The organism is Collimonas sp. GW821-FHT07E08 (genome assembly GCF_059418905.1).
This window is the reverse complement of the sequence record NZ_JBWKQR010000006.1, coordinates 1-57,671: the sequence shown is the minus strand read 5'-3', so window position 1 is coordinate 57,671 and position 57,671 is coordinate 1. Positions and strand designations below refer to the sequence as shown.

Below are 57,671 nucleotides of genomic sequence, written 5' to 3'. Positions count from 1 at the left end.
CGCCCTGTCGCACGGCGGGCTGGATGCTTCGCCTTACAGCCCGAAGATGGAAAACGGCAGCCTGTACCTGGCCAGCACCGGCATCGACGCCTTGATGCTGGGCCATGCCCACCTGATCTTCCCGCAGGCGCGCGAAGCCGGCGCGCCGGCCATCGATGCTTCGCTGGCAGCCCTGCCGAGCACCCTGGTGGATACCAGCAAAGGCTTGGTCAACGGCATTCCGGCAGTGATGGCGCAAAGCTGGGGGCGGCGCCTGGGCATCATCAAGATGGTGCTGACATACCAGGGCGGCAAATGGGTGGTGCAGAAAGACCAGACCAGCGTCGAAGCGCGCGGCTTCAAATATGCAGACGGCAAGACCATCATCGACGCCGATCCTTCGATTGCGCCGCTGGTCGCCACTGAACACCAGGCTACCCTGTCTTATGCCACGCAGCCGCTGGGCACCACCACCGATTTCGAGATGTCTGCCTACTTTTCGCTGGTGGGCGATGTCAGCGCGATCCAGATCGTCAACCAGGCGCAGATCGACTATGTGAAAACCTTCCTCGCCAGCTCTACCGATCCGGTGCTGGCGAGCTACAAGTCGATCCCGGTGATTTCCTGCAGCGCGCCGTTCAAGGCCGGCCGCAACGGTCCGACCGACTTTACCGACGTCGCTCCGGGCGCGTCTCCGGCCGCGCCGTTCGGCCTGCAGGTACGCAATCCGGGCGATCTGTACTTGTACGGCAACAACAACCCGCAGGCGGTGAAGATCAAGGGCTCCGATCTGAAAAACTGGCTGGAAGCCGCGGCCAGGCAGTTCGCCACGATCAATCCGGCCAGCGCCGGCGAGCAAGACCTGGTGCCGTCCTACTCGACGATTTTCAACTACGACGTGTTCTATGCCGAAAACAACGCGATGCAGTACCAGATCGACGTCACCAAACCGGCCGGCAGCCGCATCGTCAACCTGACATACGCCGGCAAGGCAGTCGCCGATGCCGACGATTTCATCGTCGCCACCAATGACTACCGCGCGGGCGGCGGCGGCAACGTGCCGGGCATAGACGGCAGCAAGACCATCATCAAATCGCCGGACGCCAACCAGGCGGTGGTCAGCGCGTACCTGAAAAAACAGGGCAAGGTCACCAATGCGGCAAACGGCAGCGGACAAAGCTGGAGTTTCGTCAAGGTGAGCACGCAAGGCCCGGTATTCCTGCGTTCCGCGCCGGGCAAGCTGGCGGTGGCGCAAGCGCTGGGCTTGGGCCGGGTAACGGCGGAAGGCGCGCTGGACGCCAGCGGTTTTGCCAAATACGCCATCGATCTGAGCAAATGACGGCAATCAAAAAACCGCTGGCGATAACGCTCTTGCTGCTGGCTGCGTCGCTGGGCGCATGTACCGGCGAGGTAGTGCCGGACAATGCACGGATCGAATCGGTCGGCATGCTTGCCCTGCACGGCCGCCAGCCCGGCGCGATTGCCCAGTTGCAGGCTTGGGCCGCGGCTGGCCGTCCGGTGGCGCAGCGCGAACTGGCGCTGGCGCTGGCGTCGATTCCCGACCAGTCCGCGCAAGCGGGCGCATGGCTGCAGAAAGCGGCGGCCGCCGGCGACCAGGAAGCCCGGTTCCAGCTGGCCCAGGCTTTTTATCAAGGCAGCCTGGGACTCAAGCTTGACCAGGCCCAAGCCTGGAGCTGGTATGAGCGTGCCGCTGCATCGGGCAATGCAAAAGCCAGTTTCATGCTGGCCCGCATGGCGAAATACGGCGAGGGCGTGCCGCGCAACCTGCAACTTTCGGCTACATGGCTGCTGGAAGCCAGCAAGCAGGGCAACGCGCAAGCGATGTTCCTGCTGTCGAACGCCTATGCCGCGGGCGAAGGCGTAGAGCAGAATCCGCAGCTGGCCCGCGTATGGCTGGAACGCTCGGCCGAGGGCGATTTCCCGGTGGCGATACAGGCCCTGGCCATGAGCCTGGAGGGCGGCGGCCAGGACGGCGAGCGCGATCCTGTGCGGGCGCGCCACCTGATCAAGGAAGCCACCGACGAGCGCAGCATGCGCTGGAATAACTACCAGTAACCGCTGCAGGCCGGGCGCTCCAGGACGCCCGGATTGCCCCCGTCCCTATCCTCATATCCGGCAGAGTAGAATGAGCCAGGAACCTGTGTGCCGATCCGGCGTCATATGCCGGTTGCCGGCCTTGCGCCGACAGCGTACACACTTGACCCGGATTTTTCATGAGGAATGTTCATGCTCTTGTCACCACGACGGATTTTCGTTGCCGCCCTTTTCCTCACCGCCACACAGATCGCCTTTGCGCAAACGCCGAAAACCGTCTTCCTTGAAGAGCTGACCTGGACCGAGCTGCGCAGCCAGGTCCAGGCCGGCAAGACCACCATCCTGATTCCCATCGGCGCGACCGAGCAAAGCGGCCCCGATGTCGCGCTCGGCAAACACAATGTGCGGGTGAAGATCCTGTCGCAGCGGATCGCGGAAGGACTGGGCAATGCACTGGTGGCGCCGGTGATCGCTTACGTACCGGAAGGCAATTTTGCGCCGCCGACATCGCACATGCGCTTTCCCGGCACCATCACGATCCCGGACGACGTCTTCCAGAAGACCCTGGAATCGGCCGCCAACAGCTTCAAGGTCCACGGTTTCAAGAACATCGTGTTCCTGGGCGACCACGGCGGCTACCAGAACGATATCAAGAAAGCCGTGGCGCAGCTGAACAAGAGCTGGGCCGGTTCGCCGGCCCGCGCCATCCTGCCGCCGGAATATTACGCCGCCAGCTCGGACGGCTATGCCGAGATACTGCGCAAGCGGGGTTATCGCGACGATGAAATCGGCACCCACGCCGGACTGGCCGACACCTCGCTGCAGCTGGCCGTGGCGCCGCAGATGGTGCGCCAAGACAGCCTGCGCAGCGGTCCCAAGCTCGGCCTGGCCGACGGCGTGTACGGCGGCGATCCGCGCCGCTCCAGCGCTGAAATCGGCCAGCTCGGCATCGACAACATCGTGACGCAGACCGTCAAGGCGCTCAAGGCCGAGACGGCTGCGCGCTAAACCATCGCTTCAATCACCGACATTACTTTGCTGCTTATTTAATCAAGGAACCATCATGCAATTTCGTTCTTGCCGTCTGTCGCGCCTCGCAATCTCTGTCAGCGGTGCCCTGGCCATGCTGTCCCTCGCCGCCGGCGCCTCCGCCGCGCCCGCCATCGCCACCGTGGCCGGCATGCCGCCCGTGGTCAATCCCGCCAACCTGTACAGCGAAGCCGGCGCCGGCCGCCTCAGTCCAGTAGTAGCTGACGCGCTGCCGCGCATTTATGTGCCTAACCTGCGTTCCAACGATGTCTACGTGATCGATCCGGCGACCTTCAAGGTGGTCGAGAAATTCCGCGTCGGCTACAGCCCGCAGCATGTGGTGCCGGCCTGGGACCTGAAGACCCTGTGGGTAGCGAACAATGCCGAAGGCCGGCCCGACGGCAGCCTGACGCCGATCGATCCCAAGACTGCGAAGCCGGGCAAGGAAGTGGCGGTGGACGATCCCTACAATATGTATTTCACGCCCGACGGCAAGGAAGCCATCGTGGTGGTGGAAGCCCATGCCCAGCTCGATTTCCGCGATCCGCATACGATGGCGCTGAAGTCGAGCCTGCCGGTGCCGGAATGCAAGGGCATCAACCACGCCGATTTTTCGATCGACGGCAAATACGCCCTGTTCACCTGCGAGTTCGGCGGCAAGCTGGCGAAGATCGACATGGTCAACCGCAAGGTGCTCGGCTACCTGCTGCTGGACAAGAAAGGCATGCCGCAGGACATCCGCATTTCACCGGACGGCAAGGCGTTTTTTGTGGCCGACATGATGGCTGACGGCGTTTATGTGATCGACGGCGACAGTTTCACCAAGACCGGTTTCATCAAGACCGGCACCGGCACCCATGGCCTGTACCCGAGCCGCGACGGCAGCAAGCTGTACGTCTCCAACCGCGGCTCGAACAAGGTCCACGGCGGCCGCCGCGGCAAGGGCAGCATTTCGGTGATCGACTTCGCCACGCGCCAGGTGGTGGCGAACTGGCCGATCCCGGGCGGCGGCAGCCCTGACATGGGCAATGTCAGCGCGGACGGCAAGATGCTATGGCTGTCCGGCCGTTTCGACGATGTCGTGTACGCCATCGACACCACCAGCGGCGCGGTCAAGTCGATCCCGGTCGGCATGGAGCCGCACGGCCTCACCGTCTGGCCGCAGCCGGGCCGTTATTCGCTGGGCCACACCGGCAACATGCGCTGATTTTTCTCGACCGCTGCCTGGACTCTTGGTCCGGGCAGCCGGCGCATACTTACGCCTGACACTTATTTTCCGCCGATCATGCAAGCCACAGAATCCTTTGAAGTCCCCTACGAAAATTTCTTGCTGAAAGGCGATTTCCATCCTGCCGCTTCCTCTTGCCATGCCTTGATACTGCACGGCGCCGGCGCCAGTTCGCGCGCCACCGCCAGCCGCTCGGGTTTGCGGCCGGCGCTGCAGGCGCGCGGCGTGGCCAGCACCTCGTTCGATTGCATCGGCCATGGCGATACCGGCGGCTTGCTGGAAAATTCTTCACTGGCCAGCCGCACTCGCCAGGCCGAAGCGGTGATTGCGGCCCGCAAGCTGGCGCAGCCGCTGGTGATATTCGGCAGCAGCATGGGCGCTTACAACGCCATCAAGCTGACGCAAACGCAGCAAGTCGCCGCCTTGGTCCTGATCGTGCCCGGGGTGTATGAACCCGCCGCCTACGCGCTGCCGTTCGGCCCGCGGTTCTCGGCGATCATCCGGCGCCATCGCAGCTGGGCCGACAGCGACGCCTGGGCGATCCTGGCAGAATTCACCGGCAACCTGCTGATTATCGCGGCCGAGCACGACGCCGTGATTCCCCTGGAAATACCGGAACGGCTGCTGCAGTCGGCGCAAAAAGCCCGTTCGCGCCAGTTGCGGGTAGTGGCCGGGACCGACCACCAATGCCTGTTTCCGCTGTTGAGCCAAGAACGCCCGGACGAGTTTGACGAACTGATGCGGCTGATTGTCGATTGCGCCCGGGGTTCCTAGTGCGCGTGTTCGGGGCGCAAAAATGCCGATCCCGGATTTCCTCTATGATTCCAGTGCAGCGGCAAGTGTGCATTGCGTAACTTACGGAGAGAATTCCATGAAAATCGATCTAAGCGACAAACATGCAGTAGTGAGCGGCTCGACTGCCGGCATCGGCCTGGCGATTGCGCTCGGCCTGGCGCAGGCGGGGGCGACGGTGGTAGTGAACGGCCGTACCCAGGAACGGGTCGACCAGGCTCTGGAGCAGATCCGCGGCAAAGTTCCTGCCGCCCGCCTGCAAGGCATTGCCGCCGACCTCGGCACCGCGGACGGCGCCGCCCTGCTGTTCAAGCAAGTGCTGGAAACCGACATCCTGATCAACAACCTGGGCATCTTCGAAGCCAAGCCTTTCTTCGATATTACCGATGACGAATGGCAGCGTTTCTTCGACGTCAATGTGATGAGCGCGGTGCGCCTGTCGCGCCACTACGCGCCGGGCATGGTCAAGCGCGGCTGGGGCCGGGTGCAGTTCCTGTCGAGCGAATCGGGTTTGCAGATTCCCAAGGAAATGGTTCATTACGGCATGACCAAGACGGCCTTGCTGGCAGTTTCGCGCGGCTTGGCCGAAACCTTGGCCGGCAGCGGCGTCACCGTCAACGCGGTGTTGCCGGGGCCGACCCGCTCCGAAGGCGTAGGCGATTTCTTTGCCTCGATGGCGCGCGACCAGGGTATCGCGAGTGAAGCGCTGGAACGCAACTTCCTGAAAGAACACCGCCCCAGCTCGCTGATCCAGCGCCTCGCCACGGTGGAGGAAGTCGCCAACATGGTGGTCTATCTCGCTTCGGTACAGGCTTCGGCTACCACCGGCGCCGCCTTGCGTGTGGATGGCGGCGTGGTGCGTTCGATTTCCTGATTTGCCTGGGCTCTAGCAGCCTGTCGGACTTAGGATGATCGGCTGCAAAAATACCTGGACGGACCATATTTCACCGGCTTCTTGGTCAATAGCTAGGCTATTGACACTGCGAATCCGGCAAAATCTGTCCTCGCCCAGCTATTTTTTCGCTTCGATCCCCTAAGTCCGACAGGCTGCTAGGCAGCAGCTTCCGCCGCCAGCGCCGATTTCACCGTAGCGCGGGAGCCGATGTTTTCCATATAACGGGCGATGGCCGGCCACTCGGCCAGGTCGATCGAAAACAATGCCGTCCAGCGCAGCACCGTGAACAGGTAAGCATCGGCCACGCCGAACTGCGCGCCGAGCAGGTAGTCGTGCTGCTCCAGGGGCGATGCGACCTGGTCCAGGCGCCGCCGCAGCTTGTCCTTGAAGACGGCCTTGGCGCTATCCGGGAGCGTCGCGTTGAACAGCGGGCTCAGTCCCGCATGGATTTCGCTGGTGATGAAATTCAGCGATTCCTGCAGGCGCACCCGCTGCCAGCTGCCGTTGGCCGGCGCCAGTTTTGCCTCCGGCCTGAGATCGGCGAGATACTGCACGATTGCCGGCCCCTCCGTCAGCACTTCGCCGTTTTCCAGCTGCAGCGCCGCCACGTAGCCCTTCGGATTGACGGCCAGGAAATCCTGGCCGTCGGCGGTGCGCTTGGTCTTGTTGTCGACCTTCACCAGTTCAAACGGCAAGCCCAGTTCGCGCAGCACGATGTGCGGCGACAGCGAACAAGTCTCGGGGGCAAAATACAGTTTCATCATCCGCTTCTCCTGTGGAATCGCAGCGATACGCTGCAGCGCAGGAGAGTATGGTGATGGCGGTTACTATTGTAAAGAAGGGAGATTTTTGTTATATAGGTACATAAATTATACTTAGGTGGCTTCATGAAAACGAATGTCTCGGGCTGCTCGGTGGAAGAAGCCATGCTGCTGCTGGGCGGACGCTGGCGCATGCTGCTGGTGTCTTACCTGCTGGATGGCCCCAAGCGCTTCAACGACTTGCGGCGCGACGTGCCGAACATTTCCCAGCGCATGCTGACGCTCGATCTGCGCGCCCTGGAAGCGGCGGGACTGGTGCAGCGTACGGTTTACGCCGAAGTGCCGGTGAAAGTGGAGTACTGCCTTACCGCCGACGGCCAGCGCTTGCGCAAGGTGGTGGAGGTGTTGAAGGAGTTCGGGCTGTGGCTGAAACAGGAGCAGCAGCAAAACCCGGATCAGGCTAAGCTGGCGCCCTGACCGGAACATTTCACTGCACGGCAGGTCTGTTAGAGCTACCATTCACCCCTTGAGACGACGATGCGCTTACTGTTTTCCCTGATGACAATCCTGCTGCTGGCAGCCTGCGGCCATGTCACATCGCCTTCCGGCGACAGCGGCACCACCATCACCCCCTACGGCGTGATCGATGCCGGCGTCACGCGCAGCAATCGTTAACTAATCCGAACGGAGTATGCAATTGAAGCAACACATTAACGCCAGCCTGGCCGAAGCGCAGCAAGCGCTGGAAGCCTTGCTCGCCAACGACACGGCGCTGCAATCGATCGAACGGGCGGCTGCGCTGCTGATCGATGTGTTTGAACGCAAGGGCCGCGTGTATTCGTGCGGCAATGGCGGTTCGATGTGCGACGCCATGCACTTCGCCGAAGAACTGACCGGCCGCTACCGGCTGGACCGGGCGGCGCTGGGCGCTACCGCGATCAGCGACGCCGGCCACCTGACCTGCGTCGGCAACGACCATGGTTATGAACAGGTGTTTTCGCGCTATATCGAAGGACACGGCCGCGCCGGCGATTGCCTGGTCGCGCTGAGCACCAGCGGCACCAGCAAGAACATCATCCGCGCGGCGCAAACCGCGCGCGGCCTCGGCATGCACGTGATTATCCTGTCCGGCAAGCAGGCCGAGCTGCTGTCGTCGTTGAGCGACGTCTATATCTGCACGCCGGGCGGCACGTTTGCCGATCGCGTGCAGGAATTGCACATCAAGGTGCTGCACATCCTGATCGAACTGATCGAACGTCATTTTTTCCCAAAGAACTACGCCGGCAAGGCTTGATGCCTGTCGCGCCGCGCTCAGTACGTGAGCGCGCGGCCGGCCGTCTCCCTGCGCGCATCAAGCCAGCGGTTCGGCGCCCGGCACAGCGGCAGCGCTGAGTACTGCATCGCGCTTGTCCAGCAAGTGCTGGCGCAATATCGCCGCCAGCCGTTTGCCGTCGCGCGCTTCCAGCGCTTTCACCATTTCGTCGTGGTCATGCGCGGCGCTATCCCACTTGGTCGGCTGGAAATTCGATTTGAAGCGCAGCGCTTTCAGGCGCCGGTTCAAGCCCAGGTAAGTCTGGCGCAGCACTGAATTGCGGGCGGCGTCGTTGATCTTGTCGTGTATCGCCTGGTTGCGGCTGTAGTAGCCGGGCAAGTCGTTCTGCGCCTTGCACGCCAGCATCGCATAGTGCAGGGCCTTGATCTCGGCCAGTTCGACCGGCGTGATGCGCTCGCACGCCAGCTCGCCCGACATCGCTTCCAGGCCGCTCATCAGTTCGAAGGTTTCCCAGATTTCCGTTTCCGACATCTTGGAGACCGACGCGCCCCGGTTCGGCGATATCTCTATCAAGCCTTCGGCCGCCAGCACCTTCAGCGCTTCGCGCAATGGGGTGCGCGAAATGCCCAGCGTTTCGCACAATTCCCGTTCATTGAGTTTGGTCCCTGGCGCCAGCACTGCTTCGACGATCAGGTTGCGCAAATGGTCAACCACCGTGTCATGCAGGCGCTGACGCTCCAGTTTGGGCACCAGGGGAGCGGTTTTTTCTTCTTGTCCGATTGTCGCATTTTGCATTCAAAATCCTTTTTCCACGCATTTGTCCGTATTTTAACATCAAATACCAGGCGCAAGAATCGTTGGCTGTGGTTATCCGAAGTGAATGTAAAAAAGAATAAATCAGCTAAAAATCACTATATTTCATTGATTATTAAAGGTTTACAGCGGTTTTAAGCCGATGCCGCCAGTCAGGTATTGTGAAAAATCCCTTTACGGCTGAAATGTGGGCTGATAAAGTATTTTGAATGCAAAATACAATTCGTTCAAAGGAGGCATACATGTTGACACTAGATTTCCACCCGGCCGGCCGTCATTTCCTGCAGATCCCAGGCCCCAGCCCGGTACCTGACCGGATCCTGCGCGCCATGAGTTATCCCACCATCGACCATCGCGGCCCGGAATTCGGCGCGCTGGGCCTGCAGGTGCTGGCAGGCATCAAGAAAATCTTCAAGACCGTGCAGCCGGTAGTGATCTATCCGGCTTCCGGCACCGGCGCCTGGGAAGCGGCGCTGACCAATACTCTGAGCCCGGGCGATGCGGTGCTGATGTACGAAACCGGGCATTTCGCCACGCTCTGGAAAAAAATGGCGGAAGCCCTGGGGTTGAAACCGGAGTTCCTCGGCTTGCCCGGCATCGAAGGCTGGCGCCAAGGGGTGCAGGCCGACCGCATCGAACAGCGCTTGCGCCAGGATCGCGAACACCAGGTCAAGGCGGTGTGCGTGGTCCACAATGAGACTTCGACCGGCGTCACTTCGGATATCGCCGCCGTACGAAGGGCGATAGACGCCGCCGGCCATCCGGCCTTGCTGATCGTCGATACGATTTCCGGCCTGGCCTCGGCGGATTACCGCCATGACGAATGGGGTGTCGACGTCACCGTGTCCGGATCGCAAAAGGGTTTGATGCTGCCGCCCGGCATCAGCTTCAACGCGGTATCGCAGAAAGCCATCGCGGCCAGCAAGAACGCCAGGTTGCCAAAAGCATTCTGGGACTGGACCGACATCATCGAGATGAACCAGGCCGGCTACTGGCCCTACACGCCCAACACCAACCTGCTGTACGGATTGTCGGAAGCGCTCGACATGATCCTGGGCGAAGGCCTGGAGCAGGTGTTCCAGCGCCACCAGCGGCTGGCAAGCGCCTGCCGCGCCGCGGTGCGCGCCTGGGGCCTGGAAATCCAGTGCGCCGATCCGGCGCTGTACTCGCCGGTGCTGACCGGCGTCATGACGCCGCCAGGTTTTGACGCCGATGCGATCCGCAAGACCATCTATGAAAACTTCAACATGTCGCTCGGCACCGGCCTCGGGAAAATGAAGGGCGGCATGTTCCGCATCGGCCACCTGGGCGAAGCCAACGACCTGACGCTGATGGCGACCCTGGCCGGCTGCGAAATGGGTCTGAAGCTGGCCGGTGTGCCTTTGGCCGGCAGCGGCGTGGTGGCGGCGATGGAAAACCTGGCGGCGCAGAAGAGCAAACCGGTATTGAAGGCGGCGTAGAGAGCGAAACAGCGAAAACAGCTCCGGCACCGTCCCGCAGAGGACGGGGGAGCAAGGATAAAGATGTCCCGCGGCGCTTGCCGACCACCATGATATTGGAGACAACAATGAAACACCTGCGTTTGCGCGCGACCACGGTCGTGCTCATCATGTTATGCCTGATGTATTTCATTACCTACCTGGATCGCGTCAACGTCAGCACCGCCGCGGCCGGCTTTGCAAAAGAATTCGATCTGTCGAAAACGCAGATCGGCCTGGTGTTCTCGGCCTTCGCCTATCCCTACCTGGTGTTCCAGATCATCGGCGGCTGGGTCAGCGACAAGTTCGGCGCCAAACGCACGCTGATCTATTGCGGCATCTTGTGGGGCATCGCCACCATCCTGACCGGTTTTGCCGGCGGCCTGTTTTCGCTGCTGCTGGCGCGCCTGCTGCTCGGGCTGGGCGAGGGCGCCACCTTTCCGGCTGCCACCAGCGCCATGTCGCGCTGGGTAGCCAAGGAAAACCGCGGGTTTGCGCAGGGCGTCACGCATGCCTTCGCCCGTATCGGCAATGCAGTCGCGCCGGCGCTGGTGGTGTTCATCATGGCGACCCACGGCTGGCGCGAATCGTTTTATATCTGCGGGGTGATCAGCCTGGTCTGGGTACTGGTGTGGGCATTCGTGTTTACCGAACATCCGGAGAAACATCCGCGCATCACCCAGGAAGAGCTGGCGATTCTGCCGGCAGTCAAGAAAAACACGCCGAAGATTCCATGGGGGCCGCTGTTCAAGCGCATGCTGCCGGTGACCATCGTGTACTTCTGCTATGGCTGGACGCTGTGGCTGTTCCTGAGCTGGATCCCGCAATATTTCCTGCACAGCTACGACCTGGACATCAAGAAATCCGCCCTGTTCGCTTCCAGCGTGTTCTTCGCCGGCGTGGTCGGCGATACGCTGGGCGGCATCGTCAGCGACAAGATACTGAAACGCACCGGCAACCTGAAGCGGGCGCGCAGCCAGATGGTGTCGGTCTGCATGCTGCTGACATTGCTGTCGCTGCTGCCGCTGCTGGTTACGCACAATGTCTACGTATCGATACTTTGCCTGAGCGCCGGTTTCTTTTTCGCCGAAATGACGATCGGCCCGATGTGGGCGATCCCGATGGATATCGCTCCGCAATATTCCGGCACTGCCAGCGGCATGATGAATACCGGTTCGGCGCTGGCGGCGATCATCTCGCCGGTGCTGTCCGGCTACCTGATCGACCGCTTCGGCAGCTGGGAACTGCCGTTCGTCGGCAGCATGATCCTGATGGGATTCGGCGTGCTGCTGGCGTTCCGCATGCAGCCCGACAGCAAGTTCGAGCACAGCGCGGCCGACGGCGCGGCCAATCCGGTGAAGGCCGGCGCCTAGAAGCGCCTGCCGATTCGGCCATGCAGACACGGTTACAACCAGGAGTTTTATGAATTCTTCGCAATCTTCGCAATCTCCACAGCAGCGGCTGGCGCATCTGCTGGGCACGGCATACGGCAATCATGCGACAGTCGAATGCATCCCGCAGGAACTGGAGCCGGCCAGCGCCGACGATGCTTACCTGGTGCAGCAAGCGTTCCTGCAGCAGAGGCAGGAACGGATCGGCGGCTGGAAGATAGGCGCAAAATCCGAGCAGGGGCCGATACAAGGTGCGCCTTTGCCGGCTGGGCGCATCTATCCCGCCACAACGGTCATCGAGCGCGCTGCTTATCCGGTGCTGGGCATCGAGCTGGAAATCATGTTTTGTTTCGACATCGATTTCCAGCCCGGCGCGGCGCCGATGCCGGAACAGGAGGTAATGCGCCACATCGGCGGCATGGCGGCGTCGATCGAGATCGTTTCCAGCCGCCTCGCCGGCTGGCCGGAAGTGCCCAAGCTGAACCAGCTGGCAGACCTGCAAAACCACGGCGCCCTGGTCAGCGGCGAGTTCATCGCCTATGACGCCGCTTTTCCTTTCCTGAAGCCGGAGGCGCACCTGACCTTGAACGGCAAGGACATATTCAAGGGCAGCGCCGGCAATCCCGCCGGCGATCCGCGGCGCCTGCTGGGCTGGCTGGTGAACCATTGCAGCACGCGCGGCATAACCCTGCCTGCCGGCACGGTAGTCACAACCGGGTCCTATACCGGCATCCACTTCCCGGATGAAGCGGGGCTGGTGATCGGCCAGGTTGCGGGTTTGCCGCCGATTCATTTCGAGCTGGCTTAAGCCGGGCATCAGCAATTTTTCAAGTTTTTGACAGGACTCCATCATGTTGGTCAAGCCTATCCACCTGGTCCCCTACAGTCCATCGCCGGCGACGCCGCTGGCCGCGCAGTTGCGGCGCGAACTGAAAGGCGAAGTACTGTTCGGCCGGGCTGACCGCGGCCGCTATGCCACCGATGCTTCGATCTACCAGATCATGCCGCTTGGGGTGGCGGTGCCGCGCGACCAGGACGACCTGCTGCTGGCGCTGGACATCGCCCGCAGCCACCAGGTCCCGGTGCTGGCGCGCGGCGCCGGCACCAGCCAGTGCGGCCAGACTGTGGGCGAGGCGCTGGTGATCGACAACAGCAAATGGCTGAACCAGGTCATCGATTTCGATCCCGCGGCGCGCACCGTGACGGTGGAGCCCGGCATGGTCCTCGACCATCTCAACGCCTGGCTCAAGCCGCACGGCCTGTGGTTTCCGGTGGACGTCTCAACCGCGGCCCAGTGCACGATCGGCGGCATGGCCGGCAATAATTCCTGCGGCTCGCGGTCGATCGAGTACGGCAACATGGTGCACAACGTGGCCGCCATCGATGCGGTGCTGGCTGACGGCACGCAAGGGCGCTTTCAACGGCTGGACCGCATGGAGCAGGGCGGCCGCATCGGCGGCATCGCCGCCGGACTGCAGCGTATTGCCCAACGCGAACGAGCCGAGATCACGGAACGCGTACCCAAGGTGCTGCGGCGGGTCGGCGGCTACAACATCGATATCTTCGATTGCCAGAATCCGCGCGCTTACACCGACGACGGCATCGCCAACCTGGCGCATATCCTGGTCGGCTCCGAAGGGACGCTGGCCTACAGCCGGCAGCTCACCCTGTCGCTGGCGCTGCTGCCGGCGCACAAGGTCTTGGGCGTGGTCAATTTCCCGACCTTCTACCAGGCGATGGACATGACGCAGCACATCGTCAAGCTTGGCCCGACCGCGGTCGAGCTGGTCGACCGCACCATGATCGACCTGTCCATGAGCAATCCGGCATTCAAGCCGGTCATCGAAAAAGCCCTGGCAGGGCAGCCGCAAGCGATTTTGCTGGTCGAGTTCGCCGGAAACGATCACGCCGCGCTGCTGAACAAGCTGGCCAGCCTGGACCAATTGATGGCCGACCTCGGGTTGCCCGGTTCCGTGGTGCAAATGCGCGGCGCGGCCGACCAGAAAGCATTGTGGGACGTGCGCAAGGCCGGCCTGAACATCATGATGAGCATGAAGGGCGACGGCAAGCCGGTCTCCTTCATCGAAGATTGCGCCGTACCGCTGGAACACCTGGCCGAATACACCAGCCAGCTGACCGAAGTGTTCCATAAATACGGCACCGAAGGCACCTGGTACGCGCACGCCAGCGTCGGCACCCTGCATGTCAGGCCGATACTCGACATGCGCCGCGGCGGCGCCAATGACATGCGCGAAATTGCCGAAGCTGCCTCGGCGCTGGTGCGCAGATACAAAGGCGCTTATTCGGGCGAACACGGCGACGGCCTGTGCCGCGGCGAATGGGTGGCTTGGCAATATGGCCCGAAAATCAATGCCGCCTTCACCGAAATCAAGGAGCTGTTCGATCCGCAAAATCGCTTCAACCCGGACAAGATCGTGCGTCCGCCCAAGATGGACGATGCAAGCAATTTCCGGTTTGCCCCAGGCTATAGCGAGCTGCCGCATCGTCCTTTGCTGGACTGGTCGTCCTGGAACGTCAGGCGCAATCCGCTGACCGGCGAAGAAACCGCGCCCGGCAGCGGCGGCGACAAGAGCGGCGGCCTGGCCAAGCTGGTCGAGATGTGCAACAACAACGGCCATTGCCGCAAATTCGACGCCGGCACCATGTGCCCCAGCTATCGCATTACTAAAGATGAAAAGCACGTCACGCGCGGCCGCGCAAATACCCTGCGCCTGGCGCTGTCGGGCCAGCTCGGCAGCGAAGGCCTGGCCAGCACCGAGGTCAAGGAAGTGCTGGACCTGTGCGTATCGTGCAAAGGCTGCAAGCGCGACTGCCCGACCGGCGTCGACATGGCCAAGATCAAGATTGAAGCGCGCGCGGCGTGGGCCGGCAAGCATGGCCTCAGCTTGCGCGACAGGCTGGTGGGATTTGTGCCGAAGTATGCGCCTTACGCCAGCGCTATCGGCGGCCTGATAGCCTGGGCCGACGGCATTCCTGTGCTGTCCGGCTGGCTGAAAAAACAGATCGGCCTGGCGCCGCAACGGTCTTTCCCGCGCTTCAAGAATGCTTTCCTGAACGATGCCAGGTCGGCTGGAGAGGGTGAACGGGAAGTCTTGCTGTTCGTCGATACCTTCAACAATTACATGGAACCCGAAAACGCCCATGCGGCGCAAGCGGTGCTGGAAGCCGCCGGGTACAAGGTGCATTTCAATGCGGTGGCAGGCCAGAAACCCTTGTGTTGCGGCCGTACCTATCTGTCCGCCGGCCTGGTCGAACAGGCAAAGGCGGAAGCACGCAGGACGCTGGATGTATTGATACCCTTCGTTGAGCGCGGGATTGCCATTGTCGGGCTGGAGCCATCCTGCCTGCTGTCCTTGCGCGACGAGTTTCTCGATTATGGTTATGGCGCAGAGGCAAAGAAGCTGGCGGCGTCGGCCTATCTTTTTGAGGAATTCCTGGTGAAAGAAAAAAAGGCCGGCCGTTTCCACCTGGACCTGAAGCCGCTGCCCGGCAACAAAGTCCTGGTGCACGGGCATTGCCATCAAAAAGCCTTCGACGCTTTTCGTCCGGTGCACGCGGTATTGCAATGGATCCCGCACATTGAACTGGACTCGGTGGAATCTTCCTGCTGCGGCATGGCCGGCAGTTTCGGCTATGAAGCCGAGCACTACGATGCGTCGATCGCCATGGCCGAGCTGGCGCTGTTGCCGGCTGTACGCAAGGCTGGTAAAGACAGTATCGTCGTCGCCGACGGCACCAGCTGCCGGCACCAGATCCACGATGGGGCCGGTACGGTTGCGCTGCATGTGGCGCGCGTCCTCGCCATGTCGCTGCCGGGAAATGCGGCCGCGGGTGGTTCCGGCAAATAGCGGAAACAAAAAAAAAGACCCATCCGGGTCTTTTCTTGAGCGGCATTCAGCTGGTGTTCCTGGATTTCGCGTGAACTGAGCTGGCGCTTGCGTATGGCATACAGCGATGCGCAACCGTAATAATCCTGGCTGCTTCCCGCCGGCGCCACGCGCATCTTGCTTTCGCACGTCACCCATGCCTTGCGGAGGACATCCCACCGTTTGTCGCAGACAGGCTTTTTGGTGACCACGCCGTCGGTTTCCTGCACGACAATGCGTGCTGCAGGCAGCTTATCCAGCGTCACCTCATACCAGACCTGATTGACGAGGTGCAATTGCACACGGTCGGAAATAACGCGGCGAATCTTGCCCTTTTCCTGTTCCAGAGCGAGCTCCTGCCTGTTCCTGGCCGCGCAATAGCTTGTATAAAAGCGATTGCGCAGCAGGATTCCGGTCAGCGGATGGACAAACATTTCAGCGCGGGAATCCGCCAGTCCGACATAGTGCCCGGACCAGCTGTTTTGCCGCAGCACGACCCGGCCATTGCGGCCAGTCCCTTCCCAGCGCGTCTGGATCGCTACGAAATTATCCAGGTGCTGCAGGATATGCTGCTTGACCGTGCTGCGTGCATCGATGGCCGCACGGATTTCTTTGTAGACCTTGTCCCACGGCCGGTTGACTTGCCGTTCCAGGAAACGCTTCAACGGCGCCAGGTTCTCATTGAGTCCTTTGCGATCGTCGTAACCCTTATTCATGCCGAGCCGGCTCGGGCCGTCTTCCCGATTGCGGAAAGCGCGGCCGTCGCCCTTGTATGCGTTGCTGTGGATACGGCGCGGCCGCTCCACGATCACCTTGAACATGTCGTCACGCATCGTCGCCACCGTCCTTCTTTCTTCCTGAAAGCAGCAGATTCAGGTTTTGTTTTTCGACACGGCGTATCCGGCGCGCGGGATTGTGCGCGGCATGCGCCCCTGCTTTCCTTGCCCTGGCCGGCGCAACCAGCGGATTGCGCGGTTTCGGCAGCTTGATCGTCATTTTCATATTCATCCTTTCACACAAATGACCTGGCGCAGCGTGTGCACCACCTCGACCAGGTCGGCCTGATGCGCCATGACCTGATCGATGTCCTTGTACGCCGCTGGAATCTCATCGACCACGCCGCCATCCTTGCGGCACTCGATGCCCAGCGTCTGGTCTGCCACGTCGAAGCGGTTGAAGCGACGCTTGGCCTCGGTCCGGCTCATGCGCCGTCCTGCGCCGTGGGAACAGGAGCAGAACGATGCCGGATTGCCCTTGCCGCGCACGATGTAGCTCTTGGCTCCCATGCTCCCGGGGATGATGCCAAGCTCGCCTTCGCGCGCTGAAATCGCACCCTTGCGTGTGATGAACAAGCGTTCATTGCCGTGGATTTCACGGGCTACGTAGTTGTGATGGCAATTGATCGCCTCCCCGTCCAGCTTGAAAGGCGGCAATTGCTGTACCAGTACATCCACCGCACGGCGCATCATTTCGCGCCGGTTGATCAATGCATAATCCTGCGCCCATTCCACCGCTTCCACGTAGTCATCGAACAGCACCGACCCCTCGCTGAAGTACGACAGATCCTTGTCCGGCAGATGAAGCTTGTTGCGCTCCATGTCTTTCTTCGCAGCGGAGATGAAATAACGTCCGATTACGTTGCCGATGCCGCGCGACCCGGAATGCAGCATGATCCAGACCCGCTGTTCTTCGTCCAGGCAAACCTCGATGAAATGATTGCCGCCGCCGAGCGTGCCAATCTGGCAGATCCAGGTCTGGGAAAACTTGTGCTGCATCTTCATGATCCCTTTGTGCCTGGCGACAATCCGGTCCAGCCGGTCGTTGAGCGGGCGCCCGACCCTGGCATGCGCCGAGCCACGCACCTTGTCCCACTCGTGCTGCTCAAAGCCGACCGGAATCGAAGCCTCGATCTCGCTGCGCATGCGCGCCAGGTTGTCCGGCAGCTGGCTGGCGGTCAAGGTGGTGCGTACCGCATTCATGCCGCAGCCGATATCGACGCCGACAGCCGCCGGGATAATGGCGGCGCGGGTAGGGATGACGCTACCGACAGTGGCGCCGATGCCGGCGTGGACGTCAGGCATCGCCGCAACGTGCGGATGCACGATGGGCAGGTTGGCGATATTGAGCAGCTGTTGCAGCGCGCTGTGGTCGATATCGTCGGTAAATATGTGCACGGGCACCAGGCCCTTGTGCAAGCTTTGTTTGATAGGCATAACGTGTTCTTTGCATGTCATGCCGGTGCTTCTGCTGCGGGCCGGCCAATGCCTGGCCCGGAAAAGCAAAAACCCCGGCGAGTTTCCTCACCGGGGTTCATGGTTGGAACGACCGGCTCGGGTCGGCAATATCGCCGAAGGCCCCGAGCAGTCATGCGCGGGGCTATTTATTGTTCAAATTGTCGATAGCCGTCCGTGGCATGGCCGTTCCTTTCCTGTAAAAAATGCGTTGGTCAAAATGCTGAGTTGCGATTCTGCGCCCGATGAAAACGCGGTGTCAAACGTTTCGTCGATACACAGCCGTGTTCTGTTGTTTTTTGTGCGAGTGCCCGCGATGGACATGGCTGCGCGCTTCAGTTCAAGTCGCGCATCCTGCTGTGCTTGGGCAGCCTGGCCGCCAGGTAGTCATGCTGGTCGGCCAGCACATTCCTGCCGCTCAGCAGATAGTGCTCGGCGCGGCATGGCACATAGGGCACGTACAGCAGCGGGCGAAAGCTTTCCAGCGGCTTGTTGCCCTTTTCCTGGTTGCAGTCCTTGCAGGCGGTGACGCAGTTCATCCAGGTGTCTTTGCCGCCGTGGGAGCGTGCATGGATATGATCGCGCGACAGTTCGTTGTGCGGAAAGCGGCCGCCGCAGTATGCGCAAGTGTAGCGGTCGCGCCTGAACAGCAAGTCGTTGTGATGGCCCAGCGGCAGTTCCATGTGCAGCATGCGCGCCATGATGGCGCTGCCGGCGATGGCGATGATAGGTTTGACGGCGATGCGCGACTGCACGCCGGCGCGGGAATAGCCGCCGCGGAAAACGATGTCGCCATCTCCCAGTTCCCAAGCCACTTTCCCGCTCGCATAATAGAGCACAGCATCTTGTGGCGAGATCCAGTCGAATGGATTGCCTGCGATATCGAGAGTCAGAATATGGGAGATCATTTTCTTCACCTTTGCTGCTGATTATAACCAGCATCTTCAGGTTACGGAAACCCCTTCGCGCCGCCGGGCCGAACCAGGAAATCCTGGTGCCTTGCGTGCATCGGTCACGCATCTGTCATTTATTTGAGCGTCCGCAAACCTAGTATTACATGCTGGCCAATTCGAATCATTGCATCAGGCAGGCACATAACAGACAATACCAGAGCTAATCACAACAAGCGAGCTAACACTATGATTATGTGGGGAATTTTGTGCGGAGCTGTGCTGGGTTGGCTATGGCCAAACGCGGGATACGGTGACTTCGGCATCTTTTTGGGCGGCGGTCTCGGTTTGCTGGCGGGATTGGGATTGCAGCATGCGATCCGCAGCGAGATGCGCAAGTCGAATGAAAAATTGCGGCTGCAGATGCTGGAACTGCTGAAGTCTCGTGGCGGCGGCACAACTGTCCCTGATTCAAAGCCGGCCGGCAAACCCGCGTTGGCAAGCGCACCTGACACTCCCGCTGCTGCGGCGGAGCCGGCTGCAACCGCTGCCCGGCCAACTGCTCCGGATGTCCCACCCGCTACGCAGCCGGCGGCGCCGCCCGCGCCCGCCCATGTTCTCCCGCCTGCTGAGCCGAACGCCGTCGAACTGGCTTTCGCCGCGGCCAAGAACTGGCTCCTTGGCGGCAACACGATTGTGCGTATCGGCCTGGTGATCCTGTTCATCGGCCTGTCTTTCCTGTCCAGCTACGCGGCGGCCGCCGGCCTGTTTCCGGTCGAGCTGCGGCTGGCGGCCGTCGCGCTTGCCGGGATTGCGCTGCTGGCGGTCGGTTTCGCCAAGCGCCAGGCCAGGCCGGCTTTTGCGCTGGCATTGCAGGGCGGCGGCGTGGCGGTGATTTATCTCACCGTGTTCGCCGCTTTCCGCCGCTTTGACCTGGTTGCGCCCTTGCCTGCTTTCGGCTTGATGATCGTGGTGTGCGCCTTGAGTTGCGCGCTGGCGCTGCTGCAGGATTCGCGCGCGCTCGCGGTGGCGGCTTTTGCCGGCGGTTTTGCGGTGCCGCTGCTGCTGTCCACCGGAGGCGGCAGCAGCGTCGCCCTGTTCAGCTATTACACGGTGCTTAACCTGGCGATCCTGTTCATCGCTTACAAACGTTCCTGGCGCGTGCTGAACATGGTGGGTTTTGCCGCGACCTTCGGCGTGGCTACGTTGTGGGGCGTGCTCAAGTACGAGCCGGCGCATTACATGAGTTCGCAGCTGTTCCTGATCGTATTCGTACTGATTTATGTGACGGCGGCGATCCTGTATGCGCGCAACACACCGACCCGGCTTGGCAACGCGGTCGACAGCACGCTGATGTTCGGCACCGCGCTGGTCGGTTTTGGCTTGCAGGCCGGCCTGGCCGACCAGTTCAAGTTCGGCGGCGCCTTTTCGGCGCTGGGATTTGCCGCCTTGTACCTGGTGCTGGCAGCGGTGCTGATGCGCCGCGGGCGGGATAGCTATCGCCTGATGACCGAATCGATGATCGCCATCGGCCTCGGTTTTGTAACCCTGGCGGTGCCGCTGGCGCTGGACATGCGCTGGACATCGGCAGTGTGGGCGCTCGAAGGCGCAGGCGCGTTCTGGGTCGGCATGCGGCAGGCGCGCTGGATGCCGCGCGCGTTCGGGCTGTTGCTGCAAGTGGTGGCGGCCGGCGCTTTCCTGGCGGGGATCGACGACAATGTGTCGGCGTGGCCGCTGGCCAATCCGATGTTCATGGGCGCCATGTTTATCGCCTTGCCGGCATTCGCCATCGCCTGGTGGCTGCGTGGCGTTCTGCCCCACAGCGATTCGCGCTGGGCCAGGGAATTCGCCAAGGCCGAAGCCATGCTGTCGCAGCCGGTCTACCTGTTTGGTTTCGTGTTCTGGTGCCTGGCGTGGATAGTCGAGATAAGCCGCGAGCTGCCCGGCAACGAAACCGGCATGCCAAGCGCGCCCGTTTTCAGCGACGGCACCCAGCAGTTGCTGACGGTGCTGGCGCTGGTCGCGAGCGCATGGTTGTCGCTGCTGCTGGCGCGCAAGAGCAGCTGGACGGTGGCCGCCTGGCCCAGCCGTTTCACCTTGCTGCCGCTGGCGCTCGGGTTTATCGCGCAGGAGCTGTCCGGGGAGCGTGTCCTGTACACACCGGCCTGGATCATCTGGCTGCTGGCCCTTGGCTTGCATTACTGGATGCTCTACAAGAACGACACGCAAACCCAAAGCAATATCGCTGCCCTCAAGCTGAATCGCGCAACGCATGTCGGCAGCGTCTGGCTGCTCACGCTGTTGCTGGCCGACTGCCTGTGGTTCGGCATCGAGCGCGGCAATTTGTGGCAGAGTTCCTGGGCTAGCGTGGTGCTGCTGGTCAGCGCGATTGCGGTATTGCTGTGCTTGTCGGTGTGGGCCGGCAGGGCCAACCGCATTGCGCTGCTGCCGGCGTTCAAGTGGCCGCTCGGTACGCATGCTGTCGCTTATTACTGGTATGCGGCATTGCCGCTGACAGTGCTGGTGTTTTTCGGCGCGCTGCTGATGGCGCTGCTGTCGTCGGGACATACAGCGCCGCTGCCGTATGTTCCGCTGCTTAATCCTACCGACCTGGCGCTGGCCCTGGCGCTCGGCGCGCTGGTATTCTGGCGCCGCGCGATCGTCGCGGCCCAGCCCTTGCCTGCCGGCGCCGGCTGGGTGCCGCGCAAACAGACGCTGCTGGCGCTGGCCGCACTGGCGTTTGTCTTGCTCAATACCGTCTGGCTGCGCACCGTGCATCATTTCTTCGGCGTGAGATGGGACAGCGCGGCGCTGTTTGACAGTTTTGTGGTGCAGACCGGCTACGCTATCTTGTGGACGCTGCTGGCGCTAGGCCTGATGCTGCTGGCGCACCGGCGCGTGCAGCGCGGTTTGTGGCTGGCCGGCGCTGCATTGCTGGGCCTGGTGGTGGTCAAGCTGCTGCTGGTCGACTTGTCGAATGCGGGTGGCGCGGAACGCATCGTCACCTTTATCGCGGTGGGTGCGCTGATGCTGGTGGTCGGTTATTTTGCGCCGTTGCCGCCGAAAGCCGCAGCGGCGGATGCCGGTACTGTGAAGGAAGCGTAGAGATGAAATATTTCCCGATGCACGCTGCTGCGTGCCTGGTTGTCATGACGGCAGCCGGCGCCGCCTGGCCCGCGTCCGACCCGAATGACGCGCAGTCGTATGCACTGCGCCTGCCGCTTGCCTTTACCGCGGATGCGCCGCTGCAGCGGCTGGTCCTGCCGGCGCAGGCTTTGGTGAGCTTGCAAACCGGCGGCCTGAGCGATGTGCGGATTTTCAACGCCAAGGGCCAGCCTTTGGCCATGGCCCTGTCCGACAGCGCCAGCCTGCGGCAAACCGAGAAGCGCAAGATCGAGCTGAAGTCGTCGCCCATCATGGGCAGCGCCGACCTTGCCGACATATCGGCATCCTCGCTGCGGATCGAAGAGCAGCAAGGCAAGCGCATTGTGCAAATCGACAGCAACCCGGCAGATGCCGGCGCGCCCCGCAAAAAAGTGCTGGGTGCATTGCTCGACACGCGCGCCATCGACGATCCGGTGGTGGACCTGGTGCTGGACGTGGATTTGCCCGACGCACAGCCGGTGACCTTCGACCTGCAAGCCAGTAAAGACCTCAGATACTGGCGTCCACTGGCGCAGACCGTGCTGTACCGCGCCGAAGCGGGGGCCAGCGGGCTGGGCAGCGACCATGTCGAACTGCCTGCCGCCGATCTCAAGGACCAGTACCTGCGCGTCGCCTGGACCGACGCCGCGGGACGGACCGCGCCGGTAACCATGCGCAGCGCGACATTGACTACCGCCCGTGGCGTCACCAGCAGCGCCCGGGTCACGGCCGCGCTGGCCCAGCCGGTGCTGGACAACCCCTATACGCTGCGGTTTTCGCTGCCTTTCGCGACGCCGGTGGCGGCGTTGAAAATCAGGCCGGCGGGCGACAATGTGTTGCTGCCGGTGCGGGTGCTGGGCCGCCAGGAGGCCGGTCAGCCATGGACCTTGATGACGGCCAGCGTCATTTATAAATTGCAGACCGGCGGCAAGCTGCAAACCAGCGCAGCCATCGAACTGCCGCCGACCGCATACCGCGAAATCAAGATCGAAGCAGACAAGAAAACACAGGGATTCTCGGCGCCGCCGGAGATCAGCCTGGAATTCGAACCGATGCAGATCGTGGCGCTGGTCAATGGCCCGGCGCCGTTCACCCTGGCGGCCGGCCTTGCCAACGCCAGCAGTCCTTATCTGCCGATGCAAAGCCTGATGCCAGGTTACCGTCCGGCGCAAGAGAACAGCTTGCCGCTGGCGAAAGTGGAGGGCGCGGCGACGCTGGTGGCCGCACCCGCCGGGCGCGATGGCACGCCGACGCGCAACATCATCCTGTGGGCGGTATTGCTGCTGGCGGCTTCGGCCTTGGGCGCGATGGCCTGGGTCCTGCTCAAGCAAAACGCCAATCCGCCTCGGCAATGAATGTGCAGTTTGTTGTTTTTGGGAAACAGAATTGCCTAAAATTTATTGGTATTCTAGAAAGTAAGTTATTGTGTTATCCGACTGTTATTGGTGATTTTAGTAACGTTCCTCACCAATTAACTTTCTAACTTTCACTTACTTTCGTTATTGACCAAAACAACAATTTCACAGAGGGGATTCAGATGAACATGAAATTTAAGCTGTTGGCGTTAGCTGCGGCCACGGCATTGGGCGGTTGCGGAGCGGCAGGTGGCGGAGTCGCCGGCGTGAACGTGGACGGCATGATGGCAGCAGGCGGTACCGCACTCAAGGCAGCGTCCTTGAGCGATACCGATGTCAAGACCATGTCGGACGAAGCTTGCGCCGCCAGCGACAAGCAAAACAAGATTGCTGCGCCGAAGAGCAAATACGATGTGCGCCTGAACAAGGTGGTGCAGGATTTCAGCCCCAGCCTCAACGGCGCGCAGACCAACTACCGTGTCTACATGACGAAAGACGTCAACGCCTGGGCCATGTCGAATGGCTGCATCCGGGTGTACAGCGGCTTGATGGACATGATGAACGACAGTGAATTGCGCGGGGTGATCGGGCATGAAATGGGGCACGTGGCATTGGGCCACACGAAAAAAGCCATGCAAACCGCCTATGCCGTGACGGCTGCGCGTACTGCTGCCGGCGCGACAGGCAATGCGGTGGTCACCAACCTGTCGGCATCGCAGCTGGGCGAGCTGACTGAAAAAATCATCAATGCCCAATTTTCCCAGGTGCAGGAAAGCGCGGCCGACGACTATTCGTTTGACCAGCTGACCAAGATGAACATGGACCGCAAAGGGCTGGTGACAGCATTTCAAAAACTGGCGAAGCTGGACGGCGGCGGCGGCGCCAGCATGCTCAGCTCGCATCCGTCGTCAACCGACCGCGCCCAGCATATCCAGCAACGGATCGATCAGAACAAGTGATCTGAGGCAAGTATCGCTGACGCTGCGCCTGTCCTCATCGGGTCAGTTGAGGTGGGGATAGGTGAAGCCGATGAAGTGGACCGTGTTGACCGCGAAATGGACGATGATCGCAGCCTCGATGCGTTGCGTGACGTAATAAGCATAGGCATAAGCCAGGCCGGCAACCGTAGCCAGCAGCACGTAGGCGCCGCCCCCGGCCACATGCGCCGCGCCGAACAAGAGCGCCGAGCAGGCGACTGCCAATAGCGGGCCATGACGAAAGCGCGCCAGCGGCAAGGCCAGGCGGTCTTGCAGCAAGCCGCGGAAAAAAGCTTCTTCCGCTACTACCGTAAAGAATAGGTTGGCGAACAAGAACAGTGCGGTCGCCTGGCTGAGCTTGAAGTCCGGTTTGACATAGCCGATAGCGGTCGCCAGGCCGAGCACGGCTATGACTGCAACCAGCGCGATGGGCCAGGTTTGCTGCAACAGTTTGCGCCATTCGGCCGCGGAACTGGCGCGGCGGCACAGGAATGCCAGCAGGACCAGGCCGGCGGCGCCTTTGTCGAAGTTGGCATATTGCGTGAAGGGCACGGAGTCGGCAGACAGGCGCAGCTGGGAAATCAGTATCGGATTATTGAACCCAGGCAACCGATGCAAGGCCAGCGCCAGGGCCAGGAGGGCTGTCGCTATGCCGAACAGGGGACTGGTTTTGCGCTCGGTGGCCGCCGCCAGGTAAGCGGCCAGGAAAAACATCGCGAGCGCGAGCACCGCAACGGGACTCAGGACAGCGGCAACCAAGCCGCTGACCACCGCGCCGGCGGCGATTGCCATCCACGGCGGCAGGATGAAACGGTCAGTCAGCCGGAGGGGTTTGAGCCAGGCCGCGGCAATCGCGATGGCGAGCAAGGCAAAGGTAAGCGGCATCAGTCCTGGCGCTCCGCGATGGCAGTCAATCCAGGACCGGTAACGAACGGGAGTGCGCCTACCGGTTTACCTTGCATGCGGTATCGGTATCCCAGCGTCCGGAGCAGATGCGCCAGCGGCACAATTCACCTTCGATCATGCCCAGCTGCTTGCAGCGTTGCAGCAAGCCTGCCGTGTTGTTGTCGCCGGCTTTGCGTTCAACGATGTCAGGTCCGTCGGAGACATTTTGCGCAAGTACAGGCTCTGCCGCTTTCTTCTTGGCTTGTTGCCTGGACTTCGCGGTTTCCTTGGCTTTTGGCGGTTCGTTCACGCTGTCGCCGTGGGAAACCAGCGCCGTCAATATATTGACATCGCTGTCGCTAGGCTGGGCGCCGGCTTTCGGTGCATTCGGCGCTTTTGGCGGGGCGACTTTTTTCTCTGGGACATTGCGATTCACCAGCGGTGCATTCACGCTCTTGGGAGCCGGCTTTGGTTTCGATACCTTGGGTTCTTCCAGCGCTTTCTTTAGCGCGGTCGAGCTGACCGGCACGCCGGCTTCCAGGGTCTCCGTCAATTTGGCGCGAGGATCGGCCGACGCTTCGTCGGCTTTATCGGCATGCGCGGCTGGATCGTTTTCGATCACTGCTGCTTGCGATTCCGTTTTTTCTGCGGATGCGGCATCGTTGGCGGCAAGGGCTGGCGCTGGAGTGCTTGGCGGCAATTCCTTTGGCGCCGGCGCACTGGCCGCGATCGCGGTTTCGGGCTGGCTGCCGCGTTGGTTCAAGGCAAAATAACCGCCTGCGCCGATCGCCGCCAGCAAGACGACGACCAGTCCCGCACGCAAGGCGCCGGAGTTTTTTTGTGCGCTGGCCTTCGAAGGCGATTCCTTGCCTTCCAGGGCATTCAGGATGCTGCCGCTGCTGTTTTCTGTCGCCGTCGAGCCCGATAACAAATTCGGTTTTACGGAGCCGCGCGCAGTTTCTTCAGATGGTTGCAAGACACAAATCTCCAAATGTCAGTTATTGAACACAGACCGACGTGACGCCAAGTTTGATAAGGTATACTCTCTGACAACTAAATATGTCAACTGGCAATATATTACCAAAAAAATATAATTTATCTTTGGTAATATTCACGAGAAGGTTTTTGTGTTCGTCTTAGTCGTCGCCCTTTACTTTCTGCTTGCATGCGGCGTCGCCGGGCTGCTGTTGTTCCCGGCCGCCCGCGAGATTGTTTATTTGGCATTGGTCAAGCGCCGGCAGCAGATTGGGGCACAGGTCCAGAACTGGCGAGACCGCCGGTCCGAGACCACAAGATCCCTTTCGCAAAACCTGCAGGCATCCAGGCTCTCAAGCTGGCAGTTCATCAAGCGGCACCAGTGGATCCTACTCGCCGGAATGGCGGTTGTGCTGGTCCCGCCTTTGACTGCGTGGATGTTGAGCGGTAAAACCATGCTGGGCAGCTATGATGATTCCGGGCAAGTAGTTAACCAGCAGATTGCCGCGTTGCTGGAAGGAGAGCAATTAGTACCGCCGCCGCCGCTCCCGCCTGAGGTGTTTACCACGCAGGAAGTAGCGCAAGTGCGGCCTATGCTGGATACCGCCAGCCGTAACTGGCAGGCGCTGGATGCCGATTTCACCCAGCGCTTGCTGATGACTTTCAAGATCATGAAAGAGAAGCACGGTTACGACATGGTCATTATTGAAGGGTATCGTAGCCCGGAACGGCAGAATGCCCTGGCGCAAATGGGCGGCAGCGTGACCAACGCCAAGGCGTTCCAGAGCTACCACCAGTACGGCCTGGCAGCCGATTCTGCGTTCATGCGCAGCGGCAAGCTGGTGATTACAGAGAAAGACCCGTGGGCCATGCGCGGTTACCAGCTGTATGGCGAAGTGGCGGAATCGGTCGGCCTGACGTGGGGCGGCCGCTGGAAAATGATGGACTTGGGCCATGTGGAATTCCGCAAGCCGGGCGTAATGAAAAGATAAGAGAAAATATAAAATCGTTGTATCTGCGCAAAAAAATCGACAAAAAGAGGGATGGCATGGCGAGGCGATTGATAGTATCGGGCAATAAAATTTCAGGCGGCGGGAACGCCGTCCGGCGGGCGACGCCCCTTTTTTGCAATGCAATCCTGGTCCTTTGTTCAGGCTGACGCTGTCATGCAGCACAGCTTGCCCAGCGGCCGAAGCAGTCATTACGCTGTTGTGAACAGGCAACAATTTGTGGCCGTCGGCGCACGCCGTTAGCATCCCTTCCAAAAGAATCAACCATTTAATTACTGATACCTATGCAACGAATTTGGCAATTCCTGACGAATACACGAACCCTGATGGTGGTCGGTTTTGTGGCGCTGGCCTGCTTTCTCTTTCTCGCCGCGGATGCTTTGCAAATCGATGGCATCTGGGTCGTGGTTTTCCTGGTTGCGATCCTGCTGATATGGGGACTGGTCGTGCTGTACCGCAAGCAGCGCACCAAGACAGCATCGCAAAATTTCAGCTCCATGCTGGAAGGCCAGGCCGAGAAGGGCAGCGACAAAACCAGCACTGTCGGCCGCGATGAAACCGAAACCATCCGCAAGCGGATGCTGGAAGCGATTTCCACCATCAAGAATTCCAAGCTTGGCGAAAAATCCGGCGCTACTGCTTTATATGAACTGCCGTGGTACATGATCATCGGCAATCCGGCCGCCGGCAAAAGCACCGCGGTCGCCAATTCCGGCCTGCAGTTTCCGCTGGCCGACAAGAACAGCAATATCGTGCAGGGCGTGGGCGGCACCCGCAATTGCGACTGGTTCTTCACTACCGACGGCATCCTGCTGGATACCGCAGGGCGCTATTCGGTGCATGAAGAAGACCGCGCAGAGTGGTTCAGTTTCCTCGGCCTGCTGAAAAAGCACCGCAGCCGCGCGCCGATCAACGGCATCATCATCGCCGTCAGCGTCGCCGAACTGGCCGGCAACCGGCCGGAGTTCGGCATCAACCTCGCCAAGAACCTGCGCCAGCGCGTACAGGAACTGACGGAAAAGCTGGAAGTGTTTGCGCCGGTGTATGTCATGTTTACCAAGGCCGACCTGATCACCGGCTTCACCGAATTCTTCGTCGACATGGACCGCGGCGAAAAAGACCGGGTCTGGGGCGCAACCTTGCCTTACAGCAGGAAGACCAGCAGCCAGGACGTGCTGGCGTATTTCGACGAACGCTTCGACGAGCTGTTCGAAGGCCTCAAGGAAATCAGCCTGGCCAACATGGCCTTGAGCCGCGGCGACCGTTTGCCGCCTGGCGTGCTGACTTTCCCGCTCGAGTTCGCCGCGGTAAAGAGTTCCCTGCGCGCGTTCATCGCCACCCTGTTTGAAGAAAATCCGTTCCAGTTCAAGCCGGTATTCCGCGGTTTCTATTTCACCAGCGCCTTGCAGGAAGGCAGCGGACTCAGCACTTCGTCGGAACGGATCGCCGAGCGTTTCGACCTCAAGCTGCAAGCGCTGGAGCGGCCGGAGATCCATTCCAAGCACGGTTTCTTCCTGCTCAACCTGTTCCGTAAAGTCATCTTTGCCGACAAGGACCTGGTTTCGCAATACGCCAGCCGCCACAAGACGCGGTTGCGCTACACCATGTTTTTCGCCGCCACCGCCTTCGTCGGCCTGGCCTTGGCCGGCTGGAGCTGGTCCTACATCGGCAACCGCCAGCTGACCGCCAATGTCCAGGCGGACCTGGACAAGGCCATCAAGCTGCAGGAAAAAAGGCTGGACCTGCAATCGCGCTTTGAAGCGATGGAGATCCTGCAAGACCGTATCGAGCAACTGCAGAAATACGATAACCGCCGGCCTTTGTCGCTCGGTTTCGGCCTGTACCAGGGAGAATTGCTGGAGCAGAAACTGCGTGAGGAATACTTCGCGGGCATCAAGGACATCATGCTCAAGCCGGTGACCGCGAATATCGAATCCTTCCTGTCTGAAATGAATGCCCATGCAGGTTCGCTGGAACCGATGTCGCGTCCAGTGCAGCTGGCTGGCGCCGCCCAGCCGGCTGCGGGCGCTGCAGCAGCAAGCGCGGCGGCAGCCGCCGCTCCGGCCGCCAACGCCGGCAGCACCCAGCAATACAAGGATTCGTCGCCGACCAATGTGGAAGACGGCTACAACGCCTTGAAGACTTACCTGATGCTGAGCGACCGCTCGCGCGCCGAGTCCAGCCACCTGAACGACCAGCTGACCCGTTTCTGGCGCGGCTGGCTGGAAAGCAACCGCGGCAACATGACGCGCGAACAGATGATCCGCAGCGCCGAACGCCTGATGAGTTTTTACCTGTCGCAAGTCAACGATCCGTCCTGGCCTACGATTGAAAGCAAGCTGACCCTGGTCGACCAGTCGCGCGACAACCTGCGCCGCGTGGTGCGCGGCATGGCGGCCCGCGACCGGGTCTATGCGGACATCAAGGCGCGCGCCTCGACCCGCTTCCCGTCGATTACGGTAGCCAGCATCGTCGGCGACCAGGACAAGGAACTGATTGTCGGCAGCTACGCGATCCCGGGCACATTTACCCGCGACGCCTGGGAAAAATTTGTCCAGGGCGCGTTCAAGGAAGCCGCCAATAAAGAATTGCAGAGCGCCGATTGGGTACTGAAAACCGCATCCAGCGACGACCTGACGCTGGAAGGCAGCCCGGAACAAATCCAGAAAGCCCTGGTTACCCAATACAAGACCGAGTACGCCAAGGAATGGCAGAAGTTCATGCAGGGCGCCAACATCGCCGACCTCGGCGGGTTTGACAACGCGGTCAAGGCGATGAACCGTTTCGGCGATCCTTCCACCTCGCCGATCAACAAGTTCGTCAGCGCGGTCTACCAGCAGACTTCCTGGGACAATCCGTCGCTGCTGAACACCGGCCTGGGGCGCGCGCAAAGCGGTTTCATCGCCTGGTTCAAGCAAACCATCCTGCGCCAGGCGCCGTCGGGAGTGAACGTCAACGTCAACCTGAACGCCAATACCGATCCAACTGCCGCGCCGATGGGACCGGTCGGCAAGGAATTCGCCGGTGTCGCGCGCCTGGTGACGGCCAAGGACAAAGACGCTACGCTGATGCGCGGCTACATGGAAAGCCTGTCGAAACTGCGTACCCGCTTCAACCAGATCAAGAACCAGGGCGATACCGGCCCCGGCGCCAACCAGCTGATGCAGCAGACCTTGAACGGCAGCGGATCGGAACTGGCCGACGCGCTCAAGTATGTCGACGAACAGATGCTGGTCGGCATGAGCGATACGCAGAAACAGGCGATCCGTCCGATCCTGGTGCGGCCGCTGATCCAGGCTTTTGCGGTCACCATCAAGCCGACCGAGGCGGAGATGAACCGCACCTGGCTGGCGCAGGTTTATTCTCCGTTCGAGAAAACCCTGGGCGAAAAATATCCGTTTGCCGCCAATTCGAAAATCGAAGCGACCAGCGCCGAGATCGGCCAGACATTCGGCCCGGACGGCAGCATCGCCAAGTTCGTCAATTCCTCGATGGGACCGCTGGTGGTGCGCCGCGGCGACACCCTGGCCGCCAAGACCTGGGCCGACATGGGCATCACGCTGTCGCCCACCATGGTGTCGAATTTCGCACGCTGGGTAGCGCCGCTGGGCGCCAGCAGCGCGGCAGCCGGCGGTAGCGCCGGCGGGGCGGATGCGCAAACCGTGTTCCAGATCCAGGCGCTGCCGGCTGGCGGCACCACGGAGTACACCATCGAGATCGATGGCCAGCAGCTGCGTTACCGCAATACCCAGGCGCAATGGACCAACTTCGTGTGGCCTAATCCGCAAGGCGTGGCCGGCGCCCGCATCACGGCCGTCACCTTCGACGGACGTACTGTTGAAATCGCCAACCAGCCTGGCCGTTTCGGGCTTGAGCGCCTGATCAACACGGCGGTGCGCAAGCGCAAGGACGGCAATTTCGAATTGAGCTGGACCAACGAAAACATCACGGTGCCGATCAACCTGAAGATCATCAGCAGCCCGCAAGTGAGCGCCAAGTCGCCTGACGGCGGCGCCCAGCAAGGCCAGGGTTTCCGCGGCATGAGGTTGCCGGAAACCATCGTCGGCACGGCGGCGAGCCCGGTCAGCACTCCGGCGGCGGCGCCGGCGGCCGGCGCATCGGCCGCAGCTACGCCGGCTGCCGCGCCTGGCGCGGCGCCGGTTGCTGCAGTCAGTGCAGGAGGGACCGCACAATGAGCGTAGGAGAAAAATTGGCTAACATCGGTTATTTCGGCAAGATCCCCAGCCGCGGCGATTTCATCAAGGCTACCGACAACATGCCGCTGGTGTCGATCCTCGACGACTGGCTGGCGCAGGCAATGGACCTGCTGTCTGCCGAGCCGCGCTGGAAAATCGCCTACGATGCCGTCAGTCCGCTGCACTTTGCCTTCATCGGCCCGCGCAGCAGGCGCGCCATCGCCGGCCACCTGATTGCCAGCAACGACCAGGCTAACCGCCGTTTTCCATTCCTCGCCGTCAGCACCATGGAAATCGACGAGCCGCAGGATTTTACGGCGAAGAGCCCGATGGCGTTTTCGCGCCTGTGGAACCGGCTGGAAACCCAGGCTTCCGAAGTGATAGCCGCTACCGATCCGGCGATTTCCCTGCAGAACCTGACCGCCACCGGCATTCCCTTGCAGCTCGGCAGCGGCGCTTACCACGCGGCTTTCACCGACTTCATGGAAATCCAGACCATAGGCGGGCTGGAAAACATGCTGCACAGCGCCGGTTTCAAGGGCTCCTTGCGGCACCTGGTCCTGGCGCTGGGCATCTTGCTGCAGCCGGTGATGGCGAGTTCGTCGTCGCGCCTGGAAAAGAGCCTGGTGATGCCGTTGCCGGTCGATCCCATGTATCGCAACCTGGTGGCGTCCTACTGGCTGCATTTGATTACGCCATTCCTGCTGCGCGGCAATTTCGAGCTGGCCACCTTTGTTACCAAGATCAACGACCGGCCATCCATGGTGATCGGCTTCAGCGGCGCTTCGCCGCGCACCTTGCAAGCCATCATGGATCCGCAGGTCGCGCTCGAGCACCACATTTCTTTCGAGGATGCCAGCTGGGTCGAAGAACAGGTCAAGTCGGATTACAGCATCACGAAGATCGCCAGCTACCTGGCGCAACCCACCCTATCTTTAAAATCGGCTCATGATTCGTTTCGTGACGCATTTATTGGAGCCTGACGCATGCGTTATCTGAGCATTGCCCTGACATCGTTATTCATGTCGAACCTGGCGCTGGCACAAAATGTCGCGCCGCCCGTGGCTACCCCGAAACCGGGCCAGATCCTGGTCAGCGGCACGGTGCCCGACGAAGCCAGCAAGCAGAGCGCGCTGAGCAAGCTGCAGGAACTGTATGGCGCCGACCGTGTGGTGGACCAGATATCGATCGGTTCGGTGGTGTCGCCGGCCAACTGGAACGGTTATGTGCAGAAGCTGATCAGTCCGAGCCTGAAACAGGTCAGCCGCGGCCAGCTGAAGATCGACGGCAATACCGTCACCATCAACGGCGAAGTCAGCAACGAAGCGCAGCGCCAGCAGATCGCCAGTGAAATCGCCGGCAACCTGAATCCGACTTACACCGTCAAGAACGGCTTGCGGGTTTCTGCTTCGGAGCAAAATATCCTGGACCAGACCCTGGCCAACCGCACCATCGAGTTCGAAAGCGGGCAAGCCACGCTGACGCCTTCCGGCATGCATATCCTGGATGAAATGTCGGCTGCGCTGCTGAAGGTGAAAGACAAGAAAGTGGAAGTCATCGGCCATACCGACAACCAGGGTTTGCGGGCGCGTAACGTTTCGCTGAGCAAGGCGCGCGCCGATGCAGTGAAGGATTACCTGGCGCAGAAGGGCATCAACCCGGACAGCATCGTCACTTCAGGCCAGGGACCGGACCGGCCGATCATGACCAACGATACCGCAGACGGCCGCTCGCGCAACCGCCGTATCGAGTTCCGGGTATCGCAGTAAGCCGGGACGGCGCTTTTAGTTGTTGTCGTTTTGCTGGCTGTCGCCGTGCAGCCCCAGCAGTTCTTCCACGTGGGCCAGCGAGCCTGGATCCTTGATGACCGTGCGCAGCCAGTGGTGCAGCGGCAGGTCGCCCCAGCTGGCGGCCTTGTCCGCCAGGTAGGCGACCGGGCTGTGCGGTTCGGTGCGGCGGAAAAAATCGGCCACATGGCGCAGCTGCGCCAGGGCCTGGGCGCGGTTCTGTATCGGGCCGTTCAGCGTGGTCTGTGCTTGCTCCACCTTGCTTACCTCCTGCTGCACCGTGGGTGCGGTTTGTGTCTCGTTGCTGCCGGCTTTCGGCGCGGCGCCTGTGTTGACTCCGGCTTCCTGTGCGAAGCGGGTGATGACCGCAATCACGTTTTCCAGCGCGTCCTTGGCCGATGAAAATGCCGGTCCATCCTGGCCTACCCGGAAATCGATCGATTTTTCCAATTGCAGCAGCGCTTGCTGGCACAAGTTGGCGTCCGCCAGCAATGTTTCATAAAATTTCGGCGACGATTTGCGTTTTGCCGCTTCGATGTCGGCCAGCTTGATGCCGTCGCTGCTGACGCTCTCGCCGTTGGCCCGGTCCCGTTCTTCGCTGGCCGCACGGATGCGCGCCGACTCGAAATCCACGCTGGAAAACGCAGTGCCGCGGCCTTCCGTGATCGGGATCTCGCGGATCAGCTGTACTGAGCGCGACAGTAGCCAGCTCAAGTTGCCGACCCGCAATTCCTGGTCGTCATCGTCCGGCACCGGATGCAAGCCTTCCCAATACCTGTCGCTCAGGCCGGCCAGCAGCAGGTAGCCGTCGGCCAGGCCGCTGAAATGGCGGATTTTGGCATTGGCTTCCGCCAGCCAGACCGCCAGCCGCAGATCCTTGCTCTGGGTTTCTATCAGCCGCGCGCAATTGTCGACGACGAAACCCCAGTCCGCCTCCTTGAGCTCGGTGACCCATTCGCCCTGGTCCAGCGACGGGTCGTCAAAACGCCGGGCGTTGGCGATCGCATCCAGGTCGCTCGAGAAAGACAGGTCGGCGCCGCATGGTGCGGCATCGCTGACGGGATTGAGTAATTGATCGACAGAAAACATAAATGACAAACCCAAATAAAAAGTGGTTCAAGCCGGAAGGCGGCGACGCTCTTGCGAGATATTCATCGGAATTTCCTTGGCACAATCATACCCTAGCAGCCTGTCGGACTTAGGATGATCGGCTGCAAAAATACCTGGACGGACCATATTTCACCGGCTTCTTGGTCAATAGCTAGGCTATTGACACTGCGAATCCGGCAAAATCTGTCCTCGTCCAGCTATTTTTTCGCTCCGATCCCCTAAGTCCGACAGGCTGCTAGCGTTTCAAAAAAGGAATCTTAGTTGCACTCCTGATGTCGCGCAAACCAGGCATCGGAGATGCCTGGTGGATATGTCGAAATGTCAAAGGAGATGTTTCCGTAGTAACATGTGTCCTGAGTGCATCCCCAAAAAAGCGTCGATATCCCGCATTTGCGACAGTTGATACCTGCTGTGGCGATTGCTATATTTGCAATGGCTGTGCCGTGCCTGCCCAGGTCTTAATATTTTCAGGAAAGTGAGTAAAGCTATGAAGCTTTGGAAAACCAAGTTGGTCTGCAGTGTCGCTTTAACATGTTTGATGATTCCATTCGCCGCGTCGGCTGCTCCCGCCGCCGCGCCGGATACGGCTCAGAAAAGTGCGGCCGACCAGGAAATCCAGGTGCTCAAGGATGTGGCGCAAGCCCGTCCGACCGAAAAAACGCCATGGGTGCGCATGACCCAGATCAAATACGACGCCGGCAGCTATGGCGACGCGGTCGCCTATGCATTGCAGGTATTGCAACGCGATCCGGCCGACAAGTACGCCAGGGGCGTGGTGGCCTTGGGCAGCCTCAAGCTGTCGATCAAGGCCCTGAACGACTTGAGTGCGCAAAGCGACCTGAACGGCGGCGTGCTCAGCGATGCACAAAACCAGACCAGGTTGCTGCGCGAAAGCCTGGGCGAAACCGTGGTCGACCCGGCCGCAGTGGCCGACACCAAGCCTAAGGCGGCTCGCCCGCTGAAGAAAAAGACGACGCGCGCCGCCAAAGCCGCGACGCCGGATGCCGGCGGCGAGGGCAAGCCTTTCGGTGCTTTGCAATAAGCCGGGCAAACACCAGATATTGATCTTGAAGTAATGTAAGTAAATACCGCCGCGGTCCGGCTCAGCATGCCGGCCGCCACCTCGCCGCCGCTGTCACTCGCTCTTAACCCCAGCGCTGTAAATTATTCAGACACGGCGCCGCGACCGCCTTAAATACCGATATAATTTCAGACCGGCAATATTGCTGCCGCGTAATTGTTTCGCAGTTATCACAGGCAAAGCCGGCGTCCTTATCCAGGATCGCGGCTTAAATAGCAGCCCTATGCAAAGCCATTCCTTCGCAAACGGAGAGTGCCAATGTATCCAAACCCTTCTGCAATGCTGGCCCGGGTGGGCCGCTTCAACCAGGACCGGCGCCTGGTCCGGATCAAGACACCGCTCGATGCCGACCTGCTGCTGGTGCACCGGATGTACGGCAGCGAAGCCTTGTCCAAGCCGTTCCAATTGACCCTCGAATTGCTGTCGCCCTACGACCAGCTTGAACTCAAGCAGCTGGTCGGGCAGCCGGTGCTGCTGACCATGCTGACCGCGGCCGACGAGCGCCATTTCCACGGTTTTGTCCAGGAATTCAGCCGCACCGGCAGCGACGGCGGGCTGGCCACCTACCAGGCGCAGCTGGCGCCGTGGTTTTCCTTCCTCGACTATGCCAGCAACTGCCGCGTGTTCCAGGACCTGTCGGTGCTGGAAATCACACAGGAAGTATTCAGCAAGTACGGCCAGCTGGCCGACTACCGTTTCGACCTGGTCTCCGGCCGTTATCCGAAACTGCCGTACTGCGTGCAGTACAACGAATCCGATTTCACCTTCGTCTCGCGCCTGCTGGAGGACGCCGGCATCTACTACAGCTTCGAGCACAGCGAGAGCGGCCACAAGCTGGTGCTGGCCGACGATTCCACCCAGTGCCAGCCGCTGGCAGGCGATGCCACGGTGCGTTTCCAGCCCAACCAGGAATTGCAGGCCAGCGACGTGCTGGACGACTGGCGGCCGCGGCGCCGGGTCGGGCCTTCCGTGCACAGCATCAAGAGTTTCGATTTCAAGCAGCCGCGCAATCCGCTCGCGGTCGAACTGAAGAACGATGCCCCGCGCGGCACCTTGCCTCAATTCGAGCGCTACGCATACGACGGTGCGGCCAGCTACGGCAACAGCTCGGTCGGCGAGCAGCTGACCGCGGTGCGCGCCGAGGAAGCCGGCTGGCAGACCAAGCTGTTTGAAGGCGCCGGCACTACCCGGGAGCTGGTGGCCGGCCGCTATTTCGACCTGGCCGGACATTTCGAGCACGAGGGCGACGATCCGACCGAACACCGCTTCATGGCGCTGCGGGTCAGCCACGACGCCCGCAACAATTTTTCCAGCGATTTCAGCGAAGCCCAGGATTGCATGTACCGGGTCGAGGTCAGCGCCCTGCGCCGCAAGATTCCCTACCGGCCCTTGCGCGACACCGCCAGGCCGCGCATGCCGGGGCCGCAGACGGCAACCGTGGTGGGACCGAAAGGCGAGGAGATCTGGCACGACAAGTACGGCCGCGTCAAATTGCAGTTCCACTGGGACCGCCTGGGCCAGTTCAATGACCAGAGCTCCTGCTGGGTGCGGGTCGCCAGCCCCTGGGCCGGGGCCGGCATGGGCGGGGTATCGGCGCCGCGCGTCGGCCAGGAAGTGGTGGTCGATTTCCTCGACGGCAATCCGGACCGGCCCATCATCACCGGCCGCGTCTACAACGCCGACAACATGCCGCCGTTCGGCCAGGAAGTCAGCGGCATGCGTTCCAAGACGGTGCGCGGCGGCGGTTTCAATGAAGTCACCATGCACGACACCGGCGGCAGCGAACTGCTCAACATGCATGCCCAGCGCGACATGGCGGTGACGGTGCTGAACGACCATAACAGCACTGTCAACAACAACAAGGCGACCAAGGTTGCCGTCAACCACAGCCTGAATGTCGGCGCCAACCAGGATATCTCGGTGGGCGGCAACCGCGGGGCGACGGTGACCGGCAACGATACCCGTACCGTCACGGGCACGTCCACCGCCACCGTTACCGGCGCTGTGACGCAGACCTACCAGGCCGGCCAGAAACGGACGATTACCGCCGCGGGTTATAACGAAAACATCACCGGCGACTACGGCAGCACCCTGGTCGGCAACTATAGCGGCAGCACCAGCGGCAACTGGAAGCGCGATATCACCGGCACCGCCACCCGCACCATCACCGGGGCGGTCAGCGACACCATGCACGCCGGCCGCGAAGTGACGGTGACCGGCACCGACAAGCGCACGGTCGCCGGCCCGGTGGAAGACGGCAATACCGGACCGCGCCTGCTGTCGGTGACCGGGAACATGCAGCATGAAGTGTCCGGCACCCACACGGTGTATTCCGGCTCCGACCAGACCATTGCTTCCGGCAGCAAGGTCGACCTCGTCGTCGGCGGCGCCGGCATCAGCATCGACGCCGGCGAAATCACCATCACGGCAGGCGGCTCGATCATCAAGATCAACGGCGGCGGCGTGTCGATCAACGGCAGCAAGATCAACCTGAACAGCTAAGACCTTACCGAAAGGACGCCAGCATGGCGAAGAATCCTGTCGAAAAGCGCGTCGACACCCTGCGCGACCTGTGGCTGGAACACACCGAGGATCCGCAAGTGCGGGTCCTGGTGTGGCGCATCCCGGACAATGCCGACCGCATGCTGCAAGCGTTTTTCGAGATGCAGCAACATCCTGGCGACTGGACTACGCCGGACCTGTTCTTGCGCTTCGATGCGCCGTTTGACACCGGTTTCGGCTACAGCCGCGCATTGCGCCAGGCCCTGGCCGACAGCTATATCGATAGCAAGGACAGCCTGCGTGAGCAAGGCGTGGTGGCGGACTGGCCGTTCACCCAGTTGCCTCATCACGATTCGGCGCCCGGGACCATGGCCGTGCTGGCTTCATTCGCGCAGCATCACCAGGCGCAGCTAGCGCATTTGCGCTACGTGAACGCGGTGCTGGCGCCGAACGGCGTGGCCAGCCAGGACGCCTGGGAAGCCTGGCTGGATGCCGCGCTGCATAGTCCCGGCCTGGCGTCGGATGCGAACCGGGTACGGCTGACGCTGGTCGACACCTTGTCCGACCGCCGCTGGCAGGCGCTGGCGCAGCGCCATGGCGCCCGTGTCCGCGTAGTGGAAGCGCCAATCGACATGTTCGACATCGCCCGCGAAACGGTGGCGCAGTCCGGCGGCTCGGGCTCTACAGTGGCCTACCGCCAATTGCTCACCGACGTCATCACCCTGGTCGAAAAAGGCAGCGCGGCACAAACCGCGGCGCGCGCCGAAAAAGCCATGCAGATCGCGCAGCGCGAACAATGGCCGGACCAGCAGGTAGTGCTGCAGATGGCTGTGGCCGGCGCCTATGTAAAAGAAAAGAACTATGCCGACGCCATCAAGCGCTATCGCGACGCCCGTACCTGCGCCGCCCAGGCGGAACAGGACCGGCACCCGATGGCGGCCGACCTGATCATGCAAACCTGGTTCGGCGAAGCCGGCGTATGGCTGGTGGCGAAGCAGCCTGAAAAAGCGGCGCAAGCCTACCGCAGCGCCGCGGAACAGGCGCAGCGCGTGCCCAATCCCATGTTTGAAATCGAGGGTTTCCGCATGGCCGCTTACTGCTATGCGCAGGCCGGACAAGAAAAGCCGGCGCGCGACCACGGCGCCCTGGCATTGCGCGCCGCAAAAGCCATCGACCCGGCCGAGCGTCCGCTCACCACCATGGCGCTGGCTTTGCAGGACCTGTTGCGGCTGCAAGACCCGGGACGCACCGAAAAGCTGGAACGCTGCGCGGCCGATTACCAGGCCGCCGTCGCCGCAGCGCACCTGCAAGCCGAACAACAGGCCGGAAAGCTGGGCGCACAGCCTTTGCCGGCCGACCTGGAAAAAATCGAAAGCGCCATGCACGCGCGTTTCGAAAGCGGCTTCCAGCGCCAGCGCCAGGAACGCGAACACCTGATCGCCGGCGGCGACGAATTCTTCCGCAAAGTGGTGGCGCTGGCGCGCGAGCTGCTCAATCCGGTCTGGAATGGCCTGCCCGAGGTCAAGCATCCGCTCGACAAGGATGTACCGGAATGGAGCCAGCCGCCGCAATTCACCAAGCTGCCCGATCCGTCGGGCCTGATCAATGATGCCGCTCCAGCACAACCGAGCGCCTCTGCAGTGACAGCTTGAGGAAGACAGCTCCATGACTAACGCCGCCAAGCATTTCGATCCGCAAATCGGGATCGACATCCACATGTACGAACTGGTGCCGGGAACGCCGCCGGTGCCGCTGCCGACCGCGCACATCTCGATGGTGCTCGATCCCTTCGATTACCTGCCATTCATCGGCGCCACGGTGCAGGTAGCCGGCGTCAAGCGCGCCACTGCCGGAACCGGCGGGTTATCGGTGCATATCCCGCTGGCGCTGTGGGTGCCGTTCCTGCGCGCCCCCGGCGGACCGCAGTTCGACGATGAACTGTTCATGGGCAGCAAAACCGTTCTCGCCGACGATTCGCCGTTCTCGCGCCTGGGCATGCCGGTGCTCGACTGCAGCGTGGTCGGCATGGTGCCGCCGTTTCGCTTGAAGAAGCCGGAAAAGCCGCATATGTCGATGACACTGCCGACATCGGTCAACCTGGCGATACCGGACAGTGTATTTGTCGGAGGGCCGCCGACGATTTCCATGATGGGGATTGCTTCCAAGCTGGGACTGGCAGCTTTGGGAAAGGGATTCAAGGCCTTGCGCCGTACCAAAGGTTTCCAGCGCGCAGAAGAAGCGTTCAAGAAGGCGCGCCAGAAGCTGTTCAAGAACATGGAACCCGGTTTCCTGAAATGCAAGGTATTGCGTGCCGAACCCGTCGATATTCGCGACGGCAGCGTAGCGGTTTCCCATGAAGATTTTTTCATGCCGGGACGCTTGCCGCTGACCTGGACTCGTATCTATTCTTCAAACAGCAGCCATGACGGCATATGCGGCCACGGCTGGCAGGCCCCAGCCGATGTCCGGCTGGAAATCGACGCTGACGGCACCGTCCTGTTCTTCGAAGCCAGCGGTGCTGCGGTTTTTCCGCAGCTGCCCGCCGCCATCGGCGCCGAGCATGCCGTGACGGAATTTGTCGACGGCGCAAGGCTGATCTGGGCGCAGGAGGGTGGTACTCACGTACTGCAAGTGCTGACCAAGGACGACCTGCGCTACGTCTTCGGCAAGCCGGCCGCCAACGTCATGCCGCTGCACCAAGCCCTGCACCTCCGGATCGAACGGATCGAAGACCTGTGCGGCAATCACTGGCGCTTCGAACGTGCCGACGGCCATTTGACCCGAATCGTGGAAAGCGGCATCGACGGCTTTCCAGGTCGCTTCATCGAAGTGCATGAACTCGATGGAAAAATTCATCAATTAAGCTTGCATGATCCCGCCACCGGCCTGACCCACTCGCTGGTGGCGTACAAATATCAGAACCGTGACCTGGTCGCCGCGCTCGATGCGCTCAATGCCGCCCGTACTTTTGAGTACGACCGTCACCACATGGTGCGTCACACTGACCGCCTGGGCCTGTCGTTTTACTACGCCTACGACAGCGACTGGCGCGTACTGCACGCCTGGGGCGATCGGGGATTGCACGATTACCGGTTCACCTATAACGAGCTGCTGCGCGAAACCGAAGTGACCGATTCGCTCGGCCACACCTCGCTGATCAAGTTCGATGAGAACAACTTGCCTTTGTGCGAGATCGATCCGCTGGGCGGCGTCACCATCTTCGAATATGACGAGGTGGGCCGTACCACGGCGGTAGTCGATCCGGTCGGCACGCGCACCGAGTTTGACTATGACGAGCGCGGCAATCTGTTGAAACTGCTGCAAGCGGACGGCACCACTACCGTCATGGCCTACGACGACGCCAACCACATGACCGAGGTAGTCGACCCGCACGGCCAGCACTGGCGGTACAGCTGGGATGAGCGCGGACTGCTGCAAGAGCAAAGCACCCCGATGGGCACCCGTTCGCGCTTTACCTACGACACCCATGGTCAACTGACCACTCACATCAACACCCGTGGCGCTACAACGGCACTGGCTTTCGACCGCTACGGCAACCTGGCGCAACTGACCGGTGCCCTCGGTCATCGCAATCATTTCGAGCATGACGCCCTTGGTTATCTGAAGCGCCGTACCGATCCTACCGGCGACGTCGCCGAATATCGCTACGACGCCAAAGGCCGCCTGCTGCAGACCCGCCAGGCCGACGGCGCCAGCGTCTATTGCGACTACGATGCGGAAGGCCGGTTAATCAGCTACGCCGACCAGAACGGCGCCCGGACGAAGCTGGAATATGTCGGCATCGGCCGGCTCGCCAAGCGTGTGCAGGCGGACGGCCATGTCATGCAATATCTTTATGACAGCGAAGAACAACTGATTGGCTTGGTCAACCAGCGCAAGGAAAGCTACCGGCTCAAGCGCGACGCACTGGGCCGCATCGTTGAAGAAGTCGATTATTGGGAGCAGTCGCGCCACTATCGCTACGACGCCGCTGGCAATCTGTTAAGCGCCGCCGATCCGCTGGGCCGCATCATCACTTACACTACCGACAAGCTGGGCCGCATCATCCAAAAAACCTTGCCCGATAGCGACAATCCGACGCAGCGCTTCCACGAAACCTTCAGTTATGACAGGAATGGCGCCTTGGTCGAGATGCGCAATCCGCATCGGCACATCTTGCGCAAGTTCGACGCCGATGGTCGCCTCAGCGAAGAAGTGCAGGACGGCTTCCAGATCTCGTACCGCTATGATGAGGCCGGTAACCTGCTGTCGCGGCAAACCAGTGCCGGCAACAAGGTCCTGTCCACCTACGATCTGCGCGGGCAAGTGACGACCATCGCCATCAATGACGAGCCGCCCATCCTGATCGAACGCGATGCATTGGGGCGCGTTGTCAAAGAGCAATTGAGCAACAGCGTCCAGCGTCAGCTGCGCTATGACGCGGCAGACCAACTGACCGCCCAGACCGTGCTGCGCGACCAGGCGCCGCTGTTCGCCACCAGTTACGAATACGACCGTGCAGGCAACCAGACCCGGCGCAGCGACAGCGAACACGGCAGCGACCTGTACCACTACGACCCGTTGGGAAACCTTCTGCGCCATATCGATCCAGCCGGCAAGGTCACGGAATTTCTCAACGACCCTGCCGGCGATCGCCTGGGCACGCGGATTCGCCAGATGGAGATGAAACAGGCAGCCGGCGGTGAAGGCCATGCAGAAATTCTGTGGAGCCGCGAAGGAAGCCATGAAGGCATGCACTACGTGTTCGACCGCGCCGGCAACCTGATCCGGCGCGGCAGCAGCCCAACCGCATCGGCCAATTCGTTGGCGACAGATCCCTCTCTGGAACTACGCTGGGACGCCAACCAGCGCCTGATCGAGAGCAGTAAAGCGGGCCAGACGACCCGCTACGGCTACGATCCGCTCGGGCGGCGGGTATTCAAACGCAACCCGAGTCATACCACGTGGTTCTTCTGGGATGGCGATGCCCTGCTGGGGGAAGTGCGGCAAGTCAACGGCAGTCAGAGCGCCGATATCTGGCCGGCCGGCAATGTGGCCGATTTCATGGCAGCGCGCAAGCGGCTTGCTGCGCTGAAGACACTGCATGCGCAGGCGCGGGAGTATATCTATTACCCAGGCACGTTCGTGCCGCTGGCGTTGATCGATCGGCAGGCCAAGGTCGCCACGCGGCCTGCACGTGTAGCGGCAAAACAAGTAGCATCCCATCCTGTTGCGCAGATGCCGGTAACAGCTGTTCCTGTAGCAAGACCGCAACCTCAGGTTTTACCGGACTCAAGGGCAGTTGCTACCGGGGGTCTCGGCGGCTTGGGTGCGTTAGGCAGTCTGGGCGGTTTAGGTGGCATGGGAGGATTGGGCGGTGTCAGGCTCGGCCAGCAGAGCGAAGCCGCACCGTTGATATCTGAGGACAATCGCCAAGTCAGTTTCACTGATGCCCGTGGACCGGATCGTGTCGGTTTAGGAGTAGGGATGCAGTTGGGTGGCAGTTCCAGCGCGTCGCCGCCCTCGTTTACGCACGCAGCCGTTGCACCGATCGCAGCGGTAAGCGCTCCACTGGAGATTAGTTCAAGCGATGCAGAGTTGACAGTTGATGGGGCCGGCAGCGGCGTATTTCACTATCACAACGACTCCAGCGGCTGCCCGACCAGGTTAACGAATCGGGATGGACAAGTGGTGTGGTCGGCCAGTTACGCGACATGGGGTACGGCACAAAGATTGCATGTGCATGCAGTGGACAACCCGATCCGTTTTCAGGGCCAGTATTATGATGGGGAAACTGAACTGCATTACAACCGGTATCGGTATTACGATCCGGTTATTGGGCAGTTCGTGGGGAAGGATCCGATTGGATTGGCGGGGGGGAGTAACCTGTATCAATATGCGTCCAATCCATTTGGGTGGATCGACCCGCTGGGCTTGAACCGGGAAAAAATGCTGGAAGATGCTCTAAATGTGCTGCGCTATCACGACGCAAGAATCAAGGAACTTTTTGGCCATGACGAAGTTAGCTACGGAATACGCGGAAGTCTCTCAACAGGGATAAGGTACAGCACTGGCGGTCCTTTCAATCCGAGTAGTTTTGACGTCGATGCGTTTGTAGTTGCAGGGCACGCCAATGGTTACAGGATAAAGGGGAACCCTTTCGGTAGGGACTATTTTGTCCACGGCGCCTCTGATCTGCTCGATGAAATCGAAAGTGATTTACGGGCCTTACCCGGGTTTGAAGGCATGAAGGTAGATGACAATCAGCCTTTCGATTTTCGGATATATAAAACCTGTCCCGAAGGAGGGACGATGGCATGTGGAGATTAGATCCATGAGCATTGAAGGACTGAGCACCGCGTATCTCCAGAACTCTCTCTCCGAATGGCTGGATACCTACGACGTGCGTCATGACACGCATCGCGTTCGTCATACCCTCACGAACAAGAAGGCCGTCGTGGTGTCGTTTCTGGGGCCATACTGGGAGCGTGGAAATTGCCTGAATGAGATGGCAAGAAACTGCGCGCCCTTGATACGCTGGTGTGTGGCACAGGCCGTCCTGTGGCCTCCAAGCCCAGGCCACGGCATCGTGGTGAATCTGGCAGGACTCGACTACAGATCGGGGGACGAGCTGTTGTCTTGGGTCTCTATGTTGCGATGGCACTTGATGAGAGATATGGACTACAAGATCACGATCGTCTGGTCTCAGGCGAACAAGGCCGCGATCGTGTCTTTGATGCAAGACTCAGATGAGCAGGAGTTATTGGATCAGAGTTTCGACAGCGTAGAACAGGCTCTCGCTTTCATCTGCGAATAGCAATGAGCAAGGTAAAGGACGTCAGAGATGTCGTAGAAGGGTGACGCTTCATCAGCAAATGCACACTCAATTAAGATTTGCACAGCACAGATTCTCGCCGCGCCCCAAATCAATACTGCCCCGGCATTACCGCGGTGTTGCACGTTGGTTGTTCCGTAACCTATGAGTTCTAGGTGGCGCGGTAGCCAAATACCCCCGCACAGCATCTTTGCCAGCGAGGGAGCAGGTCGCTAACCAGTGATCTGGATAATATGCAAAGTAGGCTGCTCCTTGCAGCGCAGGTGATAGCTCGTATTCCCGATCTTCAGCGTGATGTGCAGATTATTATCTACCCCACGCTGATCTCCAATTCCACCCTCATGCGCCGTCGCCGACGGTAACCAAGGTCGCCCTTGCATTAGCTGCAACAGGTTGCGTGCCGCTGAGCGCGCAGCCGCGGCTGGCGTATCCAGCAAATCAACGATATCCGCCGGCGTCAGCTTGACGTAGTTGCGCACATCGGTGGCCTTGTCCTGGTACTGGAATTTGCGGCTGTATTTCTCGTCGAAGCGTTTCGAATAGCACTGCTTCAGGATTTTCTGCTTGGTTGCTGCATCCATGTTTTCTCCGTTCTATTTGATTGCGTATTTGAATTGGCCCTGCTTGTTGGCGGTGACCTTGATCTTGGCGATGCTGCCGCCTTCGGCCATCTTGGCCAGCACGGTTTCGGCAATTTCCGGCAACAGCGTGCCGTTGAGGATATTGTCGACATTGCGGGCGCCGGAATCGACTTCGGTGCAGCGCGCCAGCACCGCTTCGACCAGCGGCTCGTCATAGCTGAATTCGGCCTTGTGGTTGATGGCGATGCGTTTCTGGATACGTCCCAACTTGAGGTTGATGATTTCAACCAGCACGTCGTCCGAAATCGGGTAGTAAGGAATGACTTTCAGGCGCCCCAGGAAAGCCGGCTTGAAGGCTTTCACCAGCTGCGGCCGGATCGCCTGCTCCAGGTCGTCGGTGCTCGGCAGTTCCGCCGCCGCCTTGTTCAGGCAGCTTTGCATGATCAGGCTGGAGGCGACATTGCTGGTGAGGATGATGATGGTGTTCTTGAAGTCGATTTCGCGGCCTTCGGCGTCGTCCAGCACGCCCTTGTCGAACACCTGGAAGAACAGTTCGAGCACGTCCGGGTGGGCTTTCTCCACCTCGTCCAGCAGCACCACGCTGTACGGATTGCGCCGCACCGCCTCGGTCAGGACGCCGCCTTCGCCGTAGCCGACATAACCCGGCGGCGAGCCTTTCAGGCCGGAGACGCTGTGCGCTTCCTGGTATTCGCTCATGTTGATGGTGACCAGCTTGCGCTCGCCGCCGTACAGCACGTCGGCCAGCGCCAGCGCGGTCTCGGTCTTGCCGACGCCGGACGGGCCGACGAACAGGAACACGCCCTTGGGTTTGTTCGGATCGTCCAGGTTGGCGCGTGAAGTGCGCACGCGCTGCGCCACCGCTTCGATCGCGTGCGACTGGCCCAGCACCCGTTCATGCAGCAGGGCGCCGAGGTTGATCACGGTCTTGATTTCATCCTTGACCATCTTGCCGAGCGGGATGCCGGTCCAGCTGGCGACGATTTCCGCCACCACCAGGCCGTCGACCTGCACCGGGACCATCGGCGTTTCGCCTTGCAGCGTTTTCAATTCCTCGATCAGTTTCGCCAGTTCCTGCGCTTCCTTGCTGTCCTTGGCTGCTTTCCTGGAAGGCTTGGCCGCATCGTCGGCTGGGGTCTGTTCCGCCGCCGGCGTTGCTTCGAGTTCCGTGCGGGCAGCCTTGATGCGGTCGGTCAGGGCTTTTTCCTTTTCCCAGCGTGCGCTGTGGAGGGCCAGCTCCGCAGTCAGTTTCGTCTGCAATTCGCGCAATTCTTTCAAGCGTTCAGCGTGCTTGCCGCCGGCATTCGATTCGCGTTCCAGCGAATTCAGTTCGGCCACCAGGCGGTCCAGCTTCTTGACGATGTTTTCGATCAGGGCCGGCGTGGCATTCTGGCCCAGCGCAACCTTGGCGCACGCCGTGTCGAGCACGCTGATCGCCTTGTCCGGCAGCTGGCGGCCGCTGATATAGCGATGCGACAGCCGCACTGCTTCGGTGATGGCTTCGTCGAAGACGCGCACGCCAAAGTGTTTTTCCATCAGCGGCGCCATGCCGCGCAGCATGGCGCAAGCCAGTTCTTCGCTCGGTTCCTCGACCTTCACTACCTGGAAACGACGCGCCAGGGCGGCGTCTTTCTCAAAGTATTTCTTGTATTCGCTCCAGGTGGTGGCGGCGATGGTGCGCAGTTCGCCGCGCGCCAGCGCCGGTTTCAGCAGGTTGGCGGCGTCGTTCTGGCCAGCCTGGCCGCCGGCGCCGATCATGGTGTGGGCTTCGTCGATGAACAGGATGATGGCGTGCGAACTTTTCTTGACTTCGTCGATCACGCTTTTCAGGCGGTTTTCAAACTCGCCCTTGACGCTGGCGCCGGCTTGCAGCAGGCCCATGTCGAGGGTGTGCAGTTCCACGCCCTGCAGCACGTCGGGCACGTCTTTTTGCGCAATCCGCAGCGCCAGGCCTTCCACCACCGCGGTCTTGCCGACGCCGGCCTCGCCGGTCAGGATCGGGTTGTTTTGCCGGCGCCGCATCAGGATGTCGATGGTCTGGCGGATTTCGGTATCGCGGCCGATAACCGGATCGACCTTGCCTTCGCGCGCGCGCTGCGTCAGGTTGGTGGTGAATTTGTCGAGCGAAGGGGTTTTCGAAGCTTCGCCCTTGGCGGTCAGGTCCTGCACCGGATCGCCGCCCTGGTCTTCCGCCGTGGCGCCGCCGCCGTCCGCGGCTGCGCTTTCCTGCGAGCCTTCGGTCAGTTTTTCCAGGTCGTGCTTGAGGTCGTCCAGTTTGAACTTGATGAACAGCTTGGAGCCACGGTAGGCCAGCTGCACCAGGTCCGGCTCGGTCAGCAGCGCCAGCAGCAGATGGCCGCTGCGGATGCGTCCCGACTGGTTGTCCAGCGAGGCGATCAGCCAGGCGTGTTCAAACAGCTTGGGCAGGTGCGGCGAAAATACCGGGGTGCGTGCGTTGCCGTTCTTGAAGCGGTCGATTTCGCCCTGCAGGTCGCTTTCCAGCGCAGCGAGGCTGATGCCGGATTTGCGCGCAATCACCGCAAAGTCGCTCTTGGGCTGTTCCAGCAAGGCCAGGAACAGATGTTCGATATCCACTTCATATTGGCCACGGCCGACGCAGATGTTTGCTGCACGTTCCGCTGCCAGGCGTGAGGTGTCGTTCAGTTTGCTGATTAAGGTTTTGAGATTGATGCTCATTGAAGCCTTCCCATCCATGCATGGTCAAAGTGAGTGAATTTCGTAACAGACATCGGTGCGGTCGTTTTCTTCCGGTTTGCTGGTGACAAAGGTATCCCAGCCCAGCCGCCCGCTTTCAGGGTCGGAACCGAGGCTGACGCTTTGCACCTGGTCCGCGCGCAAGATCAGCTGTATTTCATATTCCAGGAAGACGCTGGTAAACATCGCCAGTATTTTTTGCAGCCCGACAGCAGCCGCGCCGCCGGGCAAAAAGCTTTCAAATTTCTTTTTGGCCAGCGGGCCGATTTTCAGGCGCATGCGCAGGTCGCGCTGCCATACCCGTTCGCCCACCATCGCCACGCTGCCCAGCAGGGCGTTGGTCGAACCCAGTACGGTTTGCTGGTCGACCGGCACGTTGTACCAATGGCCGACAAACTGCTCGATCGTGATCGGCACCGAAAAATATTCGCGCAAGACCCGCTGCATGTACGCCGCGGACGGCGGCCGGTGCCGGATGGCCGCGGCAAAATGCCCGATCGATTCGTCCAGCAGGCCGGCGCCGTCTTCCGACATGCGGCCGCGCAAAGTGCGGTGGCCAAGGCCGGCGAGCGACATCAGCAGCGGCAGGAAACTGTCCTTGCCGTCGACCTGGTACTTGAATTCCAGCCGGTACTTGCGCCAGGCCTTGAAAAACAGGGCCACGCTGCGGTTCGAGAAAACATCCAGGAAAGCGCGCGGGCCGTGGTCCTTTTCATACAGCTGGTGCGCAGCGATGCGCTCCGAGTAGTGGCTGGGCAGCGTGCCGTTGCTGCCTAAAAAACCGATGAACGCCGGCGTCAGCGCGATGTTGTCGAGCTGGTTGGTCTGCAGCGCTTCCAGCAGTTCTTCCACCGATTGCCGGGTCAGCTTGGGCGAAACTTCCAGCGCTTCGATCTCGCTCGGCGGAAAGTTCAGCGACACCGTGTTCTGGAAGCGCAGGAAATCGCTGACCGCTTCCTCATGCGGGACGCCGTTCTGCTTCAGCCACAGCTCCAGCATCATCACCGCCTGGAAGAACTGGAAACGATGCGGCTTGTCGAGCAGGCGCTGGATTACGCTAGGTTCGAATCTCCGCTGCGCGGTAAGCATCGCAGTATCTCCTCACCTGTTCGTTTTGAAGCTATCACCAATTGCGTAAAGCTGTTGGCATGCACATACAGGCCGAGGAAGCGATCCAGGACATTGGCAAATACATGGATGCCGCTGCCCACGAAACCTTCTTCGTCCAGTGTCACCTTGATCTCGATGCCGCGCACCAGCGAGGCGAACGGATTGCCCGGCAGCCAGGCGGTGGCGGCTTTGTGCTCGATGCCGACCACGCTGCCGATCTGGCGCTGCGAGATGGCCGACCGCGGCAAATCATACAGGCTCAACGTTTCCTGCAGGGCTTCCAGGCCGCCCTTGGCCAGCGACAGGTGGTTCAGCGCCAGATGCGAAATCAGGCGCCAGTGGGCGCCGCGGCCGCGCTCGAAACGGCAAGGTTCGGAAGGCTTCCTCAGGAAGCTGATGGCGTTCACCAGCGAGCCGCCTTCCAGGAACAGGTCGCCGCCGGCCAGGCCGTACGCCAGCGAGGCGGGCAGGTTGCGGTTGCAGCAGGTCAGCTCGATGCTCAGGGTGTCGGTTTCGATGGCGGCCGGGTCGAAATCGATGTCGACGATGGAAATTTCGGTTTCATAGCCAGGGCTGCGCGCCGCGACCATTTCGTCGCGCCGCATGGCCCAGTAATGGCCTGCCTTGTCCGCGCTTTCGCCGTGGCGCAATGAATAGAACGGGCGGAATTCGGTAATCGATTCGCCTTCCGGCGTTTGCCGCACCAGCTGCACCGAATCGATGGAGTGCACTTCATAGGCATAGGCGCGGCGCGAGTCGCCCACTACCGGGTAATAAGCGCTGGTATGGGTCAGGCGGATCGGATCGCCACGCTGCTTGAACAGGTTGATGACCGGGGTGCAGCCTAGCAGCAGGTTATTGGTCGACAAGGTGCCGAGCATGCGCGCGGTGTTGGAATCGGCGCGCAGTCCGGACAGCACCAGGTGCAGGGTGAATTTTTTGCAGCCGGCCGGCAGCAGCTTTGTGATTTCAGCAACATCGACGTCAAAGAAATTGAATTTCTCGGGATAGGAGAAATACTCGGTCAGCAGCCGGTAGGCGGGATGCGAACGCGCCGGAAAGTCGATCAGCGATTCGTCTTCTTCAAAACCGACCGGCGTTACCGGGATCTTGCTCACCGCATGCCACCGGCCGCTCTTGCCGACTTCGACGTAGGCGCGCAGGGTGCGCATGAACAAGGTATCGCGCAAGGCGGCGCAGAACGACGGTTCGCCGTCGATGAATACGCGCAGGGTCTTGACGCCGAGTTCGGCGAAACCGGCTTGCTCCGCGGTGCTCTCGAAGGTGATGCCGATGCGCGAGCTGGCGGTAGGCGGCAGCAGCACGGCGTCCGGCGGTTCGATGATGGGATCGAACACCGCGTGCGACAGCAGCACCGGCGCCACCGTGACTTCATAGGTTGTCTTGAATTTGCAGGCCACGCCCTTGACCTGGCGCGTCGTCAGTTCGGTGCCGCGCGGCACCGGCATGGCGGTGGTCAGCTGGGCGGCGGCGACGCTGTAGTCCATGCGCGCGATCGAGCAGGATGGAAACGGCCGCAGGTAATGCGGATACAGCACCTCGAACAGGGCTTCGGTAAATTCGGGGTAATCGTCGTCCAGCCGCTTCGAGGTACGGGCATTGATCAGCGCAAACGACTGGATCATGCGCTCGATGTGCGGATCTTCCGATACCTCGCCGGACATCAGCAGGCGGCCGGCAATCTTCGGGTAGCGCTCGGAAAACTCGCGCGAATAGCGCCTCAGGAAACCGAGCTCGCGCTCGTAATAGGGAAGTAGTTCGTCCACGTTAACCGTCCATCCGCGCCGCGCGGCGTGCTCTGCTGATTGAGTATTGCAAGGTCGAGGGCTGCAGCACGGCGTCGAAGCTCACGGCTTCCTTGGCCGGCCCCACCACCAGCATGGCTGCAATCGCAAAATTCAAGCGGTTGATCGATCCTTCGCGCAGCTCGAGCGAGGCGCGGACATTGCGCAGGCGCGGCTCGTGGCGCGCAATGCCTTGCTCCAGGCACTGGCAGATATAAGCGCGGTCATCCAGGCTGGCCAGGCTCATGCCGGAAAAATCGTTCAAGCCGTAAGTCAGGATCGACTTGCTGCATTCGGGGAAATTCTTCAGCAATTCTTCGGGAATCACGGTGCGGGTATTCAGCATGGCCTCCAGGTCGCGCGCGACCGTGTCTTTCAAGGCATCCATCGACAAACGCACCACCAGGTCGGATTGCGCAGGCGTGCCGTCGCCGCCCATCAGTCGATCAAACAATCCGGGAGTGAAACCTTTCATCGCTTACCATTCAAGAGAAAAAAAGAGCCGCAGCATGCGGCTCTTTTATCGATACAGGAAAATTACACGATTTTGTTGGTCGACAGATCCCAGCCGCCGGAAGTGTTGCCGCCCGAACCGCCGCCGATCTTTTGCTGTGTGTACTTCCATTTGACCTGGGAGTACTTCAGGCTGACGCTTTCGCTCAGCACGTCGCCTTCCTGGACCGATGGCGTGACATCCGAAATCAGCAGGTTGACCAGTTCGATTTCGAAGTACTTGATGCGGTCGCCCTTGCCGTCGGCGCGCAGGAATTCGAACTTGGCCTTCGGAATGGTCTTGCCCGACGAGCAGTTTTGCAGCAGCAGCGGTGTAGCCAGGTCAGCGATCTTGGTGATCACGATATCCTTGTGCTCGCAGCGCTCGGCTGTGTGGCCGCCGCCGGTCGATGCAGTCGCCGACTTCGGCTGCAGCACTTCCCACTGCACCGATTTGCACTCGATCCAGTCTTTGTGCGCGCTGTCCGTGGACTCGCCCTTGATGCCGTCGATTTGCAGATAAACGTCTATTGCCATGGTGATATCCCTCGTGAATTAAGTTAAGACTTGGTTGACGCCGGTAATTCTGCAACCAAGCGCAATGAAACTGAAAGTTCGTCAAGCTGGAAGTGCGGGCGCAGGAACGACACTGCACGGTAGACGCCCGGACGACCCGGTACTTCGGATACCTGCACCGAGGCTTCGCGCAAAGGAAACTGCGCTTTGGCTTCCTGGCTGGCATTGTCATCGAGCAGCACATACTGGGTCAGCCAACGGTTGAGGAAATCTTCCACGTTGCCTGCCGAAGCAAAGCTGCCGATCTTGTCGCGCATCATCGATTTCATGTAATGCGCAATACGCGATACGGCAAAAATGTACTGCAGCTGGGCTGACAGCACGGAGTTGGCGTTGGCCGAATCGGTATTGTATTTCTTGGCTTTCTGCGTCGACTGGGCGCCGAAGAAGGCTGCATAGTCGGTGTTCTTGCAATGCACCAGCGAAATGAAGCCAAGGTCGCTCAATTCTTTTTCGCGGCGGTCGGTAATGGCGATTTCGGTCGGGCATTTGAGCGCGACTTCGCCTTCGTCGGTCTTGAAGGTATGGGTCGGCAAGTCTTCCACCAGGCCGCCGCCTTCGACGCCGCGGATTGCCGCGCACCAGCCGAAATCTTCAAACGCCTTGGTCAGCTTGGTGCCGAAGGCATACGCTGCGTTACACCAGAGGTATTTGGAATGGTCGGTGCCGTCGACATCTTCCACGAAGTTGAAACCTTCGACTGTCTGCCCGTCTTTTGGATTGAACGGCAGGCGGCCCAGGAAGCGCGGCAGGGTCAGGCCGACATAACGGGAATCTTCCGATTCGCGGAACGACTTCCATTTGGCATATTCGACGGTCTCGAACACCTTGGCCAGGTCGCGCGGCTTGCCGAGTTCGCTGTAGGTTTCCAGGCCGAACAGCTCAGGCGAGGCCGAGCTGATGAACGGCGCATGGGCAGCCGCGGCGATATGCGACATCTGTTCGACGAAATACATGTCTTCCGGCTGCCGGGTGATTTCGAAATCGCCTATCAGGGAACCGAACGGCGCACCGCCGAACGTGCCGAATTCTTCTTCGTAGACTTTCTTGAAGATCGCGCTCTGGTCGAACTCGAGGGCGCTCTGGAAATCCTTGACCAGCTCCCGCTTGGTAGCGTTCAAGACCTTGATCTTGAGGTTCTGGCTGGTAGTCGAGTTGAACACCAGGTAATGCAGGCCGGTCCAGCTGCTTTCCAGTTTCTGGAATTCAGGCGCGTGGATCACGGCGCTGACCTGGGCTGAAATCAGGCGGTCCAGCTCGGCTACGCGGGCGTCGATGGTGGCCGACAGGTTGGCCGACACCACCACGGTGCCCTGCATGACCTGGTTCACCAGTTCTGAAATGATGTCTTTGGCGCGGTCGTGCTCGGCGCCGGACTTGGCGACTTTGCTCTGTTCCACGATCTGGTCGAGCAAGCCGGATTCTTCTACGGCCGCTCCTGCGGCTGGCGCAGAATTATGCTGAAAGGACATCTCAGTCTCCTTGCTTCTTGGTTTGCTTGCTTAACGCCGCCAGCTTTTCGGTGCTGTTGAGCACATCGTTGAGGATATCTTCCAGCTTGTCGTTGCCGGCCAGCTTGTTGCGCAGGTCGGCCAGTTTGGTGCGGGCTTCGAGCAGCTGCTTGAGCGGCTCGATCTGCTGCACTACCGCTTCCGGACGGAAATCGTCGATCGACTTGAACTTCAGGTCGACCCCGAACTCGCCGCCGGCGTCGCTCAAGTGGTTCGGCACGCGGAAAGCGGCTCTCGGTTCGACGCCTTTCATCACTTCATCGAAGTTGTCGTTGTCGATGTTGACGAACTTGCGGTCCTTCAGCTTGGTCTGGGCTACCTCGGACTTGCCGCTGAAATCGCCGATCACGCCCATCACGAACGGCAATTCCTTTTGCTCGATGGCGTCGCCGATTTCAACGTCGTAGGTCATTTGCACCCGTGGTGGACGGACTTTCTGCAAACGTTTTTGAGTACTCTCTTTTTTAGCCATAAAACCCCCGCTGATACCGAATAATCAAGCCCCGATCCCGCCTGGCGGGATCAGGAATCATATGAGTTACTGCAACGATCCGAATGGATTGGCGCCATCGCCGCTAGGCTCAGGCGAGCCCGGTTTGGCTGCGACAGCGCCTTTTTTGGCGGCCGCTGCTGCCGGCGCCGGGCGTGCAACTACTTTTGGACGGGGCGGCACCAACACTGTCTCGCCCAGGCTTTCACGCAGGATCTTGGCCAGTCCCTGTGCTTCGTTGCGGACATTGCCGTTCAAATCGTTCTGTGTGCGCAGGTCGTTCAGAGCCTTGGTCGACAGCCGCAGGCCGCCTACCGCGACTATGCTGTTGGCAACCTTGTCTTTCGGATCGCGCTGCAGGCCTTCCAGCGCATACGAAATGGCGTCGCCATAGTTTTCCGCATCGAAACGGATTTGCGCCAGGCGTATCCATGGCGTCTTGTCTGCAGGAAACGCGCCGGTCGCGTCTTTCAGTAATTTGACTGCCTTGTCGGTCTGTCCGGCTTTTTGTGCGGCGTCGGCTTCAGCCACTATAGAATCCAGTTTTGCTGCGGGGTCGACCGCAGGTGGGGTTGCGCAGGCGCTTACCAGACACGCCAAGGCCACGCCGTAGATAATTTTGCTTTTCCATTGACTCATCGTAAACTCGCTTTCTATGTGGCAACTTTTAAATAGCCGAATCTTAACAAAACCCGGCAGATGCAGATATCATATTGCCAATCTACATCAAAATTTGTGAACTTTGGTTACACCATTGCAACAAGTTTAGTCCAGACCCATACTATGTGTCTAGGCGACAACTGAGATTGTTATTATTTTGTACAATATTATCAAAAAAATATTATCCGAGACCTTATTATTTATCCGATAATTTTGCAACCCAAATAAAGATCGACTTTAATGCGCCCCTTATCTCTCTTAGTTTCGCTGGCCGCAATACTGAGTCTGGCTGGTTGCGCCGCAGGCGCCGTTTCCGCACTTGGCTCTGTCGCCAGCTCTGTACTGGAGATGTCGGGCATCACCAAGCCAGAGGTTCCCGACGCGCAAAAACCGCCCCGTACCATAGCGATCAAGCTGCATGCGGGCAGCAATTTGAATACCGACAGCTCCGGCACGCCGCTTGCCCTGGTCGCCAGAGTATATAAGTTACGACAAAATGGCGCTTTCCAACAGGCAACATACGATACATTTACTAATCCGCAGAAAGAAAAAGACGTATTGGGCGCCGATCTGCTCGAAGTCAAGGAAATAACGCTGGTGCCGGGACAGCGTTATGAAGTCAGCGAAAAAGTCACCAGGGAAGCGGGTTTTGTCGGTGTCGTGGCCTTGTTCCGCAAACCTGCGGCGCAACGCTGGAAGATGACTTTCCCGGCCGAGCCTGCTGAAAAATCAGGCATTACCATCGGCGCGAACGCCTGTGCGCTGACAGTCGGCACCGGCGTCACGGTTGCGGAAACAGCTGCCGCGACTAAACTTTTAACCCCGGCCCCATGCGGCTAGCGTGGTCCAGCTAGCGCCACGCGGATTGTGCGTGATGGTTTGAATAAAATGACATGTGAGTAAATACGTGAATCGAACATCGAAAATTCTATGGGGCGAGGGCCTGTTTTTACGGCCCCAGCATTTCCAGCAGCAGGACCGCTATCACGAAAACCGCCTGCATGAGACCACCAACGCTTTGCACCCGTATGCCTGGGGCGTGATGACGGTGCAGCTGGACCGCGATGCGCTGGCCAACAATACCTTGCGGCTGTCCGAGCTGTCGGTGATTTTCCAGGACGGCGAGATCTATAACGCGCCTGGAGACGACGACCTGCCGGAAGTGGTCGACCTGAGCGATATCCCGCATGCGCAGCAAACCATTACCTACTACGCGGCCCTGCCATACATGAAAGGCTTCGGCGGCAATTTTTCGCCTCTGGGCCAGACCAGCAACTCGACCCGTTACGCCCAGAACAACTCGGCCACGCCGGACTTGTTCACGCAAGCGGCGGAAGCCGAGCTGACCTACCTGAAGAAATCGGTGCGCCTGGTGTCGGAACTCGATCCGCGCGACTCGCTGATCAGTTTTCCGCTGATCAAGCTGCGCCGCATTTCGACCGGCGGCTTCGAGCCCGACCCGAGCTTCGTCGCGCCGAGCCTGACGATCCGCAGCGCACCGGCGCTGTATATCCAGTTGCGGCGCCTGATGGATGCGCTGCAAGCCAAGGTCAGCGCCCTGTACGGCCACCATCGCGAACCGAGCAAGAATGTCATCGAATTCCGTTCCGGCGATATCTCTTCCTTCTGGCTGCTGCACACCGCGAGTTCGGCGTTTGCCGGACTGACGCACTATTTCCACAATCCGGCGTTTCATCCGGAACGGCTGTACGAACAGCTGCTGAGCCTGGCCGGCGCGCTGATGACGTTTTCCAAGAGTTATGCGCTGTCGGACCTGCCGGTCTACCAGCACCAGGATCCGGGACCGTGTTTCGCCAAGCTCGACAGCATCATCCGCGAGCTGCTGGACACCGTGATTTCCTCGCGCTATTTTTCGATCGCCCTGTCGGAGAACAAGCCTTCCCATCACCACGGCATGCTCGACTCCGGCAAGATCGACGACAAGACCGCGTTTTACCTGGCGGTCAACGCCAGCATGCCGGCCATCGAACTGGTTGATATCGTGCCGCTGCGCTTCAAGATCGGCGCACCCGACGACGTCGATAAATTCGTCCTGTCGGCCATGCCCGGCGTCAAGCTGTCGCACTCGCCGCAAGTGCCGGCGGCGTTGCCGGTGCGGCCGGACACCTACTATTTCGCCTTGGAAAACAAGGGGGCCCTGTATGATCGCATGCTGCAGGCGCAGTCGATCTCGATTTATGTACCATCCGGCATCAACGACCTTAAACTTGAGCTCTTAGCGGTTACATCATGAACAGACCATCAGCCCCTTCCCTGCTCGGCGACAGCGCCGCCGGCCAATACGCAGCGGCGGACACCAGTTCCGCCAATTCATTGCTCGACCTGATGTACGACGGTTTCTACGCCTTGTTCTTGCTGAAGAACCGCTGTGCGCCTGTCGACGAAGCCGGCTTCACGTCGAAGATGCAGCGCTTCCTCAGCGATTTCGAGCGCGGCGCAAAGAAGCTGGATGTATCGGCTGAAGACGTCCACGCCGCAAAATACGCATTTTGCGCGGCGGTCGACGAGAACATCCTGCATTCGCAATTCAATATCCGCGATGCCTGGGCGCGCCGGCCGCTGCAGCTGATCCTGTTCGGCGACCAGCTCGCCGGCGAACACTTCTTTACCCGCCTGGAAGACTTGCGCGCTAAAGGCGCACAGCACCTGCAGGCGCTGGAAGTGTTCCATATGTGCCTGCTGCTGGGTTTCCAGGGCAAGTACATCATCGAAGGCCCGGAAAAACTGAACTACCTGACGGCCCGCCTGGGCGACGAAATCGCGCGCATGAAAGGCAAGAGCGCCGGCTTCGCACCGCACTGGGAACGGCCGGACCAGGTCAGCCACAAGCTGCGCAATGAAGTGCCGCTGTGGGCGCTGTGTTCGGTGTTTGCCCTGATCGGACTGGGCGGCTATTTTGCGCTGAACACCATGCTGTCGCGCGCCACCGCGTCGAGCATCAGCGGCTACAGCGACATCGTCAAGCTGGCGCCGCGCGCGTCCTACCTGACCATTACCCTGCCTTGATCGGATTTGCCTAAGGCATTCACTTTAATGCCCGGCATTCCGGGCACGTTGGGACACGGCATGAGCAACGTACTCCAGAGCCTGCAAAGCCTCATCGGCGGGCGCCAGACCAATCGGATCCTGCGCC

At 60.6% G+C, this 57,671-nt stretch carries 45 protein-coding genes (1 of these 45 running past the window's edge); 28 read left to right on the top strand and 17 right to left on the bottom strand.

The window, feature by feature from the left end; translation table 11 throughout:
• From AC07RZ_RS09315 to AC07RZ_RS09290, 6 genes are all read left to right on the top strand, one after another.
• Positions 1 to 1,318 carry the 3' portion of a bifunctional 2',3'-cyclic-nucleotide 2'-phosphodiesterase/3'-nucleotidase gene (locus tag AC07RZ_RS09315; RefSeq protein WP_494667745.1) on the top strand. 779 nt of this gene lie to the left of the window's left edge, so 1,318 of the gene's 2,097 nt are visible here — the last part of the coding sequence; the start codon falls outside the window, past its left edge; the stop codon is at positions 1,316 to 1,318.
• The gene (locus tag AC07RZ_RS09310) at positions 1,315 to 2,055 is read left to right on the top strand and encodes a tetratricopeptide repeat protein (protein ID WP_494667744.1); all 741 of its coding nucleotides are present in this window, start codon (positions 1,315 to 1,317) and stop codon (positions 2,053 to 2,055) included. Before AC07RZ_RS09315 ends, AC07RZ_RS09310 begins: the two co-directional genes overlap by 4 nt.
• A gap of 171 nt (positions 2,056 to 2,226) precedes the next feature.
• Positions 2,227 to 3,042, top strand: a complete 816-nt coding sequence (locus AC07RZ_RS09305) for a creatininase family protein (protein WP_494667743.1) — start codon at positions 2,227 to 2,229, stop codon at positions 3,040 to 3,042.
• A gap of 55 nt (positions 3,043 to 3,097) precedes the next feature.
• Positions 3,098 to 4,270, top strand: a complete 1,173-nt coding sequence (locus AC07RZ_RS09300) for a YncE family protein (protein ID WP_494667742.1) — start codon at positions 3,098 to 3,100, stop codon at positions 4,268 to 4,270.
• A gap of 78 nt (positions 4,271 to 4,348) precedes the next feature.
• Positions 4,349 to 5,065, top strand: coding sequence for an alpha/beta fold hydrolase (locus AC07RZ_RS09295; protein ID WP_494667741.1), 717 nt, complete (start codon positions 4,349 to 4,351; stop codon positions 5,063 to 5,065).
• A gap of 97 nt (positions 5,066 to 5,162) precedes the next feature.
• The gene (locus tag AC07RZ_RS09290; protein ID WP_494667740.1) at positions 5,163 to 5,957 is read left to right on the top strand and encodes an SDR family NAD(P)-dependent oxidoreductase; all 795 of its coding nucleotides are present in this window, start codon (positions 5,163 to 5,165) and stop codon (positions 5,955 to 5,957) included.
• A gap of 176 nt (positions 5,958 to 6,133) precedes the next feature.
• On the opposite strand, the gene gstA is transcribed toward AC07RZ_RS09290, so the two are convergent.
• A complete protein-coding gene (gstA, locus tag AC07RZ_RS09285; RefSeq protein ID WP_494667868.1) occupies positions 6,134 to 6,739 on the bottom strand; it encodes a glutathione transferase GstA in 606 nt (201 codons plus the stop codon).
• Between the two features lie 126 nt (positions 6,740 to 6,865).
• Here gstA and AC07RZ_RS09280 point away from each other — a divergent pair, with 126 nt between their 5' ends.
• Genes AC07RZ_RS09280 through AC07RZ_RS09270 form a run of 3 tightly spaced genes read left to right on the top strand, consistent with a single transcriptional unit; the run spans position 6,866 to position 8,033 of the window.
• Positions 6,866 to 7,216, top strand: a complete 351-nt coding sequence (locus AC07RZ_RS09280; RefSeq protein WP_144740917.1) for a winged helix-turn-helix transcriptional regulator — start codon at positions 6,866 to 6,868, stop codon at positions 7,214 to 7,216.
• A gap of 60 nt (positions 7,217 to 7,276) precedes the next feature.
• Positions 7,277 to 7,414 carry a hypothetical protein gene (locus tag AC07RZ_RS09275; protein WP_186450608.1) on the top strand — a complete coding sequence of 46 codons (138 nt, stop codon included), beginning with the start codon at positions 7,277 to 7,279 and terminating at the stop codon, positions 7,412 to 7,414.
• 16 nt (positions 7,415 to 7,430) lie between these two features.
• Positions 7,431 to 8,033: an SIS domain-containing protein gene (locus tag AC07RZ_RS09270; RefSeq protein WP_494667739.1), complete on the top strand. Its 603-nt coding sequence runs from the start codon at positions 7,431 to 7,433 to the stop codon at positions 8,031 to 8,033.
• A 57-nt stretch (positions 8,034 to 8,090) separates the two neighbouring features.
• Here the strand turns inward: AC07RZ_RS09270 and AC07RZ_RS09265 are convergent, their stop codons facing one another.
• Positions 8,091 to 8,807 (bottom strand): GntR family transcriptional regulator, encoded by a 717-nt coding sequence (locus tag AC07RZ_RS09265; protein WP_494667738.1) that lies wholly within the window; start codon positions 8,805 to 8,807, stop codon positions 8,091 to 8,093.
• Between the two features lie 260 nt (positions 8,808 to 9,067).
• On the opposite strand from AC07RZ_RS09265, the gene AC07RZ_RS09260 reads away from it, so the two are divergent.
• From AC07RZ_RS09260 to AC07RZ_RS09245, 4 genes are all read left to right on the top strand, one after another.
• Positions 9,068 to 10,285, top strand: coding sequence for a pyridoxal-phosphate-dependent aminotransferase family protein (locus AC07RZ_RS09260; RefSeq protein WP_494667737.1), 1,218 nt, complete (start codon positions 9,068 to 9,070; stop codon positions 10,283 to 10,285).
• Between the two features lie 107 nt (positions 10,286 to 10,392).
• The gene (locus tag AC07RZ_RS09255; protein WP_494667736.1) at positions 10,393 to 11,676 is read left to right on the top strand and encodes an MFS transporter; all 1,284 of its coding nucleotides are present in this window, start codon (positions 10,393 to 10,395) and stop codon (positions 11,674 to 11,676) included.
• A gap of 49 nt (positions 11,677 to 11,725) precedes the next feature.
• On the top strand, positions 11,726 to 12,502 hold the full coding sequence (locus AC07RZ_RS09250) for a 2-keto-4-pentenoate hydratase (protein WP_494667735.1): 777 nt from the start codon (positions 11,726 to 11,728) through the stop codon (positions 12,500 to 12,502).
• 43 nt (positions 12,503 to 12,545) lie between these two features.
• On the top strand, positions 12,546 to 15,563 hold the full coding sequence (locus AC07RZ_RS09245; RefSeq protein WP_494667734.1) for an FAD-binding and (Fe-S)-binding domain-containing protein: 3,018 nt from the start codon (positions 12,546 to 12,548) through the stop codon (positions 15,561 to 15,563).
• An 843-nt stretch (positions 15,564 to 16,406) separates the two neighbouring features.
• On the opposite strand, the gene AC07RZ_RS09240 is transcribed toward AC07RZ_RS09245, so the two are convergent.
• The 3 genes from AC07RZ_RS09240 to AC07RZ_RS09230 all read right to left on the bottom strand — a co-directional run bounded on the left by AC07RZ_RS09240 (position 16,407) and on the right by AC07RZ_RS09230 (position 18,720).
• Complete coding sequence (locus tag AC07RZ_RS09240; RefSeq protein ID WP_494667733.1) at positions 16,407 to 16,583, bottom strand: hypothetical protein; 177 nt, start codon at positions 16,581 to 16,583, stop codon at positions 16,407 to 16,409.
• A 2-nt stretch (positions 16,584 to 16,585) separates the two neighbouring features.
• Positions 16,586 to 17,794, bottom strand: coding sequence for an RtcB family protein (locus AC07RZ_RS09235; protein WP_494667732.1), 1,209 nt, complete (start codon positions 17,792 to 17,794; stop codon positions 16,586 to 16,588).
• 353 nt (positions 17,795 to 18,147) lie between these two features.
• Positions 18,148 to 18,720 carry an HNH endonuclease gene (locus AC07RZ_RS09230; RefSeq protein ID WP_175500942.1) on the bottom strand — a complete coding sequence of 191 codons (573 nt, stop codon included), beginning with the start codon at positions 18,718 to 18,720 and terminating at the stop codon, positions 18,148 to 18,150.
• A 312-nt stretch (positions 18,721 to 19,032) separates the two neighbouring features.
• On the opposite strand from AC07RZ_RS09230, the gene AC07RZ_RS09225 reads away from it, so the two are divergent.
• The 3 genes from AC07RZ_RS09225 to loiP all read left to right on the top strand — a co-directional run bounded on the left by AC07RZ_RS09225 (position 19,033) and on the right by loiP (position 24,160).
• A complete protein-coding gene (locus tag AC07RZ_RS09225; protein WP_494667731.1) occupies positions 19,033 to 21,807 on the top strand; it encodes a DUF2339 domain-containing protein in 2,775 nt (924 codons plus the stop codon).
• A 2-nt stretch (positions 21,808 to 21,809) separates the two neighbouring features.
• Positions 21,810 to 23,201 (top strand): DUF3999 domain-containing protein, encoded by a 1,392-nt coding sequence (locus AC07RZ_RS09220; RefSeq protein WP_494667730.1) that lies wholly within the window; start codon positions 21,810 to 21,812, stop codon positions 23,199 to 23,201.
• 182 nt (positions 23,202 to 23,383) lie between these two features.
• Positions 23,384 to 24,160 (top strand): metalloprotease LoiP, encoded by a 777-nt coding sequence (loiP, locus tag AC07RZ_RS09215; RefSeq protein ID WP_494667729.1) that lies wholly within the window; start codon positions 23,384 to 23,386, stop codon positions 24,158 to 24,160.
• Between the two features lie 42 nt (positions 24,161 to 24,202).
• Here loiP and AC07RZ_RS09210 read toward each other — a convergent pair whose 3' ends face one another.
• Complete coding sequence (locus AC07RZ_RS09210; RefSeq protein WP_494667728.1) at positions 24,203 to 25,063, bottom strand: CPBP family intramembrane glutamic endopeptidase; 861 nt, start codon at positions 25,061 to 25,063, stop codon at positions 24,203 to 24,205.
• A gap of 58 nt (positions 25,064 to 25,121) precedes the next feature.
• Positions 25,122 to 26,039 (bottom strand): hypothetical protein, encoded by a 918-nt coding sequence (locus AC07RZ_RS09205; protein ID WP_494667727.1) that lies wholly within the window; start codon positions 26,037 to 26,039, stop codon positions 25,122 to 25,124.
• 151 nt (positions 26,040 to 26,190) lie between these two features.
• Here AC07RZ_RS09205 and AC07RZ_RS09200 point away from each other — a divergent pair, with 151 nt between their 5' ends.
• From AC07RZ_RS09200 to AC07RZ_RS09185, 4 genes are all read left to right on the top strand, one after another.
• On the top strand, positions 26,191 to 27,030 hold the full coding sequence (locus tag AC07RZ_RS09200; RefSeq protein WP_144740974.1) for a M15 family metallopeptidase: 840 nt from the start codon (positions 26,191 to 26,193) through the stop codon (positions 27,028 to 27,030).
• Between the two features lie 302 nt (positions 27,031 to 27,332).
• The gene (tssM, locus tag AC07RZ_RS09195; RefSeq protein ID WP_494667726.1) at positions 27,333 to 31,244 is read left to right on the top strand and encodes a type VI secretion system membrane subunit TssM; all 3,912 of its coding nucleotides are present in this window, start codon (positions 27,333 to 27,335) and stop codon (positions 31,242 to 31,244) included.
• Positions 31,241 to 32,227 carry a type VI secretion system-associated protein TagF gene (tagF, locus tag AC07RZ_RS09190; protein WP_144740980.1) on the top strand — a complete coding sequence of 329 codons (987 nt, stop codon included), beginning with the start codon at positions 31,241 to 31,243 and terminating at the stop codon, positions 32,225 to 32,227. The genes tssM and tagF overlap by 4 nt, the downstream gene beginning before the upstream one ends.
• A 3-nt stretch (positions 32,228 to 32,230) precedes the next feature.
• On the top strand, positions 32,231 to 33,013 hold the full coding sequence (locus tag AC07RZ_RS09185; RefSeq protein WP_342829715.1) for an OmpA family protein: 783 nt from the start codon (positions 32,231 to 32,233) through the stop codon (positions 33,011 to 33,013).
• A 15-nt stretch (positions 33,014 to 33,028) separates the two neighbouring features.
• Here AC07RZ_RS09185 and tssA read toward each other — a convergent pair whose 3' ends face one another.
• The gene (tssA, locus tag AC07RZ_RS09180; RefSeq protein ID WP_144740986.1) at positions 33,029 to 34,120 is read right to left on the bottom strand and encodes a type VI secretion system protein TssA; all 1,092 of its coding nucleotides are present in this window, start codon (positions 34,118 to 34,120) and stop codon (positions 33,029 to 33,031) included.
• A 559-nt stretch (positions 34,121 to 34,679) separates the two neighbouring features.
• Between tssA and AC07RZ_RS09175 the strand changes: the two genes are divergently transcribed.
• The 5 genes from AC07RZ_RS09175 (at position 34,680) to AC07RZ_RS09155 (ending at position 44,541) form a co-directional block, all read left to right on the top strand.
• Positions 34,680 to 35,183, top strand: a complete 504-nt coding sequence (locus AC07RZ_RS09175) for a hypothetical protein (protein ID WP_494667725.1) — start codon at positions 34,680 to 34,682, stop codon at positions 35,181 to 35,183.
• A 297-nt stretch (positions 35,184 to 35,480) separates the two neighbouring features.
• Positions 35,481 to 37,724, top strand: a complete 2,244-nt coding sequence (locus tag AC07RZ_RS09170) for a type VI secretion system Vgr family protein (RefSeq protein ID WP_494667724.1) — start codon at positions 35,481 to 35,483, stop codon at positions 37,722 to 37,724.
• 23 nt (positions 37,725 to 37,747) lie between these two features.
• A complete protein-coding gene (locus AC07RZ_RS09165; RefSeq protein ID WP_494667723.1) occupies positions 37,748 to 39,376 on the top strand; it encodes a tetratricopeptide repeat protein in 1,629 nt (542 codons plus the stop codon).
• A 13-nt stretch (positions 39,377 to 39,389) separates the two neighbouring features.
• Positions 39,390 to 44,054 (top strand): RHS repeat-associated core domain-containing protein, encoded by a 4,665-nt coding sequence (locus AC07RZ_RS09160; protein WP_494667722.1) that lies wholly within the window; start codon positions 39,390 to 39,392, stop codon positions 44,052 to 44,054.
• A 4-nt stretch (positions 44,055 to 44,058) separates the two neighbouring features.
• Positions 44,059 to 44,541 (top strand): hypothetical protein, encoded by a 483-nt coding sequence (locus AC07RZ_RS09155; RefSeq protein ID WP_494667721.1) that lies wholly within the window; start codon positions 44,059 to 44,061, stop codon positions 44,539 to 44,541.
• Between the two features lie 230 nt (positions 44,542 to 44,771).
• Here the strand turns inward: AC07RZ_RS09155 and AC07RZ_RS09150 are convergent, their stop codons facing one another.
• The 9 genes from AC07RZ_RS09150 to AC07RZ_RS09110 form a co-directional block, all read right to left on the bottom strand.
• Positions 44,772 to 45,140 carry a hypothetical protein gene (locus AC07RZ_RS09150; protein WP_494667720.1) on the bottom strand — a complete coding sequence of 123 codons (369 nt, stop codon included), beginning with the start codon at positions 45,138 to 45,140 and terminating at the stop codon, positions 44,772 to 44,774.
• A gap of 12 nt (positions 45,141 to 45,152) precedes the next feature.
• On the bottom strand, positions 45,153 to 47,855 hold the full coding sequence (tssH, locus tag AC07RZ_RS09145; protein WP_494667719.1) for a type VI secretion system ATPase TssH: 2,703 nt from the start codon (positions 47,853 to 47,855) through the stop codon (positions 45,153 to 45,155).
• 24 nt (positions 47,856 to 47,879) lie between these two features.
• Positions 47,880 to 48,962: a type VI secretion system baseplate subunit TssG gene (tssG, locus tag AC07RZ_RS09140; protein WP_092396084.1), complete on the bottom strand. Its 1,083-nt coding sequence runs from the start codon at positions 48,960 to 48,962 to the stop codon at positions 47,880 to 47,882.
• Positions 48,926 to 50,770 carry a type VI secretion system baseplate subunit TssF gene (gene tssF, locus AC07RZ_RS09135; RefSeq protein ID WP_494667718.1) on the bottom strand — a complete coding sequence of 615 codons (1,845 nt, stop codon included), beginning with the start codon at positions 50,768 to 50,770 and terminating at the stop codon, positions 48,926 to 48,928. Before tssF ends, tssG begins: the two co-directional genes overlap by 37 nt.
• A gap of 1 nt (position 50,771) precedes the next feature.
• Entirely contained in the window at positions 50,772 to 51,263 is a 492-nt protein-coding gene (gene tssE, locus AC07RZ_RS09130) for a type VI secretion system baseplate subunit TssE (RefSeq protein WP_092396088.1), read from the bottom strand.
• Between the two features lie 62 nt (positions 51,264 to 51,325).
• On the bottom strand, positions 51,326 to 51,817 hold the full coding sequence (locus AC07RZ_RS09125; protein WP_092396090.1) for an Hcp family type VI secretion system effector: 492 nt from the start codon (positions 51,815 to 51,817) through the stop codon (positions 51,326 to 51,328).
• A gap of 23 nt (positions 51,818 to 51,840) precedes the next feature.
• Positions 51,841 to 53,328, bottom strand: a complete 1,488-nt coding sequence (gene tssC, locus AC07RZ_RS09120) for a type VI secretion system contractile sheath large subunit (RefSeq protein ID WP_092396092.1) — start codon at positions 53,326 to 53,328, stop codon at positions 51,841 to 51,843.
• A gap of 1 nt (position 53,329) precedes the next feature.
• Positions 53,330 to 53,839 carry a type VI secretion system contractile sheath small subunit gene (gene tssB, locus AC07RZ_RS09115; protein WP_014004068.1) on the bottom strand — a complete coding sequence of 170 codons (510 nt, stop codon included), beginning with the start codon at positions 53,837 to 53,839 and terminating at the stop codon, positions 53,330 to 53,332.
• 66 nt (positions 53,840 to 53,905) lie between these two features.
• A complete protein-coding gene (locus AC07RZ_RS09110; RefSeq protein ID WP_494667717.1) occupies positions 53,906 to 54,388 on the bottom strand; it encodes a tetratricopeptide repeat protein in 483 nt (160 codons plus the stop codon).
• Positions 54,389 to 54,757: 369 nt separating this feature from the next.
• Between AC07RZ_RS09110 and tssJ the strand changes: the two genes are divergently transcribed.
• The 3 genes from tssJ (at position 54,758) to icmH (ending at position 57,544) form a co-directional block, all read left to right on the top strand.
• Entirely contained in the window at positions 54,758 to 55,357 is a 600-nt protein-coding gene (tssJ, locus tag AC07RZ_RS09105; protein WP_144741016.1) for a type VI secretion system lipoprotein TssJ, read from the top strand.
• A gap of 67 nt (positions 55,358 to 55,424) precedes the next feature.
• On the top strand, positions 55,425 to 56,771 hold the full coding sequence (tssK, locus tag AC07RZ_RS09100) for a type VI secretion system baseplate subunit TssK (protein WP_494667716.1): 1,347 nt from the start codon (positions 55,425 to 55,427) through the stop codon (positions 56,769 to 56,771).
• On the top strand, positions 56,768 to 57,544 hold the full coding sequence (gene icmH / locus AC07RZ_RS09095; RefSeq protein ID WP_494667715.1) for a type IVB secretion system protein IcmH/DotU: 777 nt from the start codon (positions 56,768 to 56,770) through the stop codon (positions 57,542 to 57,544). The genes tssK and icmH overlap by 4 nt, the downstream gene beginning before the upstream one ends.
• Positions 57,545 to 57,671 lie beyond the last annotated feature (127 nt).

Excerpts from the sequence above, each read along its gene's own strand:
- tagF (WP_144740980.1), top strand. The coding sequence starts at position 31,241 with ATGAGCGTAGGAGAAAAATTGGCTAACATCGGTTATTTCGGCAAGATC.
- tssE (WP_092396088.1), bottom strand. The coding sequence starts at position 51,263 with ATGAAAGGTTTCACTCCCGGATTGTTTGATCGACTGATGGGCGGCGAC.
- AC07RZ_RS09125 (WP_092396090.1), bottom strand. The coding sequence starts at position 51,817 with ATGGCAATAGACGTTTATCTGCAAATCGACGGCATCAAGGGCGAGTCC.
- AC07RZ_RS09300 (WP_494667742.1), top strand. The coding sequence starts at position 3,098 with ATGCAATTTCGTTCTTGCCGTCTGTCGCGCCTCGCAATCTCTGTCAGC.
- AC07RZ_RS09155 (WP_494667721.1), top strand. The coding sequence starts at position 44,059 with ATGAGCATTGAAGGACTGAGCACCGCGTATCTCCAGAACTCTCTCTCC.
- tssH (WP_494667719.1), bottom strand. The coding sequence starts at position 47,855 with ATGAGCATCAATCTCAAAACCTTAATCAGCAAACTGAACGACACCTCA.
- tssM (WP_494667726.1), top strand. The coding sequence starts at position 27,333 with ATGCAACGAATTTGGCAATTCCTGACGAATACACGAACCCTGATGGTG.
- AC07RZ_RS09290 (WP_494667740.1), top strand. The coding sequence starts at position 5,163 with ATGAAAATCGATCTAAGCGACAAACATGCAGTAGTGAGCGGCTCGACT.
- icmH (WP_494667715.1), top strand. The coding sequence starts at position 56,768 with ATGAACAGACCATCAGCCCCTTCCCTGCTCGGCGACAGCGCCGCCGGC.
- AC07RZ_RS09160 (WP_494667722.1), top strand. The coding sequence starts at position 39,390 with ATGACTAACGCCGCCAAGCATTTCGATCCGCAAATCGGGATCGACATC.
- AC07RZ_RS09295 (WP_494667741.1), top strand. The coding sequence starts at position 4,349 with ATGCAAGCCACAGAATCCTTTGAAGTCCCCTACGAAAATTTCTTGCTG.
- AC07RZ_RS09305 (WP_494667743.1), top strand. The coding sequence starts at position 2,227 with ATGCTCTTGTCACCACGACGGATTTTCGTTGCCGCCCTTTTCCTCACC.
- tssJ (WP_144741016.1), top strand. The coding sequence starts at position 54,758 with ATGCGCCCCTTATCTCTCTTAGTTTCGCTGGCCGCAATACTGAGTCTG.
- AC07RZ_RS09270 (WP_494667739.1), top strand. The coding sequence starts at position 7,431 with ATGCAATTGAAGCAACACATTAACGCCAGCCTGGCCGAAGCGCAGCAA.
- AC07RZ_RS09245 (WP_494667734.1), top strand. The coding sequence starts at position 12,546 with ATGTTGGTCAAGCCTATCCACCTGGTCCCCTACAGTCCATCGCCGGCG.
- AC07RZ_RS09220 (WP_494667730.1), top strand. The coding sequence starts at position 21,810 with ATGAAATATTTCCCGATGCACGCTGCTGCGTGCCTGGTTGTCATGACG.
- gstA (WP_494667868.1), bottom strand. The coding sequence starts at position 6,739 with ATGAAACTGTATTTTGCCCCCGAGACTTGTTCGCTGTCGCCGCACATC.
- AC07RZ_RS09170 (WP_494667724.1), top strand. The coding sequence starts at position 35,481 with ATGTATCCAAACCCTTCTGCAATGCTGGCCCGGGTGGGCCGCTTCAAC.
- loiP (WP_494667729.1), top strand. The coding sequence starts at position 23,384 with ATGAACATGAAATTTAAGCTGTTGGCGTTAGCTGCGGCCACGGCATTG.
- AC07RZ_RS09260 (WP_494667737.1), top strand. The coding sequence starts at position 9,068 with ATGTTGACACTAGATTTCCACCCGGCCGGCCGTCATTTCCTGCAGATC.
- AC07RZ_RS09280 (WP_144740917.1), top strand. The coding sequence starts at position 6,866 with ATGAAAACGAATGTCTCGGGCTGCTCGGTGGAAGAAGCCATGCTGCTG.
- AC07RZ_RS09185 (WP_342829715.1), top strand. The coding sequence starts at position 32,231 with ATGCGTTATCTGAGCATTGCCCTGACATCGTTATTCATGTCGAACCTG.
- AC07RZ_RS09265 (WP_494667738.1), bottom strand. The coding sequence starts at position 8,807 with ATGCAAAATGCGACAATCGGACAAGAAGAAAAAACCGCTCCCCTGGTG.
- AC07RZ_RS09210 (WP_494667728.1), bottom strand. The coding sequence starts at position 25,063 with ATGCCGCTTACCTTTGCCTTGCTCGCCATCGCGATTGCCGCGGCCTGG.
- tssG (WP_092396084.1), bottom strand. The coding sequence starts at position 48,962 with ATGCTTACCGCGCAGCGGAGATTCGAACCTAGCGTAATCCAGCGCCTG.
- tssA (WP_144740986.1), bottom strand. The coding sequence starts at position 34,120 with ATGTTTTCTGTCGATCAATTACTCAATCCCGTCAGCGATGCCGCACCA.
- AC07RZ_RS09165 (WP_494667723.1), top strand. The coding sequence starts at position 37,748 with ATGGCGAAGAATCCTGTCGAAAAGCGCGTCGACACCCTGCGCGACCTG.
- AC07RZ_RS09310 (WP_494667744.1), top strand. The coding sequence starts at position 1,315 with ATGACGGCAATCAAAAAACCGCTGGCGATAACGCTCTTGCTGCTGGCT.
- AC07RZ_RS09230 (WP_175500942.1), bottom strand. The coding sequence starts at position 18,720 with ATGATCTCCCATATTCTGACTCTCGATATCGCAGGCAATCCATTCGAC.
- AC07RZ_RS09175 (WP_494667725.1), top strand. The coding sequence starts at position 34,680 with ATGATTCCATTCGCCGCGTCGGCTGCTCCCGCCGCCGCGCCGGATACG.
- AC07RZ_RS09255 (WP_494667736.1), top strand. The coding sequence starts at position 10,393 with ATGAAACACCTGCGTTTGCGCGCGACCACGGTCGTGCTCATCATGTTA.
- tssC (WP_092396092.1), bottom strand. The coding sequence starts at position 53,328 with ATGTCCTTTCAGCATAATTCTGCGCCAGCCGCAGGAGCGGCCGTAGAA.
- tssB (WP_014004068.1), bottom strand. The coding sequence starts at position 53,839 with ATGGCTAAAAAAGAGAGTACTCAAAAACGTTTGCAGAAAGTCCGTCCA.
- AC07RZ_RS09275 (WP_186450608.1), top strand. The coding sequence starts at position 7,277 with ATGCGCTTACTGTTTTCCCTGATGACAATCCTGCTGCTGGCAGCCTGC.
- AC07RZ_RS09150 (WP_494667720.1), bottom strand. The coding sequence starts at position 45,140 with ATGGATGCAGCAACCAAGCAGAAAATCCTGAAGCAGTGCTATTCGAAA.
- AC07RZ_RS09250 (WP_494667735.1), top strand. The coding sequence starts at position 11,726 with ATGAATTCTTCGCAATCTTCGCAATCTCCACAGCAGCGGCTGGCGCAT.
- AC07RZ_RS09240 (WP_494667733.1), bottom strand. The coding sequence starts at position 16,583 with ATGAAAATGACGATCAAGCTGCCGAAACCGCGCAATCCGCTGGTTGCG.
- AC07RZ_RS09235 (WP_494667732.1), bottom strand. The coding sequence starts at position 17,794 with ATGCCTATCAAACAAAGCTTGCACAAGGGCCTGGTGCCCGTGCACATA.